Below are 47,248 nucleotides of genomic sequence, written 5' to 3' on the forward strand. Positions count from 1 at the left end.
CCCAGGTAGACCGCGTCGGCGCCGTGCTGCAGCGCCATGCGCAGCGCCGCCAGCGAGCCGGCGGGCGCAACCAGCTGGGGCCGGCGTGGCGCGCAGGCAGGCGCGACGGTGGCCGCATCCGGGCCAGTAGAGGCAGTTGTCATGGTGTGGGAAAACAGGACAAAAAACAGGACAAAGACAGCGGCCGATGCTAGCCACGCGCTGGCGCAAGGGGCTTGATCGCGCGCAAACCCGCACCAACGGCACATGGCTGGCGCCGGCGTATGCCGGTCGGCGTAGGCCGATGGCAGGCAGCGCCCGTGGGCTTGACCTGCGGCAAACGCAGGGGCTTTCCGCTGTGCCACGCTTCGCCAGTCACCCCCCGCGCCAGGCCGGCTGCCGGCCACACGCGATTCACCTTCCGGAGATCCCTTTTATGAACGAACACTGGCTGAAGCTGGCCGGCCGCCGCCTGTTGCCCATCGTGCAGGGCGGCATGGGCATCGGCATCTCGGCGCACCGGCTTGCCGGCGCAGTGGCACGCGAGAACGGCGTGGGCACCATCGCCAGCATCGACCTGCGCCACCACCATCCCGACCTGATGGCGCGCACCCGCGGCGTGCGCGACAAGGCGGGCATCGAAGCCGCCAACCTCGAGGCGCTCGACCGCGAGATCCGCGCCGCGCGCACGCTGTCGGAAGGCCGCGGGCTGATCGCGGTCAACGTGATGAAGGCGGTGGGCTCGCATGCCTCGCTGGTGCGCCAGGCGTGCGAAAGCGGCGCCGATGCCATCGTGATGGGCGCCGGGCTGCCGCTGGACCTGCCCGAGCTGGCCGCCGGCCACCCCGGGGTGGCGCTGATCCCGATCCTGTCGGAATCCCGCGGCATCGGCCTGGTGCTGCGCCGCTGGATGAAGAAGGGCCGCCTGCCCGATGCCATCGTGGTCGAGCACCCGGCCCATGCCGGCGGCCACCTTGGCGCCGCCACCATCCAGGACCTGTCCGAGCCGCGCTTTTCGTTCTCGCGCGTGCTGGCCGAGTGCCGCGACCTGTTCCAGTCGCTGGGGCTGGCATGGGACAGCATCCCGCTGATTCTCGCCGGCGGCATCGACAGCCATGCCAAGGTGCGCCACTGGCTCAACGAGGGCGCCGCCGCGGTGCAGCTCGGCACCGCCTTTGCCGTCACCGAGGAATGCGATGCGCATCCGGCCTTCAAGCAGGTGCTGGCCACGGCGCGGCCCGAGACGCTGCGCGAGTTCACCAGCGTGGCCGGCCTGCCGGCGCGCGCGGTGCTGACGCCGTGGCTGTCGCGCTACCTGTCGAGCGAAGCCAGGCTGCAGCGCCGCGCCAAGGTACGCGAGTGCCTGGAAGGGTTCGATTGCCTGCAATCGTGCGGCCTGCGCGACGGCATTGCGCGCATCGGCCAGTTCTGCATCGACCTCAAGCTCGCGCAGGCGGTACGTGGCGACGTGGAACGCGGGCTGTTCTTCCGCGGCAGGGGCGCGCTGCCGTTCGGCGAGGCGATCCGCCCGGTGGCCGAGCTGATCCACTACCTGATGACAGGGGAAAAGCCAGCGGCGCTGGCTTCTGCCAAGGTGGCCGCTACGGCCTGAGCCTGCGTGCCGCGTCCGGATCCCCGGCACGCGGCACCGGACGTGCCTGACGTGCCTGACTTGCCGACATTCAGGCCACCGCCGGCTCCTCCACGCCGGCCTGGCGCGCCAACCCATCCGGATCGATCAGGTAGATCTTGCCGCGCTCGATCCGCACCAGCCGCTCGGCGCAGAACCTGTGCATCACGCGCGACAGGGTCTCGGGCGTAATCCCCAGCTTTGACGCAATCACGCGCTGCGTGCAGGCCAGCCAGGTGCGCCGCGTGGCAAACGCCTGCTCGCGCAGGAAGCCGGCCACGCGCTGCAGCGCGGTCTGCAGGCTGATCGCCTCGATGTCGCGCATCAGCCCATGCAGCCGGCCCGACAGGTTGCGCAACAGCTGCGCGGCCAGCAGCGGCTCCTGCATGACGGCCTGCCACAGCGCCGCCTTGCCGATCTGCAGCACCAGCGTGCGCGTCTGCGCCTGGCAGGCCATGCGCCCCGGCACGTCCAGGCAGAGCAGGTCTTCGCCGAAGGCCGCGCCCGGGCCGAATACTTCGATGGCGCGCTCGCAGGCGGCCTCGTCGCCGGCGGGCGGCTGCAGCGCCAGCTTGAGCAGGCCCTCCGCCACGATATAGAGGCCGGCGCACGGCTCGCCGCCACGGAACAGGTATTCGCCCTTGCGCAGGCAGCGCAGCGTGGCCGCGGCGCGCAACTGCGCCACCACGGCCGCATCGACGCCGCGGAACAACGGCAGCGCTTCCAGGTTGATGGCTTCACCCATGGTGATGACCTCCTTCGGCATGACTGCGTTCAGCATTCCAGGCCGCATGGCGCGGCGGCAGGCCGCCACTGCGGCGCATCTGCCGCATGCAGCGCAACGCGGACAACAATTGCCAGCCGAGCCAGGCATTGGCCGCGGCAAGCAGCAGGCCGCCGGCGCGGGCCAGCGGCACCGGCGCCAGCGGCAGCACCAGCAGCAGCAGGTAGGCCGCCAGCAGCAGCCACGCCTGGCGGCGCTGCCGGGCGGGCACGATGATGGCCTGCATGGCCGGCACGCGCGCGCGCGGCGGCAGCAGCCGGCGCAAGTGCAGCCAGACCAGGAACGGCACGATCTTGCCGAGCATCGCGGTGACCGGCAGCACGCCGGTGCCGATGAGCGCCATGGTGCCGGCCCACCACGCCAGCGGTGCAGCCGATGCGGGCCACACGATCGCCGCCGCGCCCAGCACGGCCGCGCCCAGCATGCTGGCGCAGGCCACCGGCCACAGCAGCCACAGCGGGTCCTGGCGGCGCCGCGCGCGCAGGGTGCCGGCCAGCCCGAACGCTGCCACCACGGCGACGAACGCCAGCCACGCCAGCAGCACCGCCTGGCCCAGGGCAGGCTGGCCGGGCCATAGCAGGGTTGCGCCGCTGAACAGCGCCAGCGGCACCCAGTGCGCCATCGGCAGGCCACGCGCCAGCGCAGCGGGCAGGCGCCGCGTCTGCCAGAACATCGGCAACACGGTGGTGGCCACGCCGGCCACCAGTGCCGCCAGCCATCCGCCCAGCGCCCAGGCCATATGCATGTCGAGCACCGGCGCCACCGGCACCTGCCACCAGCCGCCGAAGGTGCCGGCAAGCGCGATGCCGCACAGCACCGCGGCCAGCAGCGGCGCGCCGATGCCGGCCAGCGTGCGCGTGGTGGCGTCGACCGCGGCCACGCGCCGTCCGGCAATGAGCAGCAGCGCGCCGGCAAGCAACAGCAGCAGGCCGGCCGCGGCGGCGGCCTGCATGCCTTGCGGCATGCCGCCAAGCAGCCCGAAGCCCAGCCCGGCGGCCACGCCGGCACCGGCCACGGCGACAAACGGTGCCAGCACGCTGGCACCCGGCACGGCCACGCCCGCCACCACCGGCATCATCTGGAACAACGCGCCCACCATCACCGGCATCAGCATGCCCAGCGCGAGCACATGGACCGCCACCAGCGCCAGCGGCGCAAAGCGGTCCGGCAAGCCGCCGGCGGGCCCCGCCGCGAGCAGCAACCCTGCCGCGGCGCCCAGCCACGGCGCCGGCACCAGGCAACCGAACACCACCGCGGGACGCGGCGCGCGCTCGTAATCGAGGTTGGCGGCCTTCATCTGGGTTGCCCTGCCTCGCCAGCGCTAGGCAATGCCGTCGAGCACGGCGTCGAGCCCCGGCACGTGCGCGCGGCACATCGGGAACAGCACATTCTCTTCCTTGATGTTGTGCTGCTGCAGCAGCACCACCAGCGTGTCGGTCTCGGCCGCGAGCGCATTGGCGTCGCGCAGCGACAGCCATTCGCGCACGTTGTCCACCAGCGCGCGCACTTCGTCGTGTTCTTGTCGCATCACGGCGGTCGGCCCGCCGGCCATGCCGGTGGCCTGCTCGAAGGCGGGGAACAGCCGTGCCTCTTCCGCGCCGAAATTGCCGGCCAGCGCGGTCTCCAGCTCGGCGAAGGCCGCGGCGGCCTCTGTCCAGCCGGCTTCGCGCAGCGCGCCTTCCAGGCGTGCCAGCGCGGCGTCGCAACTGCGGTGCTGCTGCACCAGGGTGTCGATGCCATCAGACATGGTGTGGATTCTCCGGACCGGTATTGACCGGATGCTAGGGCGCGGCCCGGCGTGGGGATTTGATCGGGAATAAGTCGGGCGCCAATAGCCGGTGTAAGGGGACTGGCGTGTCGATATATCACAACGTGACATGCTGTAGCGTCGTATTCATCGCCATCACGCTTGACTGCGGACGAGCAATGCGATCCCGGGCGCACATGCGAATTGGCCGACCTCGCGTTTTGTTGATCTGGCGCAGGTAGTGCAGCGCCTGTCACGTGGAGAATTGCCTTCGAGACGCGCGCGCGACTGACGCGACTGACAGTACGCCGGCGTTCCCCTGACAGGTAGCCCCCGATACCGAACCATGCCTTACACCGATCTATCGGCCGATCCCCCGGCCGATCCCCCGGCCGAAGCGCACGCCGCCACCCCGCTGCGCCACCGCCTTTCCACGCGCATCATCTCGCTGTCGCTGGCCGTTCTGCTGGTCGTCCTCGGCATGATCTCCGGCACGCTGTGGCTGTCCTGGAAGCTCGAAGGCGCCGGCGCCGCCATCAATGACGCCGGCAGCCTGCGCATGCGCGCCAACCGGGTCGCGATCGAGCTGACGCTGGCGCACGCGCAGCGCGGCAATGCGCTGGCGATGCAGGTGCAGGCGCTGGACGGCACGCTGGCGCAGCTGCGCCGCGGCAACCCGTCGCGCCCGCTGTTCCTGCCCGACGAACCCGCCATCCACGCCCAGCTCGCGCGCGTGACGCAGGACTGGCACACCCAGCTGCGCCCGATCGCCATGGCCGGCACCGACAGCACCGCGCCGGCGCGCTATATCGCCGCGCTGCCGGGCTTCGTGGCGCAGGCCGACAAGCTGGTCGGCATGATCGAGCACGACAGCGCGCGCAAGACTGACCTGCTGCGGCTGTCGCAGACGGCGCTGGCGCTGATGGCCTGCGTGGGCACCGTGGCCGTGATCTACCTGCTCTACCTGTGGATCATCCTGCCGGTGCTGCGGCTGCAGGACGGCCTGCGGCGCATGGCCGCGCGCGAGTTCTCGCTGCGCCTGCCGGTGGAGACGCGCGACGAGTTCGGCACCCTCAGCGAAGGCTTCAACCGCATGGCCGGCGAACTGCAAAGCCTGTATCACGACCTGGAGACTCGCGTGGCGCAGAAGACCGCCGAGCTGGAACGCCAGAACCGCGACCTGGAGGAGCTGTACGACATGGCGGCGTTCCTGAACCAGGCCCGCGACGCCGACACCATGGCGCGCGGCTTCCTGGCGCGCGTGATGCGCCAGTTCGACGCCGAGGGCGGCAGCGTGCGCGTGCTCGACCCGCGCCACAACCGCATGCACCTGCTGGCCAGCGCGGGCCTGCCCGCGGCGCTGGCCGAGGCCGCGTCGTGCGCCGCCGCCGATGCCTGCCACTGCGGCGACGCGACGCGCGAGGCCGTGATTGCCATCACCGACCTGCGCGGCATGCAGGACGGCAGGCAGGGCGCCACGGCCATGGAGGACGGCACGCCGTGCGCGCGCAACGGCTTCCGCGCGCTGGCGGCCTTCCGCATCGAAAGCCAGCGCGGCGCCACCGGCGTGTTCGCACTGCATTTCCGCGCCCCGCGCGCGCTGCCCGCCTCCGACCGGCAACTGCTCGAAACACTGGGCCAGCACCTGGGCACGGCGCTGGAGCACTTGCGGCTGTCGGCGACGGCGCGCCAGCTGGCGGTGGTGGAAGAACGCAATCTGGTGGCGCAGGGCCTGCACGACAGCATTGCGCAGGGGCTGAACTACCTGAACCTGCAGGTGCAACTGCTTGACGACGCGGTCGCGCGCGACGACCTGGCCGAGACCCGCGAGATCGTGCCGATGCTGCGCCACGGCGTGGAGGAGAGCTACCAGGACGTGCGCGAGCTGCTCAACAATTTCCGCTCGCGCCTGGGCGGCGGCGAACTGCGCCCGGCAGTGGAAGACACCGTGGCGCGCTTCCGCCGCCAGTGCCGCACCGAAGCCACGCTCACCATCGACGAGCATGCCGACGGCAACGGCGCCGGCGGCCGGCCGCTGGCGCCGGAACAGCAGCTGCAGGTGCTCTTCATCCTGCAGGAAGCGCTCTCCAATGTGCGCAAGCATGCGCTGGCCGCGCACGTGACGGTGGCGCTCAGCCACGGCCGCGACTTCCGCCTGGTGGTTGAGGACGACGGCGAAGGCTTCGATCCTGCCGAGCCCGCCACGCGCGCCGACGCGCATATCGGCCTGAACATCATGCGCGAGCGCGCCGCGCGCCTGGGCGCCCAGCTGCATGTGCAGGCGGCCCCCGGCCGTGGCGTGCGCATCGAACTGGTGCTGCCGCGCCGCGCCCCACAGAACACAGAGACCCAGCCATGACCATCCGCATCCTGCTGATCGACGACCATACCCTGTTCCGCTCCGGCATCCGCGCGCTGCTGCAGCGGCAGACCGACTTCGAGATCGTCGACGAAGCCGCCGACGGCGTGGAGGGCATCAAGCGCGCCAAGCAGCATCGCCCCGACGTGATCCTGCTGGACCTCAACATGCCCGGCCTGTCCGGGCTGGAGGCGCTGCAGCTGCTGGTGGAAGACCTGCCGCAGACCGCGGTGATCGTGCTGACCGTGTCCGAAGAGGCCGAGGAGCTGGCCGCCGCGCTGCGCAGCGGTGCGCGCGGCTACCTGATCAAGAACATCGAGACCGAGGCGCTGATCGCCGGCATCCGCCGCGCTGCCGCGGGCGAGCCGGTGATCTCCGACAGCATGACGGCCAAGCTGGTGGCGCAGTTCCGCACGCCGACTCCCGCCGGCGCGGCGCGCCACGACGACGCGCCGCGCCTGACCGCGCGCGAGCGCGAGATCGTGCAGGGGCTGGCACGCGGCGAAAGCAACAAGGAGATCGCGCGCGATCTCGGCGTGGCCGAAAGCACAGTGAAGATCCACGTGCAGAACATCCTGAAGAAGCTCAACCTCGCCAGCCGCGTGCAGGTGGCAGTCTACGCGGTCGAGCACGGCCTGACCGAAGCGGGCTGAGCGCGCGGCCACAACGGCGCCAATGTGCTGCACGAGCCGTGTGCAGCGCGCCAAAGGCGCATCGCGCACGGCGTCGTCCGATTCCTACACCGTTATCAGTCCCTGCCCGGGGGGACGCAGGCGAGCCTTGACGTAGGCTGAACCTTGAGCAGTGGCCTTTCAGATGCGCGGGCCGCTTCGGTACGGAAGCCCCCGGCTTCCCCGATCCACGAACAAGGAGCACGCCATGGGAATCGGCACTATTCTTCTGATCATTCTTGTCCTGCTGCTGGTCGGCGCCCTGCCGGCCTGGCCGTACAGTTCCGGCTGGGGCTACTGGCCAAGCGGCGGCCTGGGCTTGATCGTCCTGATTGTGCTGCTGCTCGTGGTTCTCGGCCGGATATAGCGTCCCGGCCGTCCAGCGGGCAACGGCGGCAGGCAGGCCCGGCATGAGCGGCATCGCTGCTCACGCCGGGCCTGTCTGCCGCATCGCCCGATTTTCCTTCACCCTGTCCAGGAGACTGACATGCCAGCCAAATCGAAGGCGCAACAGCAGGCCGCTGGAGCGGCGCTCTCCGCCAAGCGCGGGGAAACCAAGGCCGGATCGCTGAAGGGCGCTTCGCGTTCGATGTACAAGTCGATGAGCGAGAAAGAACTCGACAAGATGGCATCGACCAAGACCAAGAAGCTGCCAAAGCACAAATCGGAACGCTGACGCGTTCACGCACCCCGTCGTTCCCGCTCGCGCGGGGACGACGCGCCACGGGCGCGAATCTCAGCGCGCCCGAATCTCAGCGCTCCCTCGTCGCGCCCCGCGCCCCGCGCCCCGCACCCTCGCCGCACCGTTTCAGCCTTTCCCTTTCTTGCTGTTTGCAGGTCCGCTGCAAAATCCTGGCAGCTCCCTGGCCTGGGAACTGCGCGCTAGCCTGATCGATTCGGCCAGCGCCAGTCCGAAGCCGGCGATGCTGTCATGATCCTGCACCACGCGCTCGCGCAGGAAGCCGGCCCAGCGGAAATCCCCATAGGCATTGCCCGGCTTGCGGTAGGCGCCCGCCATGCGCGCAAATGCCGCCAGGCTGCGGTACGGGTCGTCGAGCATCCCCATCACCGTGGGCGGCAGCGCCCTGGGACCGTGTAGCTCGCCGTGCTCGTCGTATGGATGGACGTGGTTGAGCTGGCGCATGCGCTTCCAGAACGCGGACGGACTCAGTGCGCTCAGGTCGCGCAGGATGCGCACCGGCCCCCATTGGTATCCCAGCTCCAGCCAGGCGCGCGCCCAGTGATGATGATCGACGATATAGAGGCTGCCGCCGGGGCCCGCAATGGTCTTGATGCGGTGCCTGCGCATGAAGCGCCGCAGCGCCTCGCCGTCGTTGCGATCCGCGTGGCGCTGTGTGACTTCTTTTTTTTGGCTGACGTGGGCATAGCCCAGCGTGAGTTGCGTAGGGCGCAGGCGCGCGAGTTCGGCAATGGCGTTGCCGTTCCGGGGAATGGCGCGGTCGCGCCGCTCAGTCGTGTTCGGCACGCTTCTGGTTGACGAAATGCTCCAGCTCGCTGCCCGGGTCTTCGTTGCCGGTGGACTGCTCGGCGACCGACTCCCGTGCCAGCGGCCGTGGCCAGTATTCGCCTTCAACGTCCTGCACCGGCTCGCCGTGCACGTTCGGGTCGAAGTCGGTCCACTGCCCGCATTCCCAGCAGCCCTGCGCACGCTCGAGGTGGCTCGCGCCGGCTTCGCGCAGCACGTCCACCGCAACCGACGACAGCCCATTGCCGACGCAGGCGGCCAGCATCACGTTGCCGGCGCTATTGTCGGCGTGGGTCCCGGCTTGCGTCCCGGCCTGCACCTCGCCTTGCGGCCGTACCGACATGATGGAAACGTCCCATACCGAAAAACCCCGCGCGAACAGGATCCGCGCCGTCTCTTCGGCGCTGGCGATGGAGTCGAAGCGACCCGCTACGATCGGTGACATGGTGGCTCCCTGTATCGATGAATGGATGCGGTAGTTTCGCCGCTTGCAAGAGCCACGCCCGCGCCGGAACTGCACGCTGGCGGCCGTGGCGGCGCGCGGCACGTGCAATTTTTGCAAGCGCAGCGCCCGAACTACATGCGCGGCCGGTTCAGCCGTTGACGACCTCGCCGCCGTTGATGTGCAGGATCTGCCCCGTGATATAGCTGGCCGCATCCGAGGCCAGGAACACGAAGCCCGCCGCCACTTCGAATGGCTGCCCCGGCCGGCCCATCGGCGTCTTCTTGCCGAACTCGGCGACTTCCTCCGCTGTAAAGGTGGACGGGATCAGCGGGGTCCAGATCGGGCCCGGCGCAACACCATTGACGCGGATGCCGCGTTCGACCACCTGCAGCGCGAGCGAGCGCGTGAACGACACGATCGCGCCCTTGGTCGCGGAGTAGTCGAGCAGATGCTTGCTGCCGCGATACGCAGTCACCGACGTGGTGTTCAGGATCGACGCGCCCGCCTTCATGTGCGGCAGCACTGCGCGCGTCAGGTGAAACATCGCAAAGACATTGGTGCGGAAGGTGGCCTCGAGCTGGCTTTCTTCGACGTCTTCCAGGGACTTCTCGGGATGCTGCTCGGCGGCGTTGTTGACCAGGATATCGAGCTTGCCGTATTGCTGCAGCGTCTGGCGCGCAACCCCCTCGGCATGGCTGCGGTCGGCAAGATCGCCCGCGACGGCGAGGCACTTGCGTCCGGAGGCTTCGACCAGTTCGACGGCTTCGCGGGCGTCGGCATGCTCGTCGAGGTAGGCAATGACAATGTCAGCGCCCTCGCGCGCAAAAGCCACCGCTATGGCGCGGCCGATGCCGCTGTCGCCGCCGGTAATCAGCGCCACGCGCCCTTGCAGGCGGCCGCTGCCGACGTAGTCGTCCGCGCCGCTGTCCGGCTGCGGCCGCATGGGCGCTTCCAGCCCGGGTTGGCGATCCTGGTGCTGGGGTGGGACGCTCTTCGGTGTGGACATGGCTGACTCCTGTCTGTGGAGGGCGCGCTGGCCCTTGCGCGTGCCGCGCAAGTTCCATGCCGCTGGGAGGCACCCGGCATGCTGCCCCCGCAGCGCGCCGCGCCAACTGCGGTGACGTCGCAGCCGCCCGTAACCGTTACATCGCCCGGCAATCCTTACAGCGGTGCCACGCCCGCGGCGGCGTGCGGGCGCGGCAGCGAAGGGGCACGGATTTTGCGGCTTTCCCCTGCGGAAACCCTGCGGAAACCACCGCACTTCAACGGCCCGGCGCCGCAGCCAGCTTTGCGCAGGCAACGGCCCAGCCGGACCATTCAGCCAGGAGGCAAGCAATGTTCAACTTCCGCAACGACCGCGGCAGCCGCGGCGGAAATCAGGGCCAGCGCCAGCAAGCGGGCCGGCGCGACGAGAGCCGGGGCAGCGGCTCGGAAGACTGGGGCCAGGAATGGGGCGAAGACTGGCGCGGTGACGAGCGCAGTGACGAGCGCGAGGGCCGCGGCGAGTGGCGCGGCGAAAGCCGCGGCCGCTCGGGTGGCCAGTACGGCAACGAACGTGGCGATGAACGCCGCGGCAGCGAATCCGCGCGCCACGGCGGTCCGTGGTACCAGCAGGACACGCCCTCCGGCCAGGGCCGCGGCAGCTGGGGCCAGCCGGGCTATGGCGCATCGGATGCCGGCGGCACCGGCCATCCTTACAGCAGCGGCTACGGCGGCTACCGTCCGTCGGCGCAAGACAGCGGCTATCACGCCCAGGAGCGCGAATCGGGCTATGGTTACCGCGACGAAGACCGCTTCGGGCCGCGCGGCCGTGGCGGCGAGCGCGATGAGCGCGATGAGCGGGGCCAACGTGGCGAGCGCGGCGGCCGCGCCATGCACTGGCGCGAAGGCATGGAGCGCGACCGCGGCCAGCGCGGCGGCGAGCCGAGCTATGGCAGCGGCTATTATGGCGATTCCGCCAGCGGCGGCCAGTCATTCAGCGGCGGGCAGCGGGTCTACCCGGACGACTACGGCTATCGCCGCAGCCGGGCCTTTGGCCAGCAGGCGGCCGCGCAGGGATGGAGCCAGCGCAGCCAGCAAGCCGGCAGGCGCATGACCGGCCCCAAGGGCTACCGCCGCTCGGATGAGCGGGTGCGCGAGGACGTCTGCGAGCGCCTCGCCATGAATCCCTACATCGATGTCGGCGAAGTCAGCGTGGAAGTCGCCAACGGCGTGGTCACGCTGGACGGCACCGTGCGCGAGCGCCGCGAGAAGTATGTCATCGAGGAAATCGCCGATGCGGTGTTCGGCGTGACCGAGGTCGACAACCGGCTGCGCGTGGAACGCGGGCAAGGCGGCCAGGGCTCGGCATGGGCCGCGGGCTCCGAGGTTGGTGGCGAAGACACTGCCGGCAGCGCGGCGGATACCGGCACGTCGCCGGAGCGCACGCTGAACAAGAGCTGAGCGCCAGTCATCCGGCGCGGCGCGTCTAAGAAGCGCCTGGCCGCGCCGCGCTGATATGCCACGTCATCCCCGCAAACTTCGTCGTGGTGCCAAGCTGATGGTGCCCCTGGACGCGCTGCACCCGACCCAGATCACTGTCGGCGGCTACCACGTCGCGCAAAAGGTCCACGCAACGCGCCGCGTGCCGCCCGAGCACCGCGCAGCGTTCCTGGACCGGCACCGCGTCCACCTGATAATCGGGCCGGAACAGGGCCTCTACGTGGTCGACCATCACCACTGGGTACGCGCCTGGCACGACCTCGGCCTGAGCCACGTGCCCGGCATTGTCCGCGCCGATGTCAGCGACCTCGACGTGCCGGCGTTCTGGCGCTACATGGTCACCAACCACCTGGTCCACCCCTATGACGAGCACGGCCGCCGCCGGCCGCTGACCGAGCTGCCCGAGGCCGTCCACGACATGCGCGACGACCCCTACCGCAGTCTTGAAGCATTCGTGCAGCTCGCCGGGGGCTATCGCAAGGTCAAGACCGCCTACCCGGATTTCCGCTGGGCCGATTATTTCCGCCGCAATGTGCCGGGTCCGTTCGACACGGCGCATCACTTCGCCGACGCCCTGACGCGCGCGTTCCGCCTGGCGCATGCCGCGGGTGCGCGCGAACTGCCCGGCTATATCGGTCCGCTGCGGTGCTGAAGCCCGGTGGCGGCTGACGCCCGGCCCGACGGCCGGCCCGATGCCCGGCAATTGGCCGCTCAGTCATCGCGCCGCACCGCTTGCAGCAAATGCAGCAAGCGGGCTTCGTCAGCGCGCAGCCTGGCCACCGTCGGCGCCTTTCCGCCGGCTTCGAGCACACCGCACAGGTAAGCCTCGATGACGCCGGGATGCACATAGCACTTGCGGCAAACCGCCATGGTATTGCGCAGCTGTCGCGCCACCTCCCGGATCGCGTCGGCCACGGCCTTCTTGCGCGCGGTTTCGCTGGCGGCTTCCGGCAGCTTGCGCAGGATTGCCAGCGCATGCACGCTGCCGGCCCAGGTGCGGAAATCCTTGGCGGTGAATTCGCCGCCCGTCGCCTCCTTCAGGTAGGCATTCACGTCGGCCGAGCCGATCTCGCGGATCTCGCCGTCGCTGTCGCGGTACTTGAACAGCCGCTGGCCCGGCAGGTCGGCGCAGTTGCGCACGACGCGCGCCAGGCGCGGGTCGTTGACCGAGACGTCGTGGGTGATGCCGCTCTTGCCGGTGAACTGGAAGCGCAGCCGGCTGCCGCGCACGGTCACATGCCGGCGCCGCAGCGTGGTCAGGCCATAGGTGCGGTTCTGCTGCGCGTAGCGCGGCGAGCCCACCCGCACCAGCGTGGCATCGAGCAGCACCACCACCGCCGCCACGACCTTTTCACGCGGCATGCCGTTGCGGCCCAGGTCGCGCGCGGCACGGGCGCGCAGCCGTGGCAGCACCGCGCCGAAGGCTGGCAGGCGCGCGTACTTGTCTGAATCGCGCAGTGCCGCCCATTCGGGGTGGTAGACGTACTGCTTGCGCCCGCGCGCGTCTCGCCCCGTGGCCTGCAGGTGGCCGCGCGCATCCGGGCAGATCCACACCGACTCGTACGCCGGAGGGATGGCCAGCGCGGCAATGCGGGCCAGCGTGGTTGCGTCGCGCACGCGTTCGCCATCGGGATCGATATAGCTGAAGCCGCTGCCCTGGCGGCACCGGGTAATGCCAGGGCTGCTGTCGTCGACATAGCGCAGGCCGGCATCGCGCAGCACGGCGTCAAGCGTCGCGGCGGGCTCGGTGGCGGTGAGGATGCTGTCCATGCGCGTTGCGTTCCGGGGCCGGCACTATCCGGGCACTATCCGGGCACTATCCGGGCACTATCCGGGCACTATCCGGCACTGGCCGGGGCTGGCGAGGGCAGCTCCCCGCCCATGCCGGCAGCATCGCCGTCGGGCTCCGGCGCCGCGCGTGGCGGCTTGGGCTGCAAGGCACTGTCGGCGCTGACCGGGCCGGCGCGCGCCACGGTGATCATCTCGCGCAGCCAGTTGACCAGCAGGCTGCTGTACGCGCGCTGGCTCTCCTCCTCGGTCAGCCCATGGTCGGCGCCCTTGATCACGCGGTAGGTCATCGAGTTGGCATGCACGCAGGCGTCGACATAGCTCATCACCGCGGCGTGCGGGACCACCTGGTCGTGCTCGGATTCGATCACCAGCACGTCGCCGCCGAATTCCGCGCAGGCGCGCACGGCGCGGTTGTCTTCGGGCGCGACCACGCTGCGCCGGTACGCCACCAGGTCCTGTTCGCGGTGCAGCTGGCGCTTGGGCAGTTCCCAGCCGGAATCCATGTACAGCGCCGGCGCGCGGAAACCCATCCAGCGCACCGGGCGCATCGCGCTCAGCAGCGCCGCCAGGTAGCCGCCGTAGCTGCTGCCCACCACCGCGATGGCGTTGCGATCGACTTCCGGCTGCCGTACCAGCGTGTCGTACGCGGCGACCACATCGGCCAGGTTGCGCATGCGGGTGACGGTCTCGTATTGCGACCTGGTGCCGGCGTGGCCGGTCAGGTCGAAGGTCAGGCAGACGCAGCCCAGCCCCGCAACCTTGCGCGCGCGCGCCAGGTATTGCTGCTGGCTGCCGCCCCAGCCGTGCACGAACAGCACGCCGGGCAACTTCGTCTCCGGACTGATGAGGGTGCCGGCAATGGTGCCGCCCTCGCTCTCGATCTGCAGCAGTTCTTCATGGGTTGCCATGGGAATCGGGCTCCAGCCTTGCGTACTTGGTCAGGGGGCCGACGTGGCGGTCCTCTCCCTGGAAATAGATCACGGCCCCGGCGGGCACCCGCACGTTGGCGCCATACACCTCGCGCGTGGATGCGACCACGCGGGCGCGGTCCGGATCGTTGCGCAGCGCCTCCAGTGCCGCCAGCTCGGCACCGGTGGCACCGCCTACGCGCCACGACTGCTCGAGCACGCCGCCGAGCACCTGCTCGCGGTCGGCGTCGGGACCAGCGGCCGGGCCGAAGGCCACGTCGTAGTTGCAGCGGGTCAGCACCATGCCGCCATAGCAGGACAGCGCGGCATCGTGGTACACCATCGCCGCGCGCACCGCGGCCAGCGTGCGTGCGTCGAACGGCTGCTCCAGCAGCGTGTCGAAACCGCCGCGCACCACCGTCAGCGTCGAGCCGCCGTAGACCTTCTGGCCACGGTTGTTCTGCGTCAGACCCTGCGTGCCGCAATAGCTGGCGCGCAGCCCGGCCAGTTCCACCTGGCCGACGCTATAGGTCTGCGGCGCGTCGAGGTCGCGTTCCACCACGATGCCGTGGGCCTCCACCACCGCAGCGGGCATGGCGGCAAGCGCTTCGTCCAGCGCGCGCGCGCTGTCGACCACGCACTGGCCCAGCCCGCCGATGCCGCATGGCTCCTTCAGCCGCACCGGACCCAGTGCCAGCAGGCGCGTGCCGGCGGTGCGCGCATCGGCAAGGGTGAACGCAGTAAAGCCCGGCAGGGTGGCGCCGACCACACGCTGCACGAAAGCGTCGCTCCATCCTTCGGGCGCAGCCGCGCCCGGCTCGACCAGGCCGTGCGTGATCGCCTTGGTGGCGACGAACGCGTACGGCACCACGCCGCCGAACAGGTCGCCCTTTCCCTGCACGCCAAGGCGCGCGGCAAGGTCCTGCCCGACCAGCGTCTGCGCCGGCACCAGGTAGGGCCGCGGCTGGCCGGGCGCGGTTTCATCATAGGTGCCGGCGTAGCCGATCCCCGCGATCTCGGCCACCTTGCGCGCGATATTGGCCATGGTGGTGCCAAGGTGGCTGTCCGGCTGCCCCAGCGAGTCGCAGCCGTACACCATGACCGTGCGGGACGCAGCGCCGGCCGCTTCCATCTGCTTGCGCTTGCTTGCCTTGTTCGGATCGGACACGGGGTGGCTCCTTGCTCGATGACCTGGTTGGCGCGACAAGTTGACGACTACCGCGGCAAGCGGCATGCGTGCCGCTGCCCGGTAGAGCGGCTTATGGACTGGCGTCGGCAATGGCATGCGCATCGGCGCCGCTGCCGCCGTCCTTCGGGCGGTACTGCCGCGAGGCGCGGGCCTGCTGCTTGGCCGCGTGGTTCTCGCGCGCCTCGTCCAGCGAATGGCTCATCTTGAGCCCGTTTTCCTTATCGGCCAGCTCGGCCAGGTGGCGGTAGAAGTTCACCAGCTGCCGCAACTCTTCCTCGTCGAGGTCTTCGATCGAGACCAGCATGTTGCTGGCTTCGCGGTGCGAGGCCAGCAGCTCGTTGAGCTTGAGGTGGACCGCGACGGCGTCCTTGTTCTGGCTCTGCTGGATCAGGAACACCATCAGGAAGGTGACGATGGTGGTGCCGGTGTTGATGACCAGCTGCCAGGTCTCGGAGAACCCGAACATGGGCCCGGTGATGGCCCAGGCGGCCACCACGCCGAGCGCGAGCACAAATGCAGTGGGAGAGCCGGCTCGGCGCGTGGCACCACCCGCGAAGCGGTCAAACGCGTGCAATACGCTGTCACGCCTAGACGCTGGCTGATGATTGACGCACGGCAGGTTCGGGCTGGACTTGCTCATCGTTGCGCTCCTCTGTTGCGCCTTGCTCGTTCGCGCGGTGCGCCGGCGCCGCGGCATGCTGATTTCATTGTATGGAGGGCATGGGGCCGATGTGCAGCGGGCGCAGTCCTACAACGCGCGCAGCACTTGCCTGGCAATCCGCGGCACACGGCTTGCGTTTCCGCCGCGCGCGGCGCGCATGCCGCTGGCAGCTTGCGCGGGAATGGTTCTTGCGCCGGACAGGGTTTATCTGTCGAGGAGCCGAAATGAACGAGAACGCCCCTTCCCCATCCGCCGCCGACGACGAAGCGCTGCGCGTGGCGGTGCGCGCCGAGATCGCCGCGGCATGCGACGGCCGCTTTCCCGACGGCGTGACGCTCGAAGTCTCGGATCGCCGGGTCACGGTGCGGGGCTGCGTGGAGGATGCCGACACCGCGCAGCGCATCGAGAAAGCCGCGGCCGTCAGCGCCGGGGTGCTCGGTGTGCACAACGCGCTGTCGCTGCGTCATGAACCGCCACCGGAGGCGCCGGCGCAGCCCGAAGACAGCGGCATGCAAGCCGACCCATCGCAGCGCCCGTATGGGCAGATCAACCACAAGGTCTGACTCCCCAAAAAAATAGAAGCGCCGGATCGGATCCGGCGCCTCGTTCATCGCTCACTGGCTCACAGCGCTGTCTCCCTTGCTCAGCCCCACGGATCGTAGCGGTCCGCTTCCCAATACGGCGAAATACCGTAGTACTGGTGGATGCTGGTGGCCCACTGCGAATCGGCCATGCTCGGCCAGTGGTCCTTGTCAAACCCGGGTGCGGCCTTGAGACGATCTTTCTCGACGCCGAGCACGAAGCACTTGCGGCGCGTGTCCAGCGTCAGCGCGGACCACGGCAAGGCAAAGAGCTTTTCGCCGATGCCGAGAAAGCCGCCCATGGCCAGCACCGCATACGCGACCCGGCCGCCAAGGACATCGATCATGATGTGATCGATGGTTCCGATGTCGTCGCCCGCCGGGTCGACCACCTTGTTGCCCTCGAGCGTATCGGCGGCCATCACGAACGGGCCCGGGCCCGGGGAATTGCGGTCGATGCCGCCGACGATCGATGCGCCGCGCGGCTGTTCGCCAGGGGATTCAGGTTGGACTTGGGTCATGGACACCTCCGTTTCGGGTTGGCTGCAACAAGTCGCTGCAAGAAAGTCATTCCGCGCGGGGCCGGCTGCCCGGTGCCTGGCGTCGCGCGTCTGCCGGCACCGGCGGCACCAGCGGGTCGAAATCCACCCAGCGGCCATCGACCCATTGCCCGTCCGCACGCTCCACGTCCTTGGCGCCTTCCCGGCGCAGCAGGTCCGCGACCGCGGCGGTGTCGCCGCTGGAAACGTGCGCGGCCAGCAGCACGCCGGCGTTGCGCACCGGCGGCTGGCCGGTCACCGGATTGCGGCGCCCGTCGCGCGCCAGCGCCAGCGCGCCCGCGAGCGAACCGAGGTACGCGCCCAGGCCCACGGCAATTACCAGCACCAGGATCGATACCGGCGGTACAGCGGCCAGCGCCGACACCAGCATCGCACCCACAGCAGCGCCGGCCGCGGCGCCGATCACTACACCGGCAATGGCACCAGCGCCGGACTTGCGCGCGCCGGCATCGGCCGCGTGGTCGCCGCCCACCGCGTAGGCAGCGTGCTGCCCGGGCGGATTGACGTAGAACAGGCTAAGGTCCTGGTCCGCGAAACCGCGTGCCTTGAGGCGGCTGGCGACGGACTCGGCGGTACTGAAGCTGTCGAATCGACCTGCGACGATAGCGGTCATGCTGGCTCCATGTCTTGTTGATCGGAATCGCGCATTGGCTACGCTAGCGGCCGCGCATGCTGCCCTTGCGCTGACCCGCGGGCTTGGCCCCGACGGGCTGCTGCGCGCTGCCGCGCTTGAGCTTCCAGTCGACGTCGTCGCGCGCGGTCTGCGTCTTCCTTTCGGCGTGCATGGCGGCGCTCGGCGAGATCGGGTCGCTGGCCGGGAAGGTCATCTCCAGGGAGTCGTCGACGGCGGCCTGGTACGTCCTGGCCTCCTTGCCGCGCTGGGGCTTGTCGGAAGCGGCGCTGGCGCGCATCGCCTGCGGCTTGTCAGCCTTCGCGGCGGCCTTGGCTGCAGGGCGGGCCGCGGTCTTGGTAGCGGTCTTGGTAGCGGTCTTGGTAGCGGTCTTGGCAGCGGTCTTGGCAGCGGTCTTGGCAGCGGTCTTTGCAGCAGGCTTGGCGGCTGGCTTGGCCGGCTTGGCTGCCGGCTTGGCCGCTGGTTTTGCCGCGGCCCTGGTCGCAGTCTTTGCAGCAGGCTTGGCGGCCGATCGCGCGCCAGGCTTGGCCGAGGATCTTGCGGTGGATGCCGAGGATTTCGCGCCGGACGGCTTGCGGGCAACCTGCGCGGCCTTGTCGGACTTGCGGCTGGCGTTAGGCATGGTTGTTCCCTCCTTGGTTGGGTGACTGACCCATGCAAAGGCCGGGCCAGACCGCCCGGGCCTGACCGACGCGCGCTACATGCCCGCCAGGCGCCACGCCGGACACGCCACCGGCGCTCGGCCAATGCGCTGCGCGACAGACCTGCCGGTAAAAACTACATCGTCAAGCAAAGGATGGAAGCTGGGCGCGCAGCGCGCGATGTCACGCCGTACGTGGCTGGCGCGGGAACCTGACGGCGATGCAGACGCTGATCTTGTCCGCGTCGCAGCCATCGCCTTCGGCGCTGAGCAGGGCGCCATGCATCTCGACCATGCGCCGCGTGAGCAGCAGCGCAGTGCTTTGCCGCGCCTGGCTGCCACCGTCGGGCGCGGCGCGACGGCCGAAGAAGTCGGTCAGTGCCGCCAGCCGGCTGGCGCTGCGCTGCTGGTCCAGCGGCGGGCTCTCGGCGATGCGCAGCTTCACGTGGGCAGGCTCGCCGAACAGATGCATGGCCACCGAGCCGCCCGCCGGCGCGCGCCAGATGCAATGCACCAGCAGGTGCCGCAGCAACGGGACGAGGCGGTTCGCATCGCCGTCGATGCCATACCCGCCATCCCCCGCGCCGTCGGTGGTGACGGGGGCCAGCAGCACCCCTCGCGCCTCGGCGGCCGGACGGCGGTCGGCAATGGCCTGCGCGGCGGCGTCGAGCAGGTCGATGCGTTGCCAGCTCGGCGGGCGCTCGTCGGCCAGCAGTCGCACCGATTCCTCCATTTCCTCGATCAGCGCCAGCTGCTGCTGGGTGCCGGCGCGAATCCCGTCGAGCGCGCGCTGCGCCGGGGCCGGCGCCGCATCGAAGGCGCGGTCCAGCACGTAGGCCCAGCTCTGGATGGCATTGAGCGATGAACGAAGGTCATGGGCCGACTGCTCGATCAGCGTGCTGACTTCCTGCACCGCGCGCACCGCGGCCGTTTCGGCGGTGTCCGCGCCGGCAGCCACATCCGTGGCTTGATCGTCAGAAACGTCCGGCAGGTTGGACGGCGGCTGCGGTTGCGTCATGGTCGGATTGGCGTCTGGGCGGCCAGGTTGGCTACTTGGCGTAGAAGCAAGAAACGTGCTGCGCGCAGCGCCGGGAGGCCAGCCCACAGGGCATCCCAGGCCAGTCAACCGGTCGCGGACGATCCCGTGTCATTGCGCGAGGCGCGCAGCCACTCGGGCAGCTCCCCGCGGGCGGCATAATCTTCCAGCCGGTTGTACAAAGTCTTCAGGCTGATGCCGAGGATCTCGGCAGCATGCTTCTTGACGCCGGCGCATTGCTCCAGCGTGGCGAAGATCAGCTGGCGGTCGGCGTCGGCCAGCGACATGCCTACCGGCACCGACACCACCGCCGCGCCGGGGGCCTGCGTGGCCGCCACCTGCAGCGGCACCTGCACCTCGGTGATGAGATCCTCGTCGGCCATGATAAAGGCGCGCTGCACGAAATTGCGCAGTTCGCGCACATTGCCCGGCCAGGCATGCAGGCGCAGGCTGTCGAGCACGTTGGGGGCGAAGCGCCGCTGCGTGCCCTGCTCGCCGTTGAGCTGGTCCAGCATCAGGTTGGCGATCTGGATCACGTCGTCGCCGCGCGCGCGCAGCGGCGGCAGCTCCACCGGGAACACGTTGAGGCGGTGGAACAGGTCGGCGCGCAGCTTGCCGTCGGCCACGGCCTCTTCCGGGTTGCGGTTGGTGGCGGCCAGCACGCGCACGTCGGCATGGCATTCGCGGTTGGTGCCCACCCGCATGAAGGTGCCGGTCTCCAGCACGCGCAGCAGCTTGACCTGCAGCTCGGCCGGCATCTCGGTGATTTCGTCGAGAAACAGCGTGCCGCCGTCGGCGCGCTCGAAGTAGCCCTTGTGCTGGCGGTCGGCGCCGGTAAAGCTGCCGCGCTCGTGGCCAAACATTTCGCTCTCGATCAGCGTGGGCGAGATCGCGCCGCAATTGACCGCGAGGAAGGGCTGGCGCCGCCGCGACGACAGCTCATGCACAGTCTGCGCGGCCAGCTCCTTGCCGGTGCCGCTTTCGCCGATCAGCAGCACCGTGGCCTCGGTGGGCGCCACGCGCGCGAGCTGGTCATAGACCGTCTGCATCACCTCCGAGCTGCCCATCAGCCGGCCGAAGCGGCCGTAGCGGCGCAGTTCGCCGCGCAGCGAATGGATTTCGGCGCGCAGCTCGCCGGTGGTGGCCAGGCGCTTGAGCACGGTCTGCAGCCGCGCCACGTTGATCGGCTTGACCAGGTAGTCGGTAGCGCCGGCGCGCAGGGCCTCGACCGCGCTTTCGACGCTGGCATAGCCGGTGGTCAGGATCACTTCGACGCCGGAGGCGCCGACCTCGTCGAACAGCTCCATGCCGTTGCCGTCGGGCAGGCGCAGGTCGGCGACAATCGCGTCAGGCATGTGCCAGCCGAACTGCAGCCGGGCTTCGCGCAGGCTGCCGGCGGTGGCGGAAGTGAAACCTTCCATGGCCACGATCTCCGCCAGCGCGGCACATGCGTTTTCATCGTCATCGACAATCAGGATGTGGGGCATACGATCCGTCAGTGAGACTTAATGGAAACTTCTGCGGAACCAGCAAAGAACGCCTGTCCGAATTCCGGCCCGGCGCCAGGTACCGCAGCCGCCGCCGCGCGCCATGCGAAGCGCGGCAAGGCAGGCATTCCGGGCAATTCAGGACAGGTGCGGCACGGTTCCGACTGCATACTGCCAGTCCACTGCGTAATAAAAGTCTAAGCCCGGCCTGGGGCCAAGGTTGCCAGTGTCTGTCTGACACCGCTGTCGGACCTTTCCGCGCGGGACCGCGCGGCTATGGCAAGGCCCTCTGGCAAAGGCTAGCATAGGAACTTCCCACCCTCACACGACAAGCTCGCCAAGCCCTGCCTTCGATCGTGCCAGTGACCACCACGCCTCCTCGGCGCAGCGCCGCCGCCCCTGCCTCAGCCCGCCAGGCCCCCCTCTCCCCCGCGGCCGGGGAAGCTGCGCCGCGCCGGGCCGTGCCCTCGCAGGTCTCGCTGCTGTGGGAAAGCACCGCGCCGGCCATGCAGCGCCTGATGGCCCAGGTGGAGCGGGTGGCGCCGACCGATGTCACCATGCTCGCGGTGGGGGAAAGCGGCTCGGGCAAGGAAGTGGTGGCGCGCGCCGTGCATGAGCGCAGCGCGCGGCGCAACGGCCCCTTTATCGCCGTCAACTGCGGCGCGATCCAGCCGACGCTGATCGAGTCGGAGTTGTTCGGGCACGAGAAGGGCGGTTTTACCGGCGCGATCGAGCAGAAGGCGGGGTACTTCGAGCAGGCGCAGGGCGGCACCCTGTTCCTGGACGAAGTCACCGAAATGCCGCTCGAGATGCAGATCAAATTGTTGCGGGTTCTGGAAAGCCGCACCTTCCACCGCGTCGGCGGCGATACGCCGATCGTCACCGACGTGCGCATCCTGGCCGCAACCAACCGCGATCCGGTCGATGCCGTGCGCACCGGCCAGCTGCGCGAAGACCTGCTGTACCGGCTGGCAGTGTTTCCGCTGCATATCCCGCCGCTGCGCGAGCGCCCGGACGATATCGTGCCGCTGGCGCGGCACTTCCTCGCCGAATACAACGCGATGGAACACAGCGACAAGGCCTTCTCGGCCGCTTCGCTTGACCGGCTGGTGCGCTATGACTGGCCGGGCAACGTGCGCGAGCTGAAGAACGCGGTCTACCGGGCCTTTATCCTCGCCGACAAGGTGGTCGAGATCGGCAATCCCAACCTGGCTACGCAGCCGCCGCGGCCCACCACCGTGGACGGCGTGGTCAACGTGCGCGTGGGCACCACGCTGGCCGATACCCAGCGCGAGATCATCATGGCCACGCTGGCGCGCTTCGACGGCGACAAGCGCCAGGCGGCGCGCGCGCTCGGCATCAGCCTGAAGACGCTGTACAACCGGCTGGACGCCTACCGCTCGCTCTGAGACGGCGAAGCGCCGGTGGCCGGATCGGCCAGCGCCCGCAACAGCGCGTCGATCGCCAGCGGCTTGGTCAGGTGCGCATGGAAGCCGGCCAGCTTGCTGCGCCGATGGTCATCCGGGGTGCCGCGCCCCGTCAGCGCCAGGAAGCGCACCTGCGCGCCGCAGGTCTGGCGCAACGCCTGCAGGACTTCATAGCCCGACATGTCGGGCATCTCCAGGTCCAGCAGCACGTAGTCGGGGCGGAAGCTGCCGGCCAGCGCCAGCGCCTGGTAGCCGCCATGAGCCGCGCGCGCATCGTGGCCGAGCATGATCAGCAGTTCGGCCATGCTGTCGGCGGAATCGGCATTGTCGTCGACCACCAGCACGCGCCGCCGCGGCGGCGTTCCCGGCGCCGGTGCGGCAGGATCACGGCGTGGCGCACCGGCACGCGGCAGGATCACGGTGAAGGTGCTGCCCTTGCCCGGCCCGGCGCTGTCGGCCTGGATCGCGCCGCCGTGCGCTTCGACCACGGCCTTGGCCAGCGCCAGCCCGACGCCGAGCCCGCTGCGGCTGCCGGCCTCGCTTTCCTGCGAGAACAGGTTGAAGATCCGGTCCAGCGCCGCCCGCTGCAGGCCACGGCCGGTATCCGAGACGGTCGTCACCACGCGCGCCGGCTCCACGTGGACCCGCACGCTCACGGTGCCGCCGCGCGGGGTGTACTTGGTGGCGTTGCTGAGCAGGTTGAACAGCACCTGTCCCAGCCGGTTGGCATCGGCGCGCACGTGCGGCGAGACGGCGGGCAGCTCCGCTACCAGCTGCTGGCCGGCGGCATCGAGCACCGGCCGGATCGCCTCGAGGCTGTTGCCGACCACTTCGTTGTAAGACGTCGGCGTCAGCTCCATCTTCATCTTGCCCGCGGTCACGCGGCCGACATCCAGCAGGTCGTTGACCAGCCGCTCGAGCTGGCGCAACTGCCGGTCGATGATCGCGGCGCAATGGCGGATGCGGGTATCGGCATCCGGCGTCAGCGCGATCACCTCGACCGCATTGCGCACCGGCGCCAGCGGGTTGCGCAGTTCGTGCCCAAGGATGGCAAGGAAGGATTGCAGGCGCCGGTTGCCGGATTCGAGCAGCTCCAGGCGCAGCGCGTCGCTGATGTCGCGCGCGGTCCAGAGCAGCCCGGCCGGGCAACCCGCGGCATCGCGCACCAGCACCATGCGGGTCTGGCAGCGCACGATCGCGCCATCCTGGCGTGCCAGGCGCTCGTCGCCGGCCCACTGGCCGCAGGCGCGCGCGGCTTCCAGCGCCGCGCGGTCGCGCCCGGCCGCGGCATCCGGCCCGGTGTACAACAGCGCCAGCGGCTTGCCGACCGCCTCAGCCGCCGTGTATCCGGTCACGGCCTGCGCGCCGACGTTCCAGCTGCGGATGGTGCCATCCAGGTCCAGCTCGCAGACCGCGGTGCCGGGCAGGTTGTCGGCCAGCAGCTGCAGGCGCGACTCGGCCAGGCGGGCGTGATCGGACGCGGCTTCCTGCACGGTGATATCGCGGCAAGCCACCACGAAGCCGCCGGCGCTCGCATGCATGACACAGGCGGCCTGCAACTGGCTGCCGTCCCGGCGCACGCGCCAGCCCCGGTCGCGGGCACTGCCGGCCTGCGCCGCGGCCTGCTGCCACTGCAGCGGCAAACCGGCGGCGACATCATCGGCGCGGTGCAGGCAGGAGAAGTGCCGGCCGGCGATGTCTTCGGCGCGATAGCCGAATACGCGGAGCGCGGAGTCGGGCCATGCCACGATGAGGCCCTCTGCATCCGTTTCGAACACCGCCACGTCCTCGACCGCATCCAGCAGGCGCCGGTATTGCTCAACGGTTGGCTGGCCGACAGGCCCGGGGGGAACGGCTCCCGCCTCTGCCAGATGTGGCGCGCAGGCACCTTTTGTCGCTTGCGGCTCCGACATGGACAAACCCTACGTGGTAATGGACGAACATGGCAGGCCATTCAATACGTAGTACGCGCAGTACGGCGGATGCGGGCGCCCGGCGTGCCACCATGGCCGGCAGGCGGTACGCCTGCGGCACGGCCAAATGCCCGCCAGCCGGCGGGCATTCAGATCCATGATAGGTGTTCGTGGCACCGACCGCGACCACAGCGCACACCACGCGGCGCGCTGGTTGCCGGTGTGGCTGGGCGGAAGGCTAGCGCCCCCGGCGCGCCTGCACCACCGCCGCCAGCGCGGCGGACGCGCCGACGATCAGCGCGGTGGCCAGCACCGGATGCCGCGCCGTGGTCGTATAGGGGCACGACTGCAGCGCGGTGCGCGTGCCGCTGCGCTCCTGCAGCCCGCTGCCGCTGCCGTACAGCGTGTTGTCCTCGAGCGGGCCGGCCGGGTGGCGCGTCTGCTGGGCACGGCCCATGAAGCGGCGCATGAAGCGGTCGAAGGTATGCGGCGTGTGGTACGCCGCCGCGGAGAAAGCCTTGGCCGCCCCGCCGACGAACAGGTCGCGGCGCGGGTTCTCGGCGGCGAACAGGATCGCATCGGCGGCCAGCGCCGGATCGTACAGCGGTGGCGGCAGGCGCGGCTCGACGTCAAGGAAGTTCTTGGCGTGCATGGCCAGCGGCGTTTCCAGGCCGGCGGGCTTGATCAGCGTGATGCTGACCGGCGCCTGTTCCTGTTCCAGCTCCAGCCGCAGCGAATCGGTAAAGCCCTTGATCGCATGCTGCGAGGCCGCGTACGCGCTCTGCAGCGGCAGCGGCCCATCGGAGGCCTCGCTGCCCATGTTGATGATGGCGCCGCCGCATTCGCGCAAGTGCGCGGCCGCCGCCAGCGAGCCATGGACGGTGCCCCAGTAGTTGGTGTCGAACAGCCGCCGCTGGTCTTCCAGCGGCACGTCGCCGTGGCGGCCGAAGATCGTCACGCCGGCGTTGTTGATCCATGTGTCGAAGCCACCGAAGCGCTCGATCGCGGCCTGCGCGACCTTGCCGACCTCTTCGTGCCGGCCCACATCGGCAGCGACAGTGATGACTTCGGCGCCCTGCTGGCGCAGCTCTTCGGCCAGCTTGTGCAGCGAATCCTCGCTGCGCGCCACCAGCACCAGCCGCGCACCCCGCGCGGCGGCCTTGCGCGCGGTGACCAGGCCCACGCCACTGGTGGCGCCGGTCAGCACGATCACCTGCGAGCCGATTTTCTTCAGGGTGGGTTTCATCTGCCGCTTCTCCTCGGGATGATCCCGGCACGGCGCCGGGCGTGGCAATGGTTGATCACCGACAGTGCATTGCAGAACAAGCATCGCAAATTGCGTTCCCATCCGCGCCGGCCTGCGGGCGCGCGGAGGGGGGAGCGGACGCGCGGCAGAATTACAACGTCCGGTAAGAACCACATGCCGGCCGGCACGCGCTGCCGTGCGCGTGCCGTTGCGGCGCCATCCTGTGCCGCTGTAGGACTGGCGCCGATTTCGCCGGCGCCATGTGCTGCCTAAGCTGGATGCATCTTTCCGCAACCGGGAACAGCCATGGCCAAGACGACGCGACAGGACTCCGGCGACAGCCGCACTGCGGCAAAGCGCACGACGGCGCGCAGCGGCAAGCCTGCCCGCAAGGGCTCGCCGCCGGCGGCGCGCAAGGCCGGCGCGGCGGCCCGCAAGCGCAGCACGGCCAGCGCCGCGCTGGACAAATACCGCCGCATGCGCGACTTCGGCGCCACGCCCGAGCCCAGCGGTGCCGCCGCCCGCACGCGCGGCGCACCGCGCAAGCGCGCCGGCGAGCTGTCGTTCGTGATCCAGAAGCACGCGGCGCGGCGGCTGCACTACGACTTCCGGCTCGAACTCGGCGGCACGCTGAAAAGCTGGGCCGTGCCGAAGGGCCCCAGCCTGGACCCGCACGACAAACGCATGGCAGTCCACGTCGAAGACCATCCGATGGACTACGCGGGCTTCGAGGGCGTCATCCCAGCCGGGCACTACGGCGCGGGCACGGTGATCGTATGGGACCGTGGCACCTGGGTGCCGGTCGGCGACGCCGAGGCCGGCTACCGCGCCGGCAAGCTCAAGTTCGAGCTGCGCGGCGAAAAGCTGCATGGCCACTGGACGCTGGTGCGGATGCACGGCAGCCGGCAGAAGGAGCAGGACGCCTGGCTGCTGATCAAGGAGCGCGACGACGCCGCGGTGCCGGCGGCCGAGTTCGACGTGGTCGAGGCGCTGCCCGACAGCGTGCTGGGCGGCACGGCGCGCAAGACGCAAGCTGCCAGCGGCTCCGCCAGGCCGGCGGCAAAGCGTGCCGGCAAGGCCGACGCCGGCGGGACAACCCACGCCGCCACCCGCGCCAGGGCACTGAAGCCGCCGCCTGGCGCGTCGCGCGCGGCGTTGCCGCTGGCGCTGGCGCCGCAGCTGGCCACGCTGGTCGACAAGCCTCCGGCCGACGCCGCGGCCTGGCGCTATGAGATCAAGTTCGACGGCTACCGGGTGCTGGCGCGCATCGACGGCAAGGACGTGCGGCTGTTCACGCGCCAGGGCCATGACTGGACCGCGAAGCTGCGCGCGCTGGCGCGTGATGTCGGCACGCTGGGGCTGCCCGACGGCTGGCTCGACGGCGAGATCGTGGTGCTCGGCAAGCATGGCGAGACCGACTTCCAGGCCTTGCAGAACGCCTTCGATACCGCGCGCGTCGAGGCCATCCAGTACTTCGTGTTCGACCTGCCCTTCTATGCCGGCCATGACCTGCGCAAGGTGCCGCTGGCCGAGCGCCGCGCGCTGCTGCGGCATATCTTTGCCGGCAACACCGCGCCGCGGCTGCAGTTCAGCGAGGACTTCGAGGCCGCCCCCGACGAAATGCTCGACGCCGCCTGCCGCATGAAGCTCGAAGGCGTGATCGGCAAGCGCGCCGATTCCAGCTATGTCAGCACGCGCAGCAACACCTGGATCAAGCTCAAATGCACCCTGCGCCAGGAATTCGTGGTGGCGGGCTTTACCGATCCCAGCGGCAGCCGCACCGGCATCGGCTCGCTGCTGCTGGGCGTGCACGACAGCGGCGGACGGCTGCGCTATGCCGGCAACGTCGGCACCGGCTTCGACACGCGCACGCTCGGCGAACTGCGCGTGCAGCTCGACGCGCTGCGCGCCGATACGTCGCCGTTCGCGACCGTGCCGGCGGGCGTGAAGGGACACTGGGTGCGGCCGAAGCTGGTGGCCGAGGTGTCGTTCGGCAGCTGGACCCGCGAAGGCCGCGTGCGCCATGCCGTGTTCCACGGGCTGCGCACCGACAAGCCCGCCGGGGCGGTGTCGGTCGAGATGCCGGCGGCACCGGCAGGCAAGGGGACCAAGGCCGCAGCGAAAGCGGCAAAGAAGGCGGCAAAGACTGCGCCAGAGAACGCCCCCGCAAAGCGCGCAGCCAGGACTGCATCGAAGACAGCCGAGAAGGCTCCGGCAAAAAACGCGGAAAGAACCGGCGCCCACGGCAAGCAGCCTGCCGCGCTGGGTGGCAAGGTCAGGATCAGCCATGCCGAACGCGTGATCGACACCGCCTCCGGCCTGACCAAGGGCGACCTGGTGCGCTACTACGAGCAGGCCGCGCCGCTGATGCTGCCGCACCTGCGCGGCCGCCCGATCGCGATGGTGCGCGCCCCTGCCGGCGTGGGCGGCGAACAGTTCTTCCAGCGCCATGGCGACACGCTGCGCGTCGATGGCATCAACATCCTGGACCCGTCGCTGTGGCCGGGGCATCCCGCGCTGCTGGAGATCGTGTCGGCCGAGGCGCTGGTCTCGGCGGCCCAGCTTAACGTGGTCGAGTTCCACACCTGGAATGCCAGCAAGCGCAGCCTCGACCGGCCCAATCGCATCATCTTCGACCTGGACCCCGGCGAAGGCGTGCCCTGGGACCAGATGCAGGAGGCCGCCGCGCTGATGAAGGCACTGCTCGACGAGCTTGGCCTGGCCAGCTTCCTGAAGACCAGCGGCGGCAAAGGCCTGCACGTGGTGGTGCCGGTCGCGCCGCGCGCCGGCTGGGACGAGGCCAAGGACTTCGCGCAAGACGTAGTGCGCCATGTCGCCGCCACCATCCCGCAGCGCTTCGTCGCCAAGAGCGGTGCGCGCAATCGCGTCGGGAAGATTTTCATTGATTACCTGCGCAATGGTGTCGGCGCGACCACCGTCGCGGCGTTCTCGGCACGCGCGCGGCCAGGGCTGGGCGTATCGATCCCGGTCTCATGGGAAGAGCTCGGGACGCTGGAGAGCGCGGCGCAATGGACCGTCGCCAACGTGGGCCCGCGGCTGGAGGCCTTGCAGGCCGACGATCCGTGGGCCGGCTATGCCGGCGTGCGGCAGGCCATCACCCGTGCCGCGGCGCGGCTGGGGCGGGCCGGCTGAACCACCTCGCCGCACACCTGCGGCACATTTCTTGCCCCGCTTTCCATAAGGACAAACGGCGGGACAAACGGCGGGACACCCGGCGTGAGCGCCAGGCCGCAACCTACGGAGAGAGCGCAATGACCCACCTCAGCATTCCCGGTACGATCCGCGCCGTCGGCGGCGGCAGCGCTGGCTCCCGCACCCGCGCGCCGCACAACCGGCGCGCGCTGCGCCGTCTGCTGATTTCATGCGCGATGCTGTCGTTCGCCGCCGCGCCGGTGCAGGCGCGCTTGCCGGCACCCACGCCCGAGCAGCAGCAGGCGGCCGAAGCCAAGAAGGCCAAGGAAGCGGAAACGGCCAAGCAGCAGGCCGAAGCCCTGACTCGCGTGCAGGACAAGCTGGCAGCGCGTTTTGGCAAGGGCGCTGCCGCAGGGGGCGCCACCGAGCCCGGCAAGATCCCGCAAAAGGCGGCCGAAGCCCCTGGCTCGACCGGCCCGCACGGCGGCACCTCGCCAAGTGCCGAAGCGCATAGCGGCGAGGCCGCGCGCCGCTGAAGGCACGTCGCGTCCTGCCGCCGGCGCATGGCCCCGGCATGCCTCTTGCCACTGCGAAGCGGAACGGCCTCGTCGAGGGCCCGTGGATAAGCCGCCACAAAGGGGGAACGCAATGGATCACTTCTGCACGCATGTAGTTATTACAACCGGCATGCCGCCCAGCCTTGCAGGATTTGCACACGAGGGCACGGAGCCGGCACGCTTTTACCTGCTCCGAAACCGGCCGCACCGGCCGCGCGCCTGCGCGCCGGTGGTCGCCTGCGGACGCGCGCGAAAGCGCGCGTCAGCGTGACGCCATGCGCCCGCAAGCCAACCGCGCTCCGTTGATCCTCAACGTCGAGGACCGCGAGGGACCGCGCTACGTCAAGAGCCGCATCCTGCATCGCGGCGAGTTTTCCGTGATCGAGGCGGCCACCGGCCAGTCGGCGCTGGCGCTGGTGCGCCAGCATGCGCCGGCGCTGGTCCTGCTGTCGTCGCGCCTGCCCGATATCAGTGGGCTGGAGGTGTGCCGGCTGATCAAGGACGACCCGGAGATCGCCCGCACCCTGGTGCTGCTGACCTCGCCCGGCGTGGCCCAGGCGCGCCAGCGGGTCGAGGCGCTGAACTGCGGCGCCGACGGCTACCTGGTCGAGCCTGCCGAGCCCGAGGAAGTCCTGTCGAGCATCCAGGCGCTGCTGCGGCTGCGCGGGGCGGAAGATGCCTACCACCGCACCACGCAGGCCCTGCACGACAACGAGGACCTGTTCCGCCAGCTGGCGGAGTCGCTGGCCGACGTGGTCTGGATTTTTGATCCCGCCGCCCGGCGCCTGCTGTTCGTCAGCCCTTCGTTCGAGGCATTGTGGGGCCATTCGGCCGCAGAGGTGATGGAAAACCCGCGCCGCTGCCTGGACCGCCTGGTCCCGGCCGACCGACCACGCGTCGAGGCCGCTCTCGCCAGCATGCTGGCCGACGGCCGCATGGATATCGAATTCCAGATGACGCGGCCCGACGGCCAGCTGCGCGAGATCCGCGCGCGCGCCTTCCCCGTGCACGGCGCCGGTCAGGCGGCCGCGCGCGCCGATGCCGGCCATGCCGGCGATGGCGGCGATGGCGGCGATGGCGGCGATGCCTGCGATACCGGCCATGCCCGGCCGCTGCGCATTGCCGGCATCTGCCAGGACGTGACGCTGCAGAACCGCGCCGGACGCACGCTGCGTGACGAGGAGCGGCGCAAGGACCAGTTCCTGGCCATGCTCGCCCACGAGTTGCGCAACCCGCTCGCACCGCTGCGCAGCGCCGCCGACATGCTGCAGCAGCTGTCGCCTTCGCGCGAGGACATGTTCCGCGCGCGCGACATCATCGGCCGCCAGCTGCACCACCTGACCCGGCTGGTCGACGAGCTGCTCGATATCTCGCGCTTCAACCAGGGCCGCATCACACTGCGCCAGGACCTGGTAGAGCTGCGCGCCGCGCTCAGTACCGCGGTCGAAGCGGTGCGGCCGGAGATCGACGTCTACGGCCACACGCTGCGCCTGTCGCTGCCCGAGCAGCCGCTGCCGGTGCGTGGCGACCTGGTGCGGCTGACGCAGATCTTCAGCAACCTGCTGCACAATGCCGCCGCCTACACGCCCGCGGGCGGCCAGATCACGGTCGACGCCACGCTCGACGAGCATGCGGCCAGCGGTTCCGCCGGCGGCCATGTCACGGTGCGCGTGCGCGACAACGGCACCGGACTGTCCGAGGCGCTGCAGCGGCTGTTGTTCGACCCGCTGGCCCCGCACGATCCCGCCGATGGCAACGCCGGCAAAGGCAGCAGCATCGACAGCAGCGTCGGCAACCGCAACATCAACGACGGCACGGCGCCGGCCAACGCCTTCCCGCACGACGGGCCCGGCATCGGCCTGACGCTGGTGCAGAAGCTGGTCTTGCTGCATGGCGGCACGATCCGCGCCGACAGCCCCGGCCCTGGCCAGGGCAGCACCTTCAGCGTCACGCTGCCGGTCGAGCCGTGGCACAAGTGGCACCCCGGCACCGGCAAGTCCGCGGCGCACAGCGCCGTGTCGCGGCGGATCATGGTGGTGGACGACAACGCCGACGCCCTCGAAGCCATGACCATGACGCTCCAGACCATGGGCCACACCGTGGTGACGGCGCCGGACGGGCCCACGGCTGTCGCGCTCGCCACCGCCGCGCGCCCGGAAGTGGTGCTGCTGGATCTCGGCATGCCGGCCATGGACGGCTTCGAGACCGCGCGCCGGCTGCGCGCGCTGCCCGAGATGCGCGGCGCCACGCTGGTCGCATTGACCGGCTTCGGCCAGCCCGAGGACCGCCGGCGCGCGATGGAAGCGGGCTTCGACCAGCACCTGGTCAAGCCGGCCGACCTGGACGCGCTGACGCACCTGCTCGATACGCTCAAGGACCGCGTTTAGCCACCACCGGCCATGCCGGTCCGCCATCAACCCTGACAAGGAGCCTACGTGCATACCACGCCCGACCCCGACATTCCCCCGCGAGAGCCGGAAGTCCCGCCGCCCGAGCCGCCGCCGGGGCCTCCCGAACCCGTCTCCGACCCGCCACCGGGCGACCAGCCGCCACCGCCGCCGCAACGCGCGCGCGATCAATGCGATAAAGGAGCCGTCAAGTGTCCCGCATCATCTGGAAAGGCGCCATTACCTTTGGCCTCGTCAATATCCCGGTCGTCCTGCGGCCAGCGTCGCGCAGCCAGACACTCGACCTCGACCTGCTAGACGTGCGCGACATGGCCCCGGTGGGCTACCAGCGCATCAACAAGAGCACCGGCAAGCCGGTCGACAAGGAGCACATCGTCAAGGGCTACCAGTACGCCAAGGACGAGTACGTGCTGCTGAACGACGAGGATTTCCGCCAGGCCAATGTCGAAGCCACGCAGACGGTCGACATCGTCAGCTTTGTCGAGGCGCAGAGCATTCCGCCCTATTTCTTCGACACCCCCTACTACCTCGAGCCGGACAAGCGCGGCGACCGCGGCTACGCGCTGCTGCATGCGACGATGCGGCGCACCGGCCGCGCCGCGCTGGCGCTGGTGGTGCTGCGCAATCGCCAGCACCTGGCGGCAGTGCTGGTCCACGACAACGCGCTGGTGCTCAACACCATGCGCTTCGCCGATGAAGTGCTGCCGATCTCGGAGCTGCGCCTGCCGAAAGCGTCGAGCACCAAGGGCAGCGGCGCCTATGCGCGCGAGATCGAGATGGCAACCAAGCTGGTCGAGGACATGACCGAAGACTGGAAGCCAGAACAGTATCGCGACACCTATCGCGACGACATGATGGCGCGCATCGACGCCAAGATCGAATCCGGCAAGACGCACCAGCTGACCCAGCCCACCGAGGACGAAGAAGCGCCGCGGCGCAGCGCCAAGGTCATCGACATGGTGGCGCTGCTGCGCAAGAGCCTGGGCGAGCGCGGCAAGGGCGACGACGGCAAGGGCCGGCGCCGCGCGAAGCCGGCGGAGGAATCGCAAGCGGCGAAGGAAGCCGAAGCCGATGACGACCGCGCCCGCGCAAGCCGCAGCCGCCGCAAGACGCCCGCGCGCCATGCAGCGGCGACGAAATCACCCGCAAAGTCACCCGCAAAGCGGACGACGGCCAAGCGCACGACCGCGGCCAAGCATGCGCCGGCCCAGTCGCACACCAAGTCGCACACCAAGTCGCATGCCAAGTCTCATGCCACGGCTCGCAAGAGCACGGGCACGACACGCCGCAAAGCCGCCTAGCTGGAATCCGGAAAACCGGAGATGGTGCGTTGTGTTTCGCACATCGGCGGACGGCGGGCACTGGCGTGCCCGGCATTGCGCTTCAGCGGTCAGCGCGAAGTGACCTTGAGGTTATCGTTCACCGACGTCACGCCTTCGACACTGCGGATCGTGTCCAGTGCCAGGTTATGCTGTTGCTGGCTTGGCACTGTGCCGCCCACTTCAACCGTGCCATTCTTCGTCTTCACGTGGATGCCGGTCGACTTGAGATCCTTGGCGGTCAGCAGCTTGGTCTTGATCTTGGTGGTGATGGCGCCATCCTCGACCGCCTGCTTGGCCTTGTCGGCGCTCATGTCGGCGCTCGCGCCACGATCCGGGTCGGCCCGGCCCGGCATGCCTGGCGCGGAGTTGACCGGTGCCGCCGGCGCGTTGTCGGCCGCGATGAATATCAGGCCACTTTTGTCCAGCGCCTGCGCGGCGCCGGCAGCCGCCGCCAACGCTGCGGCCACGCAAGCCAGCCTGATGCCGCGCGCGGAAAATCGGGTAATTCGCATGGCTGTGTCTCCTGTACAGGTTCCCAGCGCCTCCGCCGCGTTCGCTGCCTGGCACGCGGGACTGCTGGCACGTTGTCAGTCCGCAAAGTCCATACCAAGTGTTCTCCCAACGCCACGCGGGAGCCGCGGCGACAGGGGTGTGTAAATCGGTCCACCTGTTGTAAAAGCGGGCAGCCGCGCCGGGTGCAGCATGCGGCGCCGCCCGCCACGGCAAGCCCGCTGCCGGCATGCTTCCGCTTGGCATGGCGATTGCAAAACCGGGAATGCGGCAGTCCGCCGCGTCAAGGAGACTAGCAATGGGACAGCAGCAACAGCCGGGTCAATCGCAGTCGGGCCAAAAGCAAGATCAAAAGCAACAAGAACAGCAATCTGGCCAACGCGGCAGCCAGCAATCAGGCGGCATGGGACAACAACAGGGCGGCGGTCAAATGGGTAATCAAGATCGTGGCCAAGGCCAACAGCAACAGCAGGATCGCGGCAGCTCGCAACCGGGCCAGCAGAGCGGTCAACGCAGTGGTCAGCAAGGCGGTCAGGGCGGCCAACAGGGCGGTCAAGGCGGCCAGGGCGGCCAGGGCGGACAACGCCAACAGTAACCTCAGCAGTCAGGCTTGCCGCTGACATAGAGGCAGCTATCCGGGTATGTGCGGCAGCAACATGCGGTGCGGCCGCAGGGGCATACGCCGGAACTTGATCGGCCGGGTCTCCCGAACGGGAGATCCGGCCCTTTTTGCTGAGGTTGCCGCTCTCCTTTCCAAATTGCCGCGGCACCCCGTCGCGCGCGTCCGCGGCTTACCGTGTATGCTGGCCGTGACGTCTTCTTGCTTGCCCCACGGTCTTGTCCAGCCACACCGATCCCGCCCATTCCGCTGATTCCGCGGTCTCCCGCGACGCCCGGCGCGAACGCAGCGCGCCTGGACCGGTGGCCAGGGTGCGTGCGCACGCCGGCGCGCAGGTACGCGCGCTGACGCGCAGCAATTCCGGCCTCACGCTCGACTATGACAACCCGCCCGGCGACCCCGGGCTGTTCGGCCCCGACGCGGTCTGCTGGCGCGTGCACGCAGACTTCCCGGCAATGCTGGCCGGCGGCGTCAGCGCGCTGCTGCTGCAGACGCTGCATCCGCTGGCGCTGGCCGGCGTGTGGGACCACTCCAGCTTTCGCACCGACATGCAGGGCCGGCTCGGCCGCACCGCCCAGTTTATTGCCGGCACCACTTACGGCAGCCGCGACGATGCCATGGCGCTGATCGGGCGCGTACGGCGCATCCATGCCGGTGTCACCGGCGTGGCGCCGGACGGCCGGCCTTATGCGGCGACCGATCCGGCGCTGCTGACATGGGTGCATGTGGCCGAGGTGTCGAGCTTCATGGCGGGCTACCTGCGCTATGTCGGGCCGCTGGGCGAGGCCGAGCAGGACCGCTATTACGACGAGGTCGCGCGCGTTGCGCTGCTGCTCGGCGCAGCCGACGTGCCGCGCTCGCGCGCGGCGGTGGCGGCCTACCTGGAAGCGATGCGGCCCCAGCTGCAGGCCAGCGAGCGCACCCGTGAAGTGGTGCGGCTGGTGCGCAGGATGCCGGTGGCCAACCCGCTGCTGCAACCGGCGGTGCGGATCATGGCCGATGCCGGCATTGCCTTGCTGCCGCCGTGGGCGCGGCAGCAGCTCGACCTCGACGGACCGTCGCTGCGGCGCTCGGCCACGCGGGCCGGCATGCGCGTGCTTGCGCCGGCGCTGCGCTGGGCACTGGGCGCGGGGCTGGCCGCACGGGCACGGCGGCGCGTGGCGCGCGGCGGCAATGTGGGCGGGGCCGCGGGCTAGGACATCCCGGCGCGGCCTTCGGAATATTCACTCCGCAGCCGCTGCCGCGCTGCCGACGCTGCCGCGCAGCACTTTTTCCTGCAGCCGCGCCACCAGGAACGGTGCCAGCAGCGACACCCCCGCGCTCATCAGGAACAACAGCCGGAAGGCATGCTCGGCGCCCTGGCGCACCGCCGCGGCATCGCCGCCATCCTGCGTGCCCGCCATCACGCGCTGGAACAACCGCATCAGCACGTCTTCGCCGCCGCCTAGTACAACATCCCGTAAATGCCTTGAATAAATACACACCTCCGATATCATGTTGGGATGAGTCGAGGTCGTCATGCAACGCCAGTGAAGTTGGCGAAGAAGGAAAGACAGGAACTGCTATCGCTAATCGAGCGCAAGACGGCTGCGCAACGGGACGTGATGCGGGCGCGAATCGCGTTGTGGGCTCACGAGGGCCACTCCAATACGGTCATTGCGCGGGAACTGGGTGTATCGGTGCAAACGGTTTGCCTGTGGCGCAAGCGCATTGCCGAGCAAGGTGCCCAAGGCATTCGTGAAGGCGAGCGCAGTGGCCGTCCGCCGCGCATCACCCACGAGGCGCGACTACAGTTAGTTGCGCTGGCGTGTGAAACGCAGGAACCTGAGGGACGGGTCACGCCCACGCTCGACGAGATTGTGGCGCGCGCCGTGGAGCGCGGCGTCGTCGGGCAGATCAGCCGCAGCCAGGTGCAGCGCATTCTGCAGGCCGGCGACGTGCGTCCGCACCGGGTCCAGCAATGGCTGCACAGTCCAGACCCGTCCTTTCGCGAGAAGGTCAACGGGATTTGCAAGCTGTACCGCAAGGCGCCTCGAAACGCGGTGGTGCTCAGTATCGACGAGAAGACCGGCATTCAAGCCGTCGAGCGTAAGCACCCTGGACGGGAACCTGCACCTGGGCGACTGCGTCGTCGCGAGTTTGAATATATTCGTCACGGTACCCAGGCGTTGATTGCGGCGCTGGATGTGCATACCGGACAGGTGCTGGCTGAGTGCCGCGACCGGCGCACCCAGGAGGATCTGGTGGCCTTCATGGAACGTGTGGCAAGTGCTTACCCCGGCAAACAGGTGCACGTCGTCTGGGACAACCTGAACACCCATTGCGCCCAGGCCGTCTGGCAGGCGTTCAACGCCCGGCACGATGGGCGGTTTCACTTCCACTTCACGCCATTGCACGCGAGTTGGGTCAATCAGATCGAACTCTGGTTTGCCCATTACACGCGCCGGGTACTGCGCCATGCGAGCCACACCAGCACCGCGCACCTGCGCGAACGCACCGAGCAGTTTGTCCGCGCGCACAATCAGGCGGCCCGTCCGTTCAAATGGAGCTTCCGGGGCTATCCGTTGCAAACCGGCGCATCGTAATCGAGGATCGCATGTCAGCCTTACCCGCCAAACATTACGCTGCCAAATTGCAGCAGCAACTGCGCAGCCTGCTCGGCCACGAGCACATCATCACGCAGGCCTACGGGCGTCACCTGCTGATCAAACGTCTGGACGACGACGAACCGACCGTGGTGGCTCGGCTGACCGAGCTCGGCCGCAATCGTTATGGCGCCGCCTTTCGCACTCATAGCGGGCGTTGGGAACCGTTGCCAGGCACAGGCTCGCTCGACGAGATGGCCCAGCTGGTCGTCACGCTCCTGCATCCGTATTTGCAGCCCGATGATTATTAAAGCTATTTAAGAGACGTTGTACTAGGTCACCGACCGCCATGCCGCCGTGCCGCAGCAGCGCGATCAGCACCGTGGTCAGCACCGCCACGCCAACCGCGCCGCCGAGCATGCGCGAGAACGCCGTCAGCGCGGTGGCGATCCCGACGTGCTGCAGCGGCACGGCGTTCTGCGTCGCCACCAGCCCGCTGGGCAGCTGCAGGCCGATCGCAAGCCCGAGCACCACCATCACCAGCGCGCACAGCCACACCGCGCGCGGATCGACAAACGCCAGCGCCGCGATCGCCAGCGGCGCCACCAGCGCGCCGGCCATCTGCAGCGGCTTGTAGCGCCCGCTCCGCGACATTAGCCGGCCCGCCGCAAACGCGCCGAAGGGAATCGCCAGTGTTAGCGGCACCAGCCGCAACGCGGCGGCATCGGCCTGCGCGCCGGCCACCACCTGGAAGCGCAGCGGCAGCAGCACCGACATGGCAATCAGCTGGAAGAAGCACAGGAACAGCGTGATGCAGCAGATCGCCACGGTGGGCACGCGCAGCATCGCCAGCGGAATGACGGGATCGGCCGCGCGGCGCTCCTGCCAGATGAAGAGCCCCAGGCAGGCAAGGCCGGCCAGCGGCAGCGCCAGCGTATCGGGTCGCGACGGCGACTGTCCCTGGCCGAGCCGCGTCAGGAACACCAGCACGCCGCTCAGCCCCGCGCCGAACAGCAGCGCGCCCAGGTAGTCGATCCGATGGCGGCGCCCGCCCGCTGGCAGGTGGCGCAGCGCGCGCCGCACCGTCACCAGCGCAAGCAGCGCCAGCGGCAGGTTGATCCAGAAGATCCAGCGCCACGACAGGAAGTGCGCCAGGTAGCCGCCGATCACCGGGCCGGCCATGCTGGCCACCGCCCACACGCCGCTGACATAGCCCTGGTAGCGGCCGCGCTCGCGCAGCGGCACCACGTCGGCGATGGTCGCCTGCGACACCGACAGCAGCCCGCCGCCGCCCAGGCCTTGCAGGATGCGCGCAAGGATCAACTGCGGCATCGTCTGCGCCAGCGCACAGGCGGCGGAAGCCAGCAGGAACAGCACGATGGCGAAGGACAGCACGGAGCGCCGGCCGAGCAAATCGGAGAGCTTGCCGTAGATCGGCGTGGTGACGGTCGATGCCACCAGGTAGGCGGAGACCACCCACGCCATGTTGTCGAAGCCGTTGAGCTGCAGCGCGATCTCGGGCAGCACCACGGCGACGATCGATTGCTCCAGCGCGCCCAGCAGGATCGCCAGCATCAGCCCGAAGATCACCTGCATGACCGGCACCGGTGGCACGGGCGCGCCGGTGTTGCGCTGGGCGCCGGAGGAAGCGGAAGGGTCAGCGGCAACGGCCGCTTGCGAGGGCGGCTGGGAGGGGGCGGCGGTCATGTGCACCTGCGGACGGCAGGATCGCGGCAAGCGGCGCGGTGAGGCCGCGGTGTGACCGGTCCTGCTCTTGTTGCGGAGTCAAGAAGAGCGGCTATTGTAGGCGCTTCCCGCCGCCGGTGCTTGCCGTGCCCCGGCGCGCCAGGGCAATACGGCAGCGCAGGCGCGCTATCGGCGGTCAGCGCAGAGTTCTTGAAGGGAAATGAGAATAAGAGGCAAAAACACCCGCAGTTCAGTGAATTGGCTGTCCGGAAGTTGGCTTTTAATCACGCTGGGCATCCCGAACGGTCGGTTTATTCCCGGCCACGGCGCCACAGAGCGCGACTCAAACGACGCAGGCACCAAAAAAAGAAGCCCACGCGCGGGGTGCTCGTAGGCTTTCCAGAACTACAAGAGCTTGGAACCAAGCTCTTGCCAAGAATATAAACGCGCTTACATGAGGTGTAAATCCCGCTTCTATCAGGGGAATCCCTGTTACGCGACAATTCGGGCAGTTTTAGCGATTTGGGTCCTGAGATTACTTCAGGACGAATTTTGACTTTCCTTCAGGTTTTCACTGCGTGCCCGACGATGTCAGGGCTGGTGGACACGGCTGGCGAAGATCATTGTGCAGGCGCACAAAACCGTTACAATACTACAGCTCCGAGCGCAACAAATTTTGTAGAGTTAACGCTCTAGGTCTGGCGAGGCACTGTGCCCGTCGACCCTTGTAAAGCTTTGTTACTCTCGGCGCTGAAGTACTCCCCTTCTCTTCTGGCAGCGCCACTCGCCGGCATGTGCCCGACACCCCGGGGCCCGCACAAGAGGCCCGCAGGCGTCGCGGCGCCGACGTCCCGACCCGAGGCCGGTTCCGAGAGCGGATCTTTCCCTGCCGCCCTGGCCGTGCCGCCTACCCAGCCGCCGGCCAACGGACCGTTATCAGCCGCCAGAACCCTTGCGGGCTCTTCCGGAGTCGTTGTGAAGAAGAAGGAATTCCGGCCCAAGCGCTCCAGCCGAAAGGAACTGCAGTACCAGCACCTCGCCGCCCAATCGGCCAACCGCGCGCCGGTGGTCGTCTATTTGTCCAACGGCACGCGCCTGCAGGGGATCGTGCTGGCGACGGACAACTACATGGTGCTGCTCGGCCGGCGGCTGGACGATCCGCAGCCCACCATTGTCTACAAGCAGGCGATTTGCCTGGTGACACCGCTGGACACGCCGGCGGTGGGGATCGATCCGGCGATTGCGGCGGAATTCGTGCCTATCTATATACCGCGGACGCGCAAGCGGCGCTGAAGCAGCCATCGCAACACCACACTCCTGCGGCCTGTTGGCAGGCCGACGCACGCCCGGGCGCCCCCGGCGATACCGCCTGAAACTCTTGCAGAGATCACTCTAAACCTTTGCCGGGGGCGGTCGATAACCCTTGCAACGGAGGCACTCTACGCCCTGCAAAGCAGGCAGCCAACGTTACGGCATCTGCCGGACTGCAATCTCTACTGAACTCAAAGGAGCCGTACCATGGCGATGGTTATCAACACCAACACGCTGTCCCTGCAAACCCAGAACAACCTGTCGACCTCTCAATCATCGCTGAATAACGCGATCCAGCGCCTGTCGTCGGGCCTGCGCATCAACAGCGCCAAGGACGATGCTGCCGGCCAGGCCATCGCCAACCGCTTCAGCGCGAACATCAATGGCTTGACGCAAGCTCAGCGCAACGCCAACGACGGCATCTCGATGGCGCAGACGGCAGAAGGCGCACTCAACGAGGTCAACAACAACCTGCAACGCATCCGCACGCTGACCGTGCAGGCTGCCAACGGCACCAATTCGGCCAGCGACCTGCAATCGCTGCAAGATGAAGTGACGGCACGCCTAGCTGAAATCGACCGTCTGTCGCAGCAGACCTCGTTTAACGGAACGAACCTGCTGGACGGCACCGCCGGTGCGGCCGGTGTGGTCAAGATTCAAGTCGGCGCCAAGGACGGCGAGACCATCGATCTGGATCTCAGCGCCGCGAAGGCGGACACTACCACGCTGGGCGTGAACGCCCTGGACCTGACCGCCCTCGCCGGTACCGAACTTGCCACGATCGACACCGCCATCCAGGCAGTTGACACAGCCCGCAGCGGCCTGGGCGCTTCCCAGAACCGCTTCGAGTCCGTCGTCTCGAACCTGGGCACGACCGTGACCAACCTGTCGGCTTCGCGCTCGCGCATCCAGGACGCCGACTACGCGACGGAAGTGTCGAACATGTCGCGCGCCCAGATCTTGCAACAAGCAGGTACGTCCGTGCTGGCACAAGCCAACCAGACCACCCAGAACGTGCTGTCACTGCTGCGTTAATTCGCACCGGTCGCCGCATCATGCGAGCCGGTCATTGCGCCGGTTCGCATGGAATGTTTCCAGAGCGGTGCGCCGCTCTGGAAGCGCTGCCCGGCGCCTGACAAGCGAACATATTCCCGAGATCTTGACGCGCCACCAGCCACCATCCGACCTGCCCTTACGGAGTTAGAGCATGCTCAGTCCGACCGGCCTACCGCAGTCCGCGGCTGTCTCACTGCCTGGCATCGCGCCTCCCACCACCGAGCGCCAGACAGGCACCAAGGCCGAAGCGGACAGGCGCGAAGGCGATGCCAGTCCGGCCAGCACGGAGGCGCTGGCCACCGTACTCAACAGCCTCATCGAAGCGCTGCGCGGCTCGCCGGTCGACATTCGCTTCACCATTGATGCCGAAACGCACCGTGTGGTGACCAAGCTCGTGAGCAGGGAAAGCGGCGACACCATTCGTCAGATACCGTCGGAAGAGGCGCTGCGCATCAGCCGCGCAATTGACAGGTTGCAAGGACTGCTGATTGAACAGACCGCATAGTTTGTGACATCCTAAGAAGGTAAAGAAACATGGCATCCATCTCCTCTCTCGGCATTGGCTCCGGTCTTGACCTCAGCACCCTGCTGACGAATATTCAGAACGCGGAAAGCGCCGGCTTGGCCGCCATCCAGTCTCAGCAGCAGTCCTACAACGCCAAGCTGTCCGCCTATGGGCAGGTAAAGAGCGCGCTGTCCGCATTTCAAAGCGCTGCCAGCGCATTGGGTGCCAAGAGTCTGTTCGGCTCCGCCACGACGACCTCCACCAATACCGCAACACTGACCTCGTCGGCAGATTCCACGGCAGTGGCCGGCAGCTACACCATCACCGTGAACAAGCTGGCCTCCGCCCAGTCGCTGGTGGCTGACGGCGCCGCCGCTACCAATACGGCGATCGGCAACGGTACGATCAAGATTGAATTGGGCACCACCAGCGGCGGCACCTTTACACTTGGCAGCGGTGCGCCAGTTTCCATCGCTATCGGCAACGGGAACAACACCCTCGCCGGGATCCGCGACGCTATCAACAAGGCAAATGCCGGCGTCACCGCCAGTATCGTCAACGATGGCAGCGGCACACCCTATCGCCTGGCACTGACCTCCACCGCCGGCGGCGCTGCCGCTACCATGCGCATCAGCGTGACTGATAACGGCACAGATGACCCGACCGCACTGTCCAATCTTGTCACCTACGATCCAGCCGGCATCAAGTCGATGGCCGAGAGCGTGCCCGGCGCCGACGCTAGCCTGACCATCAACGGCATTCCAGTCACCAGCGTCAACAATACCGTGGCGGGCGCAGCACAAGGCCTGACACTCAATCTGCTGGCGCTCGGCACCAGTACGGTTTCAGTCAAATCGGATACGGCGACTATTACTACCGCCGTGAAGGCGTTCGTCGATGCCTACAACAAACTGCAAAGCACTGCGAAGTCGCTGACCGCCTTTGATCCTGACACCAAGACGGCGTCCACGCTGACCGGCGACAGCACGCTTCGCAATATCCAGACGCAGCTGCGCGCCGCGCTCAACACCGCGCAACCAGGCGGCGCGAACGGCATCAACGTCCTCACGCAAGCCGGTCTCGCCTTCGCGACGGACGGCACACTCACGCTTGATGCCGACAAGCTGGACAAGGCTCTTGCCAACAACCTGAACGGCGTCACCCAGTTTTTCTCCGGTGCCGATGGCAAGTCCGGCCTGGCCAACCAGATGTCCGAGTTGGTCAGCAAGATTACCGGCAGCAACGGCTCGCTGACCAATGCCACCGACGGCATCAACAAGACTCTGCGCATCCTGAGCGACCGCTACGATTCGGAAAACGCCCGCATCTCCGCGATGATGGACACCTATCGCCAGCAGTTCACCCAGCTTGACATGCTGGTGAACCGCATGAATTCGACCAGTTCGTACCTGACGCAGCAGTTCAGCGCCATGAACAACGTCAGCACCAAGTAACCGGCAGCCGTCGGCCGCAACTGACCACAACGGAAGGGAATCGCGATGTTTGCACGTTCTGCTGCCAACACCTACTCTGCCATCGGCGTCCAGACCAAGGCCATGAGCGCTAGCCCCACGCAGCTAATCGGCATGCTGTATGACGGCGCGCGCGCCGCCATCGCGCGGGCAAAGTTCCACCTGGAAGGCGGCAACATTGCCGCTCGCGGCAACGCCATCTCCAAAGCCATCGACATCATCGACAACGGCCTGCGTGCCGTGCTGGACCACAACGCGGGCGGCGAAATCTCCGCCAACCTCGAGTCCCTGTACGAATACATGGTGCGCCGGCTGTTGCTGGCCAACCTGCGCAGCGACGCGGCCCTGCTTGCCGAGGTCGATACGCTGCTGGAAAGCCTGGCTTCAGCATGGGCGCAGATCGACGAGCCGCAGCAAGCCTTACAGGACAACTGAAATGGCACCCTTCTCCCCCATCGTCACCTCCTACGAAGCCATCCTGGCCCTGTCGTCCCGCATGTACGACGCCGCCCAGGCGGGCGACTGGGACACCGTCAGCGACCTGCAGGGCAGCTACCTGGAACAAGTCGAGCACTTGCGCCAGCTCGATCATGAGGCCTCATTCTCCGATGCCGAGCGCATGCGCCGCTACCAGTTGCTGGATCGCATCCTCACATACGATGCCCGCATCCGTGACCTGGCTGTGCCGCAACTGAAGAAGCTCGGCGACATGCTGACCAGTTCGCGCCGGCAGGTGGAGCTTGCGTCGGCGTACGGCGCCATGGCCTGAGCGGCAGCCAGACAGATACCGCGCGCCGCTCCCGGCGCGCGCCCTCGCCTGCCCACACACACGCACGTCCGTGCGCCGTGCCGCGTTTTCCACTAATTCCTGAAAAATGACCGGCATCCACCTGCCACCCGGCCTGGCATCCGGTCAGGCCCCGGACCCCCAACTGCTGCGCCCCGCGCTGGCGATCGACAGGCTGGCCGCGCTGCAGCCCGTGTCCGAAACCACGGAATCGAGCGTCCAGAATTCCACCGGCCAGGCGATCCGCAACAGCCAGCAGGCCGCTGGCGCGAATGGCCTGCCAGGCCAGGCGTCGCTGCTGCCGGGCACGTCGACGCGTGAATCGCTCAGCAGTGCGGCACGCGCGATCCTGGCCGTGATGGAAGGTGCGGAGCCGCTGCCGGTCAAGCCCGGCTCGCCCTTGTTGCCGATGCCCCCGGGTGCGGGATCGACGCAGGCCGCCGCAGCCGCGCTTTCCAATGCGGTGCGCCAGAGCGGACTGTTCTATGAGTCGCACCTCGCGCAGTGGGTCAGCGGGGCTCGTGCGTTGTCGACGATCCTGCAGGAACCGCAGGCTGCCGTGGCAGGCCCGGCGCTGCCGCCTTCGCCGGGGCAACCGGCTGGGGCGCAGGGCACTCCGGGCATGCTCACCTACAGCAGCCCTGCCGGCGGCGACATACCGCGCCCGAGCATGCCGCCGCTGCTGCCGGCCTCGCAGGTGCTGGCCGAAGCGCTGGCCTCTCCGCGTAATCCGCGCGTGGCGCATAGCCATGCCCCGTCCGAACAGGGTGTGCGACAGGGCACAGGCTCCACCGCGGTGTACAGCCGCGATGCCGACAGCCCGCCGCCTCGCCCCTCCACCGGCATGCTGGCAACGCAGGCATACCAGGCCACCGCGGATGCCGCGCGGCCACCCGTTGCAGAGCCGATGGCATCGCAAGCGCGCGCCGCCGATGTCGGCAGTGGTAACGACAACGTTGCCGCCGAAGCCACCCGGCAAGCCGCGTCCGTCGGGCCCGCCGGGCCAGCAATTCATCCGGCCACCGAAGCCGTAGTTCGCCAGCAACTCGAACTGCTCGCCACGCAGCAGTTCCGCTTTGCCGGCGAAGCATGGCCCGGCGCAGCCATGGAGTGGGACATCCAGCGCACGAATCCCGAAGCGAATGGCCACGGCCCCGACGACGCGAGCCGGCCGTGGTCGAGCCGGATCCGCTTGCAGTTGCCCAGCCTTGGTACCGTGGAAGCCCTGCTGACGCTGGGCCCCTCCGGGTTGGAAGCGCGTGTCGCCACCGGCGAGACCGATATCGCCGCGCGCCTGATCGCCGCGCGGCCGCTGCTGCGCAACCGTCTGGAAGCCCAGGGCATCCCGCTGCAGCGGCTCAATATCCAGACCCAGGACGACCTCGCTGCAGGAGCCACGTCATGAGCGAAGGCGCAGACCGCGGCGCGGCCATCGCACTCAGCTACCCGCACAACAACCAGGCACCGCGGGTGATTGCCAAGGGCTATGGCGTGGTGGCCGACGCCATCATCGCCCGCGCCAAGGAAGCGGGTGTCTATATCCACGACTCGCCCACGCTGGTCAACCTGCTGATGCAGGTGGACCTGGACAGCCAGATTCCGCCGCAGCTGTATGTAGCGGTGGCCGAACTGCTGGCGTGGATCTACCACCTGGAATCGGGCATGGACATCGCGGAGCCGCGGACCTGAACTTCTGCTGGTCTGGCCCAGCCATGCCCTGACGCATCCCTGAAAGGCAAAGAGCCCCTGGCATGCGCACGCGGCCAGGGGCTCTTTGCTCTGTGCGCGGCAATCCTGCCGCGCCAATCAGATCGGCATGCTCATCATCTCCTGATACGCCTGCACCAGCCGGTTCCGCACCTGCACCCCGGTCTGGAACGAGATATTCGCCTTCTGCAGGTCGATCATCACGTCATTGAGCGCCACCCCCGGCTTGCCCAGCTCGAAGGCCTCGGCCTGGCCATAGGCGCGCTCCTGCGCCGCATTGATCTTGCCCAGCGAGCGTTGCAGCTCGCCGGCGAAGCCGCCGCCGGCAACCGGTGCCGACTGGGTGGCGCTGTTGCCCGAGGCAACCTGTGACAGGCCGCGCAACTGCTGCAGCATGGACTCGATGGAAGAGATAGTGGTCATGGCGTCGTCATGGGCCGGCTGGTAGCCGGGTCAGTCGATGGCGCGTCTCGTCGAGCACATTCATGCCGGCAAGGCAGACGGGGCGCACCGATTTTCAGCGGTTTGCAGAGTACCCGCCGCCACGCACGCGCCATGTCCCGAAATCGGGCGGAAAACCGGGTCTGTTTGCGGCATTGTCCCACTCAAGTCTGGCCGATCATTGCCACCGTGCCGGACAAGCGCGGGCAGCCGCCGAGCGCCGCCTTCCGGCATTTGCCAGACCAACCATCGATCCGGGAGTACGCGTGTTTTCTCTGCAGCGTAATGTGAGCCGCGCCGTGAGCCGTGCCGACGACCATGGCCGCCATCACCGCCCGAGCCGTCGCGAGCATCGCGGCGCCGGCGCAGGAGCACGCGCGTGACCGCGGCGGTTGCCATGCCGGGCCGGCCGGCCGAGGTGCTGGAGCGCCTGAAGGCCAACCCCAGGCTGCCGCTGATGCTGGGCGGCGCGGCGCTTGCCGCCGCCATCGCCGTGGGCGTGCTGTGGTCGCGCGCGCCGGACTACAAGGTGCTGTACAGCAACCTGTCTGAGCGCGACGGCGGTGCGGTGCTGCAGTCGCTGCAGCAGATGAACGTGCCGTACAAGTTCGCCGAAGGCGGCGGCGCGGTGATGGTGCCGGCCGGGAAAGTCCACGAGACGCGGCTGCGGCTCGCGTCGCAGGGCCTGCCCAAGAGCGGCACCGCGGGCATGGAGCTGATGGACAACCAGAAGTTCGGCATCAGCCAGTTTGCCGAACAGGTCAATTACCAGCGCGGGCTGGAAGGCGAGCTGGCGCGCTCGATCGAATCGATCGCCGCCGTGCAGTCGGCCCGCGTGCACCTGGCGATCCCCAAGCCGACGCTGTTCGTGCGCGAGCGCCAGAAGCCTACCGCCTCGATCGTGCTGCAGCTTTACCCGGGCCGCGCCATCGACGAGGGCCAGGTCGCGGCGATCAGCCACCTGGTGTCGTCGAGCGTGCCGGAGCTGACGCCCAAGTCGATCTCGATCGTCGACCAGCACGGCAACCTGCTGTCGAACAGCGGCAACGAGCGCATGCTCGACGCCACCCAGCTCAAGTACGTGCAGGCGCTGGAACAGAACTACCTGAAGCGCATCGAGGCGATCCTGGCGCCGATCGTCGGCAAGGACAACGTGCGTGCGCAGGTGACGGCCGACGTGGACTTCTCCATCGTCGAGCACACCGACGAGAGCTACAAGCCCAACCAGGATCCCAACCGCTCGGCCATCCGCAGCCAGCAGACCAGCGAGTCGAGCCAGCAGGGCGCGACGCCGCCGGGCGGCGTGCCGGGCGCGCTGTCCAACCAGCCGCCCGCTGCCGCGGTCGCGCCGGTGACCACGCCGCAGACGCCGCGCGCGGGCCAGGCGCCTGGACAGGCCGGCGCCCCCGCTGCCGGCCAGCCGGGCCAGGCAGGGCAGGCGGGCCAGCAAGGCCAGGCCGCGCAAGGCGCGCAGGCC

At 68.7% G+C, this 47,248-nt stretch carries 48 protein-coding genes (1 of these 48 running past the window's edge); 25 read left to right on the plus strand and 23 right to left on the minus strand.

Features of this window, described 5'->3' with window-relative positions; genetic code table 11:
• Positions 1-38, minus strand: the 5' portion of a protein-coding gene (locus tag E1J61_RS21315) for a peptidase U32 family protein (RefSeq protein ID WP_133096051.1). It extends 916 nt beyond the left edge of the window; 38 of the gene's 954 nt are visible here — the first part of the coding sequence; the start codon lies at positions 36-38; its stop codon lies beyond the left edge, outside the window.
• Positions 39-415: 377 nt separating this feature from the next.
• Here E1J61_RS21315 and E1J61_RS21320 point away from each other — a divergent pair, with 377 nt between their 5' ends.
• Positions 416-1,591, plus strand: coding sequence for a nitronate monooxygenase family protein (locus E1J61_RS21320; protein WP_133095979.1), 1,176 nt, complete (start codon positions 416-418; stop codon positions 1,589-1,591).
• A 70-nt stretch (positions 1,592-1,661) separates the two neighbouring features.
• On the opposite strand, the gene E1J61_RS21325 is transcribed toward E1J61_RS21320, so the two are convergent.
• Genes E1J61_RS21325 through E1J61_RS21335 form a run of 3 tightly spaced genes read right to left on the minus strand, consistent with a single transcriptional unit; the run spans position 1,662 to position 4,140 of the window.
• The gene (locus tag E1J61_RS21325) at positions 1,662-2,354 is read right to left on the minus strand and encodes a Crp/Fnr family transcriptional regulator (RefSeq protein WP_133095980.1); all 693 of its coding nucleotides are present in this window, start codon (positions 2,352-2,354) and stop codon (positions 1,662-1,664) included.
• Positions 2,347-3,690, minus strand: coding sequence for a hypothetical protein (locus E1J61_RS21330; protein ID WP_133095981.1), 1,344 nt, complete (start codon positions 3,688-3,690; stop codon positions 2,347-2,349). The genes E1J61_RS21325 and E1J61_RS21330 overlap by 8 nt, the downstream gene beginning before the upstream one ends.
• A 24-nt stretch (positions 3,691-3,714) precedes the next feature.
• Complete coding sequence (locus E1J61_RS21335; RefSeq protein ID WP_133095982.1) at positions 3,715-4,140, minus strand: hemerythrin domain-containing protein; 426 nt, start codon at positions 4,138-4,140, stop codon at positions 3,715-3,717.
• A gap of 346 nt (positions 4,141-4,486) precedes the next feature.
• Between E1J61_RS21335 and E1J61_RS21340 the strand changes: the two genes are divergently transcribed.
• The 4 genes from E1J61_RS21340 (at position 4,487) to E1J61_RS21355 (ending at position 7,846) form a co-directional block, all read left to right on the plus strand.
• A complete protein-coding gene (locus E1J61_RS21340) occupies positions 4,487-6,499 on the plus strand; it encodes a type IV pili methyl-accepting chemotaxis transducer N-terminal domain-containing protein (RefSeq protein WP_133095983.1) in 2,013 nt (670 codons plus the stop codon).
• Positions 6,496-7,152 carry a response regulator transcription factor gene (locus tag E1J61_RS21345; RefSeq protein WP_133095984.1) on the plus strand — a complete coding sequence of 219 codons (657 nt, stop codon included), beginning with the start codon at positions 6,496-6,498 and terminating at the stop codon, positions 7,150-7,152. The genes E1J61_RS21340 and E1J61_RS21345 overlap by 4 nt, the downstream gene beginning before the upstream one ends.
• Positions 7,153-7,378: 226 nt before the next feature.
• A complete protein-coding gene (locus E1J61_RS21350) occupies positions 7,379-7,537 on the plus strand; it encodes a DUF3309 family protein (RefSeq protein WP_133095985.1) in 159 nt (52 codons plus the stop codon).
• A 120-nt stretch (positions 7,538-7,657) separates the two neighbouring features.
• Positions 7,658-7,846, plus strand: coding sequence for a DUF3008 family protein (locus tag E1J61_RS21355; protein ID WP_133095986.1), 189 nt, complete (start codon positions 7,658-7,660; stop codon positions 7,844-7,846).
• 132 nt (positions 7,847-7,978) lie between these two features.
• Here the strand turns inward: E1J61_RS21355 and E1J61_RS21360 are convergent, their stop codons facing one another.
• The 3 genes from E1J61_RS21360 to E1J61_RS21365 all read right to left on the minus strand — a co-directional run bounded on the left by E1J61_RS21360 (position 7,979) and on the right by E1J61_RS21365 (position 10,107).
• Positions 7,979-8,656 (minus strand): ParB-like protein, encoded by a 678-nt coding sequence (locus E1J61_RS21360; RefSeq protein ID WP_243736939.1) that lies wholly within the window; start codon positions 8,654-8,656, stop codon positions 7,979-7,981.
• Positions 8,640-9,101 (minus strand): hypothetical protein, encoded by a 462-nt coding sequence (locus tag E1J61_RS38350; RefSeq protein ID WP_243736940.1) that lies wholly within the window; start codon positions 9,099-9,101, stop codon positions 8,640-8,642. The genes E1J61_RS21360 and E1J61_RS38350 overlap by 17 nt, the downstream gene beginning before the upstream one ends.
• 148 nt (positions 9,102-9,249) lie before the next feature.
• Positions 9,250-10,107: an SDR family oxidoreductase gene (locus E1J61_RS21365; RefSeq protein ID WP_133095988.1), complete on the minus strand. Its 858-nt coding sequence runs from the start codon at positions 10,105-10,107 to the stop codon at positions 9,250-9,252.
• Between the two features lie 329 nt (positions 10,108-10,436).
• On the opposite strand from E1J61_RS21365, the gene E1J61_RS21370 reads away from it, so the two are divergent.
• Both E1J61_RS21370 and E1J61_RS21375 read left to right on the plus strand, forming a co-directional pair.
• Positions 10,437-11,543 (plus strand): BON domain-containing protein, encoded by a 1,107-nt coding sequence (locus tag E1J61_RS21370; protein WP_133095989.1) that lies wholly within the window; start codon positions 10,437-10,439, stop codon positions 11,541-11,543.
• Positions 11,544-11,598: 55 nt separating this feature from the next.
• Positions 11,599-12,234 carry a ParB-like protein gene (locus tag E1J61_RS21375; protein WP_133095990.1) on the plus strand — a complete coding sequence of 212 codons (636 nt, stop codon included), beginning with the start codon at positions 11,599-11,601 and terminating at the stop codon, positions 12,232-12,234.
• A gap of 59 nt (positions 12,235-12,293) precedes the next feature.
• Here the strand turns inward: E1J61_RS21375 and E1J61_RS21380 are convergent, their stop codons facing one another.
• From E1J61_RS21380 to E1J61_RS21395, 4 genes are all read right to left on the minus strand, one after another.
• Entirely contained in the window at positions 12,294-13,352 is a 1,059-nt protein-coding gene (locus E1J61_RS21380) for a DNA topoisomerase IB (RefSeq protein ID WP_133095991.1), read from the minus strand.
• Positions 13,353-13,420: 68 nt separating this feature from the next.
• Positions 13,421-14,281: a S9 family peptidase gene (locus tag E1J61_RS21385; RefSeq protein WP_133095992.1), complete on the minus strand. Its 861-nt coding sequence runs from the start codon at positions 14,279-14,281 to the stop codon at positions 13,421-13,423.
• Entirely contained in the window at positions 14,268-15,449 is a 1,182-nt protein-coding gene (locus E1J61_RS21390; RefSeq protein WP_133095993.1) for a DUF3182 family protein, read from the minus strand. The genes E1J61_RS21385 and E1J61_RS21390 overlap by 14 nt, the downstream gene beginning before the upstream one ends.
• A gap of 91 nt (positions 15,450-15,540) precedes the next feature.
• Complete coding sequence (locus E1J61_RS21395) at positions 15,541-16,110, minus strand: low affinity iron permease family protein (protein ID WP_133095994.1); 570 nt, start codon at positions 16,108-16,110, stop codon at positions 15,541-15,543.
• Positions 16,111-16,355: 245 nt separating this feature from the next.
• Here E1J61_RS21395 and E1J61_RS21400 point away from each other — a divergent pair, with 245 nt between their 5' ends.
• Positions 16,356-16,694, plus strand: a complete 339-nt coding sequence (locus E1J61_RS21400; RefSeq protein WP_133095995.1) for a BON domain-containing protein — start codon at positions 16,356-16,358, stop codon at positions 16,692-16,694.
• An 80-nt stretch (positions 16,695-16,774) separates the two neighbouring features.
• Here E1J61_RS21400 and E1J61_RS21405 read toward each other — a convergent pair whose 3' ends face one another.
• The 5 genes from E1J61_RS21405 to E1J61_RS21430 form a co-directional block, all read right to left on the minus strand.
• Positions 16,775-17,233 carry a PRC-barrel domain-containing protein gene (locus E1J61_RS21405; protein ID WP_133095996.1) on the minus strand — a complete coding sequence of 153 codons (459 nt, stop codon included), beginning with the start codon at positions 17,231-17,233 and terminating at the stop codon, positions 16,775-16,777.
• Between the two features lie 46 nt (positions 17,234-17,279).
• Positions 17,280-17,885 (minus strand): hypothetical protein, encoded by a 606-nt coding sequence (locus tag E1J61_RS21410; RefSeq protein ID WP_133095997.1) that lies wholly within the window; start codon positions 17,883-17,885, stop codon positions 17,280-17,282.
• 43 nt (positions 17,886-17,928) lie between these two features.
• Entirely contained in the window at positions 17,929-18,525 is a 597-nt protein-coding gene (locus tag E1J61_RS37860; RefSeq protein WP_207951236.1) for a hypothetical protein, read from the minus strand.
• A gap of 202 nt (positions 18,526-18,727) precedes the next feature.
• Positions 18,728-19,561 (minus strand): sensor histidine kinase KdpD, encoded by an 834-nt coding sequence (locus E1J61_RS21425; protein ID WP_133095999.1) that lies wholly within the window; start codon positions 19,559-19,561, stop codon positions 18,728-18,730.
• A 104-nt stretch (positions 19,562-19,665) separates the two neighbouring features.
• Positions 19,666-21,066, minus strand: coding sequence for a sigma-54 dependent transcriptional regulator (locus E1J61_RS21430; RefSeq protein ID WP_133096000.1), 1,401 nt, complete (start codon positions 21,064-21,066; stop codon positions 19,666-19,668).
• A 356-nt stretch (positions 21,067-21,422) separates the two neighbouring features.
• Here E1J61_RS21430 and E1J61_RS21435 point away from each other — a divergent pair, with 356 nt between their 5' ends.
• Positions 21,423-22,475: a sigma-54-dependent Fis family transcriptional regulator gene (locus tag E1J61_RS21435; RefSeq protein ID WP_133096001.1), complete on the plus strand. Its 1,053-nt coding sequence runs from the start codon at positions 21,423-21,425 to the stop codon at positions 22,473-22,475.
• On the opposite strand, the gene E1J61_RS21440 is transcribed toward E1J61_RS21435, so the two are convergent.
• Complete coding sequence (locus tag E1J61_RS21440) at positions 22,460-24,406, minus strand: ATP-binding protein (RefSeq protein WP_133096002.1); 1,947 nt, start codon at positions 24,404-24,406, stop codon at positions 22,460-22,462. The genes E1J61_RS21435 and E1J61_RS21440 overlap by 16 nt on opposite strands.
• A 238-nt stretch (positions 24,407-24,644) precedes the next feature.
• The gene (locus tag E1J61_RS21445; RefSeq protein ID WP_133096003.1) at positions 24,645-25,652 is read right to left on the minus strand and encodes an SDR family oxidoreductase; all 1,008 of its coding nucleotides are present in this window, start codon (positions 25,650-25,652) and stop codon (positions 24,645-24,647) included.
• 306 nt (positions 25,653-25,958) lie between these two features.
• Between E1J61_RS21445 and ligD the strand changes: the two genes are divergently transcribed.
• From ligD to E1J61_RS21470, 4 genes are all read left to right on the plus strand, one after another.
• A complete protein-coding gene (gene ligD, locus E1J61_RS21450) occupies positions 25,959-28,805 on the plus strand; it encodes a DNA ligase D (protein WP_133096004.1) in 2,847 nt (948 codons plus the stop codon).
• Positions 28,806-28,924: 119 nt separating this feature from the next.
• Complete coding sequence (locus tag E1J61_RS21455) at positions 28,925-29,341, plus strand: hypothetical protein (protein WP_243736941.1); 417 nt, start codon at positions 28,925-28,927, stop codon at positions 29,339-29,341.
• Positions 29,342-29,637: 296 nt separating this feature from the next.
• Positions 29,638-31,749, plus strand: coding sequence for a response regulator (locus E1J61_RS21460; protein ID WP_133096005.1), 2,112 nt, complete (start codon positions 29,638-29,640; stop codon positions 31,747-31,749).
• Positions 31,750-31,961: 212 nt separating this feature from the next.
• Positions 31,962-33,071, plus strand: coding sequence for a Ku protein (locus E1J61_RS21470; protein WP_133096006.1), 1,110 nt, complete (start codon positions 31,962-31,964; stop codon positions 33,069-33,071).
• An 89-nt stretch (positions 33,072-33,160) separates the two neighbouring features.
• Here E1J61_RS21470 and E1J61_RS21475 read toward each other — a convergent pair whose 3' ends face one another.
• Entirely contained in the window at positions 33,161-33,604 is a 444-nt protein-coding gene (locus tag E1J61_RS21475; protein ID WP_133096007.1) for a BON domain-containing protein, read from the minus strand.
• Positions 33,605-33,996: 392 nt separating this feature from the next.
• Positions 33,997-34,191: a hypothetical protein gene (locus tag E1J61_RS21480; protein WP_205751603.1), complete on the minus strand. Its 195-nt coding sequence runs from the start codon at positions 34,189-34,191 to the stop codon at positions 33,997-33,999.
• 341 nt (positions 34,192-34,532) lie between these two features.
• Here E1J61_RS21480 and E1J61_RS21485 point away from each other — a divergent pair, with 341 nt between their 5' ends.
• The gene (locus E1J61_RS21485; protein WP_371704643.1) at positions 34,533-35,417 is read left to right on the plus strand and encodes an oxygenase MpaB family protein; all 885 of its coding nucleotides are present in this window, start codon (positions 34,533-34,535) and stop codon (positions 35,415-35,417) included.
• Between the two features lie 27 nt (positions 35,418-35,444).
• Here the strand turns inward: E1J61_RS21485 and E1J61_RS21490 are convergent, their stop codons facing one another.
• The gene (locus E1J61_RS21490; RefSeq protein WP_243736942.1) at positions 35,445-35,651 is read right to left on the minus strand and encodes a hypothetical protein; all 207 of its coding nucleotides are present in this window, start codon (positions 35,649-35,651) and stop codon (positions 35,445-35,447) included.
• A gap of 72 nt (positions 35,652-35,723) precedes the next feature.
• Here E1J61_RS21490 and E1J61_RS21495 point away from each other — a divergent pair, with 72 nt between their 5' ends.
• Positions 35,724-36,806, plus strand: a complete 1,083-nt coding sequence (locus tag E1J61_RS21495) for an IS630 family transposase (RefSeq protein WP_133096008.1) — start codon at positions 35,724-35,726, stop codon at positions 36,804-36,806.
• Between the two features lie 11 nt (positions 36,807-36,817).
• The gene (locus E1J61_RS21500) at positions 36,818-37,117 is read left to right on the plus strand and encodes a hypothetical protein (protein WP_133096009.1); all 300 of its coding nucleotides are present in this window, start codon (positions 36,818-36,820) and stop codon (positions 37,115-37,117) included.
• On the opposite strand, the gene E1J61_RS21505 is transcribed toward E1J61_RS21500, so the two are convergent.
• A complete protein-coding gene (locus E1J61_RS21505; RefSeq protein ID WP_371704646.1) occupies positions 37,077-38,513 on the minus strand; it encodes an MDR family MFS transporter in 1,437 nt (478 codons plus the stop codon). The genes E1J61_RS21500 and E1J61_RS21505 overlap by 41 nt on opposite strands.
• A 954-nt stretch (positions 38,514-39,467) precedes the next feature.
• Between E1J61_RS21505 and E1J61_RS21510 the strand changes: the two genes are divergently transcribed.
• The 8 genes from E1J61_RS21510 (at position 39,468) to E1J61_RS21545 (ending at position 45,312) form a co-directional block, all read left to right on the plus strand.
• On the plus strand, positions 39,468-39,785 hold the full coding sequence (locus tag E1J61_RS21510) for an RNA chaperone Hfq (protein ID WP_133096010.1): 318 nt from the start codon (positions 39,468-39,470) through the stop codon (positions 39,783-39,785).
• A 225-nt stretch (positions 39,786-40,010) separates the two neighbouring features.
• Entirely contained in the window at positions 40,011-40,838 is an 828-nt protein-coding gene (locus E1J61_RS21515) for a flagellin (protein WP_133096011.1), read from the plus strand.
• Between the two features lie 172 nt (positions 40,839-41,010).
• Complete coding sequence (locus E1J61_RS21520) at positions 41,011-41,364, plus strand: flagellar protein FlaG (protein WP_133096012.1); 354 nt, start codon at positions 41,011-41,013, stop codon at positions 41,362-41,364.
• A gap of 29 nt (positions 41,365-41,393) precedes the next feature.
• Complete coding sequence (gene fliD / locus E1J61_RS21525; protein ID WP_133096013.1) at positions 41,394-42,818, plus strand: flagellar filament capping protein FliD; 1,425 nt, start codon at positions 41,394-41,396, stop codon at positions 42,816-42,818.
• Between the two features lie 45 nt (positions 42,819-42,863).
• Positions 42,864-43,271, plus strand: a complete 408-nt coding sequence (gene fliS, locus E1J61_RS21530) for a flagellar export chaperone FliS (protein ID WP_133096014.1) — start codon at positions 42,864-42,866, stop codon at positions 43,269-43,271.
• A gap of 1 nt (position 43,272) precedes the next feature.
• On the plus strand, positions 43,273-43,605 hold the full coding sequence (locus tag E1J61_RS21535) for a flagellar protein FliT (RefSeq protein ID WP_133096015.1): 333 nt from the start codon (positions 43,273-43,275) through the stop codon (positions 43,603-43,605).
• 106 nt (positions 43,606-43,711) lie between these two features.
• A complete protein-coding gene (locus E1J61_RS21540; protein WP_133096016.1) occupies positions 43,712-45,028 on the plus strand; it encodes a flagellar hook-length control protein FliK in 1,317 nt (438 codons plus the stop codon).
• Positions 45,025-45,312: an EscU/YscU/HrcU family type III secretion system export apparatus switch protein gene (locus tag E1J61_RS21545; protein WP_133096017.1), complete on the plus strand. Its 288-nt coding sequence runs from the start codon at positions 45,025-45,027 to the stop codon at positions 45,310-45,312. Before E1J61_RS21540 ends, E1J61_RS21545 begins: the two co-directional genes overlap by 4 nt.
• 117 nt (positions 45,313-45,429) lie before the next feature.
• Here E1J61_RS21545 and fliE read toward each other — a convergent pair whose 3' ends face one another.
• Entirely contained in the window at positions 45,430-45,753 is a 324-nt protein-coding gene (gene fliE / locus E1J61_RS21550) for a flagellar hook-basal body complex protein FliE (RefSeq protein ID WP_133096018.1), read from the minus strand.
• 397 nt (positions 45,754-46,150) lie between these two features.
• Here fliE and fliF point away from each other — a divergent pair.
• Positions 46,151-47,248, plus strand: a 1,098-nt coding sequence (gene fliF / locus E1J61_RS21555) for a flagellar basal-body MS-ring/collar protein FliF (protein WP_133096019.1), incomplete at its 3' end; no start/stop codon positions are given.

The organism is Cupriavidus sp. L7L, assembly GCF_004353535.1.
GTDB lineage: Bacteria > Pseudomonadota > Gammaproteobacteria > Burkholderiales > Burkholderiaceae > Cupriavidus > Cupriavidus oxalaticus_A.

What these genes read in the sequence shown, in the direction of transcription:
- E1J61_RS21320 (WP_133095979.1), top strand. Translation starts at nt 416, where the DNA reads ATGAACGAACACTGGCTGAAGCTGGCCGGCCGCCGCCTGTTGCCCATC.
- E1J61_RS21325 (WP_133095980.1), bottom strand. Translation starts at nt 2,354, where the DNA reads ATGGGTGAAGCCATCAACCTGGAAGCGCTGCCGTTGTTCCGCGGCGTC.
- E1J61_RS21330 (WP_133095981.1), bottom strand. Translation starts at nt 3,690, where the DNA reads ATGAAGGCCGCCAACCTCGATTACGAGCGCGCGCCGCGTCCCGCGGTG.
- E1J61_RS21335 (WP_133095982.1), bottom strand. Translation starts at nt 4,140, where the DNA reads ATGTCTGATGGCATCGACACCCTGGTGCAGCAGCACCGCAGTTGCGAC.
- E1J61_RS21340 (WP_133095983.1), top strand. Translation starts at nt 4,487, where the DNA reads ATGCCTTACACCGATCTATCGGCCGATCCCCCGGCCGATCCCCCGGCC.
- E1J61_RS21345 (WP_133095984.1), top strand. Translation starts at nt 6,496, where the DNA reads ATGACCATCCGCATCCTGCTGATCGACGACCATACCCTGTTCCGCTCC.
- E1J61_RS21350 (WP_133095985.1), top strand. Translation starts at nt 7,379, where the DNA reads ATGGGAATCGGCACTATTCTTCTGATCATTCTTGTCCTGCTGCTGGTC.
- E1J61_RS21355 (WP_133095986.1), top strand. Translation starts at nt 7,658, where the DNA reads ATGCCAGCCAAATCGAAGGCGCAACAGCAGGCCGCTGGAGCGGCGCTC.
- E1J61_RS38350 (WP_243736940.1), bottom strand. Translation starts at nt 9,101, where the DNA reads ATGTCACCGATCGTAGCGGGTCGCTTCGACTCCATCGCCAGCGCCGAA.
- E1J61_RS21365 (WP_133095988.1), bottom strand. Translation starts at nt 10,107, where the DNA reads ATGTCCACACCGAAGAGCGTCCCACCCCAGCACCAGGATCGCCAACCC.
- E1J61_RS21370 (WP_133095989.1), top strand. Translation starts at nt 10,437, where the DNA reads ATGTTCAACTTCCGCAACGACCGCGGCAGCCGCGGCGGAAATCAGGGC.
- E1J61_RS21375 (WP_133095990.1), top strand. Translation starts at nt 11,599, where the DNA reads ATGCCACGTCATCCCCGCAAACTTCGTCGTGGTGCCAAGCTGATGGTG.
- E1J61_RS21380 (WP_133095991.1), bottom strand. Translation starts at nt 13,352, where the DNA reads ATGGACAGCATCCTCACCGCCACCGAGCCCGCCGCGACGCTTGACGCC.
- E1J61_RS21385 (WP_133095992.1), bottom strand. Translation starts at nt 14,281, where the DNA reads ATGGCAACCCATGAAGAACTGCTGCAGATCGAGAGCGAGGGCGGCACC.
- E1J61_RS21395 (WP_133095994.1), bottom strand. Translation starts at nt 16,110, where the DNA reads ATGAGCAAGTCCAGCCCGAACCTGCCGTGCGTCAATCATCAGCCAGCG.
- E1J61_RS21400 (WP_133095995.1), top strand. Translation starts at nt 16,356, where the DNA reads ATGAACGAGAACGCCCCTTCCCCATCCGCCGCCGACGACGAAGCGCTG.
- E1J61_RS21405 (WP_133095996.1), bottom strand. Translation starts at nt 17,233, where the DNA reads ATGACCCAAGTCCAACCTGAATCCCCTGGCGAACAGCCGCGCGGCGCA.
- E1J61_RS21410 (WP_133095997.1), bottom strand. Translation starts at nt 17,885, where the DNA reads ATGACCGCTATCGTCGCAGGTCGATTCGACAGCTTCAGTACCGCCGAG.
- E1J61_RS37860 (WP_207951236.1), bottom strand. Translation starts at nt 18,525, where the DNA reads ATGCCTAACGCCAGCCGCAAGTCCGACAAGGCCGCGCAGGTTGCCCGC.
- E1J61_RS21425 (WP_133095999.1), bottom strand. Translation starts at nt 19,561, where the DNA reads ATGACGCAACCGCAGCCGCCGTCCAACCTGCCGGACGTTTCTGACGAT.
- E1J61_RS21430 (WP_133096000.1), bottom strand. Translation starts at nt 21,066, where the DNA reads ATGCCCCACATCCTGATTGTCGATGACGATGAAAACGCATGTGCCGCG.
- E1J61_RS21440 (WP_133096002.1), bottom strand. Translation starts at nt 24,406, where the DNA reads ATGTCGGAGCCGCAAGCGACAAAAGGTGCCTGCGCGCCACATCTGGCA.
- E1J61_RS21445 (WP_133096003.1), bottom strand. Translation starts at nt 25,652, where the DNA reads ATGAAACCCACCCTGAAGAAAATCGGCTCGCAGGTGATCGTGCTGACC.
- ligD (WP_133096004.1), top strand. Translation starts at nt 25,959, where the DNA reads ATGGCCAAGACGACGCGACAGGACTCCGGCGACAGCCGCACTGCGGCA.
- E1J61_RS21455 (WP_243736941.1), top strand. Translation starts at nt 28,925, where the DNA reads ATGACCCACCTCAGCATTCCCGGTACGATCCGCGCCGTCGGCGGCGGC.
- E1J61_RS21460 (WP_133096005.1), top strand. Translation starts at nt 29,638, where the DNA reads ATGCGCCCGCAAGCCAACCGCGCTCCGTTGATCCTCAACGTCGAGGAC.
- E1J61_RS21475 (WP_133096007.1), bottom strand. Translation starts at nt 33,604, where the DNA reads ATGCGAATTACCCGATTTTCCGCGCGCGGCATCAGGCTGGCTTGCGTG.
- E1J61_RS21495 (WP_133096008.1), top strand. Translation starts at nt 35,724, where the DNA reads ATGAGTCGAGGTCGTCATGCAACGCCAGTGAAGTTGGCGAAGAAGGAA.
- E1J61_RS21500 (WP_133096009.1), top strand. Translation starts at nt 36,818, where the DNA reads ATGTCAGCCTTACCCGCCAAACATTACGCTGCCAAATTGCAGCAGCAA.
- E1J61_RS21505 (WP_371704646.1), bottom strand. Translation starts at nt 38,513, where the DNA reads ATGACCGCCGCCCCCTCCCAGCCGCCCTCGCAAGCGGCCGTTGCCGCT.
- E1J61_RS21515 (WP_133096011.1), top strand. Translation starts at nt 40,011, where the DNA reads ATGGCGATGGTTATCAACACCAACACGCTGTCCCTGCAAACCCAGAAC.
- E1J61_RS21520 (WP_133096012.1), top strand. Translation starts at nt 41,011, where the DNA reads ATGCTCAGTCCGACCGGCCTACCGCAGTCCGCGGCTGTCTCACTGCCT.
- fliD (WP_133096013.1), top strand. Translation starts at nt 41,394, where the DNA reads ATGGCATCCATCTCCTCTCTCGGCATTGGCTCCGGTCTTGACCTCAGC.
- fliS (WP_133096014.1), top strand. Translation starts at nt 42,864, where the DNA reads ATGTTTGCACGTTCTGCTGCCAACACCTACTCTGCCATCGGCGTCCAG.
- E1J61_RS21535 (WP_133096015.1), top strand. Translation starts at nt 43,273, where the DNA reads ATGGCACCCTTCTCCCCCATCGTCACCTCCTACGAAGCCATCCTGGCC.
- E1J61_RS21540 (WP_133096016.1), top strand. Translation starts at nt 43,712, where the DNA reads ATGACCGGCATCCACCTGCCACCCGGCCTGGCATCCGGTCAGGCCCCG.
- E1J61_RS21545 (WP_133096017.1), top strand. Translation starts at nt 45,025, where the DNA reads ATGAGCGAAGGCGCAGACCGCGGCGCGGCCATCGCACTCAGCTACCCG.
- fliE (WP_133096018.1), bottom strand. Translation starts at nt 45,753, where the DNA reads ATGACCACTATCTCTTCCATCGAGTCCATGCTGCAGCAGTTGCGCGGC.